The organism is Pararhizobium sp. LjRoot235, assembly GCF_964254145.1.
Classification (GTDB): Bacteria; Pseudomonadota; Alphaproteobacteria; order Rhizobiales; family Rhizobiaceae; genus Pararhizobium.
The window spans coordinates 2,165,894-2,222,734 of sequence record NZ_CAXUSP020000001.1; the positions used below are offsets into that span (position 1 = coordinate 2,165,894).

At 61.2% G+C, this 56,841-nt stretch carries 52 protein-coding genes (2 of these 52 only partly in view); 33 read left to right on the forward strand and 19 right to left on the reverse strand.

Translation table 11 applies throughout. The annotated features are described in order from the left end of the window. From ACSQ2Z_RS10290 to ACSQ2Z_RS10305, 4 genes are all read left to right on the forward strand, one after another. Positions 1–64 carry the 3' portion of an MlaE family lipid ABC transporter permease subunit gene (locus ACSQ2Z_RS10290; RefSeq protein ID WP_436081111.1) on the forward strand. 1,082 nt of this gene lie to the left of the window's left edge, so the window shows 64 of its 1,146 coding nt (coding positions 1,083–1,146); the start codon falls outside the window, past its left edge; it ends in the stop codon at positions 62–64. Positions 65–81: 17 nt separating this feature from the next. After that, complete coding sequence (locus ACSQ2Z_RS10295; RefSeq protein ID WP_436081112.1) at positions 82–897, forward strand: ABC transporter ATP-binding protein; 816 nt, start codon at positions 82–84, stop codon at positions 895–897. A 66-nt stretch (positions 898–963) separates the two neighbouring features. Beyond that, positions 964–2,334, forward strand: coding sequence for an MlaD family protein (locus ACSQ2Z_RS10300; protein WP_436081113.1), 1,371 nt, complete (start codon positions 964–966; stop codon positions 2,332–2,334). A gap of 202 nt (positions 2,335–2,536) precedes the next feature. After that, positions 2,537–3,151, forward strand: coding sequence for an ABC-type transport auxiliary lipoprotein family protein (locus ACSQ2Z_RS10305; RefSeq protein WP_436081114.1), 615 nt, complete (start codon positions 2,537–2,539; stop codon positions 3,149–3,151). Here the strand turns inward: ACSQ2Z_RS10305 and ACSQ2Z_RS10310 are convergent, their stop codons facing one another. Further along, positions 3,152–3,415 (reverse strand): BON domain-containing protein, encoded by a 264-nt coding sequence (locus ACSQ2Z_RS10310; RefSeq protein WP_436081115.1) that lies wholly within the window; start codon positions 3,413–3,415, stop codon positions 3,152–3,154. It lies immediately after the preceding gene. Between the two features lie 158 nt (positions 3,416–3,573). On the opposite strand from ACSQ2Z_RS10310, the gene ACSQ2Z_RS10315 reads away from it, so the two are divergent. After that, entirely contained in the window at positions 3,574–3,831 is a 258-nt protein-coding gene (locus ACSQ2Z_RS10315) for a hypothetical protein (RefSeq protein ID WP_436081116.1), read from the forward strand. A 77-nt stretch (positions 3,832–3,908) separates the two neighbouring features. On the opposite strand, the gene hemF is transcribed toward ACSQ2Z_RS10315, so the two are convergent. After that, positions 3,909–4,820: an oxygen-dependent coproporphyrinogen oxidase gene (gene hemF / locus ACSQ2Z_RS10320; RefSeq protein WP_436081117.1), complete on the reverse strand. Its 912-nt coding sequence runs from the start codon at positions 4,818–4,820 to the stop codon at positions 3,909–3,911. A gap of 212 nt (positions 4,821–5,032) precedes the next feature. On the opposite strand from hemF, the gene ACSQ2Z_RS10325 reads away from it, so the two are divergent. Continuing rightward, positions 5,033–5,293, forward strand: coding sequence for a hypothetical protein (locus tag ACSQ2Z_RS10325; protein WP_436083046.1), 261 nt, complete (start codon positions 5,033–5,035; stop codon positions 5,291–5,293). An 89-nt stretch (positions 5,294–5,382) separates the two neighbouring features. Continuing rightward, on the forward strand, positions 5,383–6,585 hold the full coding sequence (locus ACSQ2Z_RS10330) for an MFS transporter (protein WP_436081118.1): 1,203 nt from the start codon (positions 5,383–5,385) through the stop codon (positions 6,583–6,585). Here ACSQ2Z_RS10330 and soxR read toward each other — a convergent pair. Beyond that, positions 6,558–7,067 carry a redox-sensitive transcriptional activator SoxR gene (gene soxR, locus ACSQ2Z_RS10335; protein WP_436081119.1) on the reverse strand — a complete coding sequence of 170 codons (510 nt, stop codon included), beginning with the start codon at positions 7,065–7,067 and terminating at the stop codon, positions 6,558–6,560. The two genes, ACSQ2Z_RS10330 and soxR, sit on opposite strands and share 28 nt — an antisense overlap. Positions 7,068–7,144: 77 nt before the next feature. Here soxR and ACSQ2Z_RS10340 point away from each other — a divergent pair, with 77 nt between their 5' ends. Next, positions 7,145–7,714 carry an NADPH-dependent FMN reductase gene (locus ACSQ2Z_RS10340; RefSeq protein ID WP_436081120.1) on the forward strand — a complete coding sequence of 190 codons (570 nt, stop codon included), beginning with the start codon at positions 7,145–7,147 and terminating at the stop codon, positions 7,712–7,714. Between the two features lie 16 nt (positions 7,715–7,730). On the opposite strand, the gene ACSQ2Z_RS10345 is transcribed toward ACSQ2Z_RS10340, so the two are convergent. Continuing rightward, positions 7,731–8,195: a tRNA (cytidine(34)-2'-O)-methyltransferase gene (locus ACSQ2Z_RS10345; RefSeq protein ID WP_436081121.1), complete on the reverse strand. Its 465-nt coding sequence runs from the start codon at positions 8,193–8,195 to the stop codon at positions 7,731–7,733. A 393-nt stretch (positions 8,196–8,588) separates the two neighbouring features. On the opposite strand from ACSQ2Z_RS10345, the gene ACSQ2Z_RS10350 reads away from it, so the two are divergent. The 5 genes from ACSQ2Z_RS10350 to ACSQ2Z_RS10370 all read left to right on the forward strand — a co-directional run bounded on the left by ACSQ2Z_RS10350 (position 8,589) and on the right by ACSQ2Z_RS10370 (position 15,601). Then, a complete protein-coding gene (locus tag ACSQ2Z_RS10350; RefSeq protein ID WP_436081122.1) occupies positions 8,589–10,442 on the forward strand; it encodes an ABC transporter ATP-binding protein in 1,854 nt (617 codons plus the stop codon). Positions 10,443–10,576: 134 nt separating this feature from the next. Further along, a complete protein-coding gene (locus ACSQ2Z_RS10355; protein WP_436081123.1) occupies positions 10,577–12,445 on the forward strand; it encodes an ABC transporter ATP-binding protein in 1,869 nt (622 codons plus the stop codon). 368 nt (positions 12,446–12,813) lie between these two features. Further along, positions 12,814–13,392: a ubiquinol-cytochrome c reductase iron-sulfur subunit gene (gene petA, locus ACSQ2Z_RS10360; RefSeq protein WP_436081124.1), complete on the forward strand. Its 579-nt coding sequence runs from the start codon at positions 12,814–12,816 to the stop codon at positions 13,390–13,392. Between the two features lie 14 nt (positions 13,393–13,406). Further along, complete coding sequence (locus tag ACSQ2Z_RS10365; RefSeq protein ID WP_436081125.1) at positions 13,407–14,678, forward strand: cytochrome b; 1,272 nt, start codon at positions 13,407–13,409, stop codon at positions 14,676–14,678. 29 nt (positions 14,679–14,707) lie between these two features. Beyond that, positions 14,708–15,601 carry a cytochrome c1 gene (locus ACSQ2Z_RS10370; RefSeq protein WP_436081126.1) on the forward strand — a complete coding sequence of 298 codons (894 nt, stop codon included), beginning with the start codon at positions 14,708–14,710 and terminating at the stop codon, positions 15,599–15,601. Positions 15,602–15,606: 5 nt separating this feature from the next. Here ACSQ2Z_RS10370 and ACSQ2Z_RS10375 read toward each other — a convergent pair whose 3' ends face one another. Beyond that, on the reverse strand, positions 15,607–15,909 hold the full coding sequence (locus ACSQ2Z_RS10375) for a hypothetical protein (protein ID WP_436081127.1): 303 nt from the start codon (positions 15,907–15,909) through the stop codon (positions 15,607–15,609). Between the two features lie 1,170 nt (positions 15,910–17,079). After that, a complete protein-coding gene (locus tag ACSQ2Z_RS10380) occupies positions 17,080–23,574 on the reverse strand; it encodes a kinesin (RefSeq protein WP_436081128.1) in 6,495 nt (2,164 codons plus the stop codon). 661 nt (positions 23,575–24,235) lie between these two features. Between ACSQ2Z_RS10380 and ACSQ2Z_RS10385 the strand changes: the two genes are divergently transcribed. Both ACSQ2Z_RS10385 and ACSQ2Z_RS10390 read left to right on the forward strand, forming a co-directional pair. Beyond that, complete coding sequence (locus ACSQ2Z_RS10385; protein ID WP_436081129.1) at positions 24,236–24,604, forward strand: Hpt domain-containing protein; 369 nt, start codon at positions 24,236–24,238, stop codon at positions 24,602–24,604. Positions 24,605–24,815: 211 nt separating this feature from the next. Then, entirely contained in the window at positions 24,816–25,136 is a 321-nt protein-coding gene (locus ACSQ2Z_RS10390; RefSeq protein ID WP_112846812.1) for a 2Fe-2S iron-sulfur cluster-binding protein, read from the forward strand. A 410-nt stretch (positions 25,137–25,546) separates the two neighbouring features. Here the strand turns inward: ACSQ2Z_RS10390 and ACSQ2Z_RS10395 are convergent, their stop codons facing one another. Further along, the gene (locus tag ACSQ2Z_RS10395) at positions 25,547–26,176 is read right to left on the reverse strand and encodes a DUF922 domain-containing Zn-dependent protease (RefSeq protein ID WP_436081130.1); all 630 of its coding nucleotides are present in this window, start codon (positions 26,174–26,176) and stop codon (positions 25,547–25,549) included. Positions 26,177–26,393: 217 nt separating this feature from the next. Between ACSQ2Z_RS10395 and folP the strand changes: the two genes are divergently transcribed. Genes folP through folK form a run of 3 tightly spaced genes read left to right on the forward strand, consistent with a single transcriptional unit; the run spans position 26,394 to position 28,199 of the window. Next, complete coding sequence (gene folP, locus ACSQ2Z_RS10400) at positions 26,394–27,305, forward strand: dihydropteroate synthase (RefSeq protein WP_436081131.1); 912 nt, start codon at positions 26,394–26,396, stop codon at positions 27,303–27,305. Further along, positions 27,302–27,670: a dihydroneopterin aldolase gene (gene folB / locus ACSQ2Z_RS10405; RefSeq protein ID WP_436081132.1), complete on the forward strand. Its 369-nt coding sequence runs from the start codon at positions 27,302–27,304 to the stop codon at positions 27,668–27,670. Before folP ends, folB begins: the two co-directional genes overlap by 4 nt. Before the next feature lies 1 nt (position 27,671). Continuing rightward, entirely contained in the window at positions 27,672–28,199 is a 528-nt protein-coding gene (gene folK, locus ACSQ2Z_RS10410; protein WP_436083047.1) for a 2-amino-4-hydroxy-6-hydroxymethyldihydropteridine diphosphokinase, read from the forward strand. A gap of 49 nt (positions 28,200–28,248) precedes the next feature. Here the strand turns inward: folK and ACSQ2Z_RS10415 are convergent, their stop codons facing one another. Beyond that, positions 28,249–28,794, reverse strand: a complete 546-nt coding sequence (locus tag ACSQ2Z_RS10415) for a hypothetical protein (protein WP_436081133.1) — start codon at positions 28,792–28,794, stop codon at positions 28,249–28,251. 361 nt (positions 28,795–29,155) lie between these two features. Between ACSQ2Z_RS10415 and ACSQ2Z_RS10420 the strand changes: the two genes are divergently transcribed. Continuing rightward, positions 29,156–30,019, forward strand: coding sequence for a cytochrome b/b6 domain-containing protein (locus tag ACSQ2Z_RS10420; protein WP_436081134.1), 864 nt, complete (start codon positions 29,156–29,158; stop codon positions 30,017–30,019). Further along, a complete protein-coding gene (locus ACSQ2Z_RS10425; protein ID WP_436081135.1) occupies positions 30,016–30,807 on the forward strand; it encodes a molybdopterin-binding protein in 792 nt (263 codons plus the stop codon). Before ACSQ2Z_RS10420 ends, ACSQ2Z_RS10425 begins: the two co-directional genes overlap by 4 nt. Here the strand turns inward: ACSQ2Z_RS10425 and ACSQ2Z_RS10430 are convergent. The 3 genes from ACSQ2Z_RS10430 to ACSQ2Z_RS10440 all read right to left on the reverse strand — a co-directional run bounded on the left by ACSQ2Z_RS10430 (position 30,804) and on the right by ACSQ2Z_RS10440 (position 33,985). Then, a complete protein-coding gene (locus ACSQ2Z_RS10430) occupies positions 30,804–31,886 on the reverse strand; it encodes a YcjF family protein (RefSeq protein ID WP_436081136.1) in 1,083 nt (360 codons plus the stop codon). The two genes, ACSQ2Z_RS10425 and ACSQ2Z_RS10430, sit on opposite strands and share 4 nt — an antisense overlap. After that, on the reverse strand, positions 31,883–33,358 hold the full coding sequence (locus tag ACSQ2Z_RS10435; protein WP_436081137.1) for a YcjX family protein: 1,476 nt from the start codon (positions 33,356–33,358) through the stop codon (positions 31,883–31,885). Before ACSQ2Z_RS10435 ends, ACSQ2Z_RS10430 begins: the two co-directional genes overlap by 4 nt. A gap of 102 nt (positions 33,359–33,460) precedes the next feature. Continuing rightward, positions 33,461–33,985, reverse strand: coding sequence for a SixA phosphatase family protein (locus tag ACSQ2Z_RS10440; RefSeq protein ID WP_436081138.1), 525 nt, complete (start codon positions 33,983–33,985; stop codon positions 33,461–33,463). Positions 33,986–34,470: 485 nt separating this feature from the next. On the opposite strand from ACSQ2Z_RS10440, the gene dksA reads away from it, so the two are divergent. Beyond that, on the forward strand, positions 34,471–34,890 hold the full coding sequence (gene dksA / locus ACSQ2Z_RS10445; RefSeq protein ID WP_018324683.1) for an RNA polymerase-binding protein DksA: 420 nt from the start codon (positions 34,471–34,473) through the stop codon (positions 34,888–34,890). A gap of 199 nt (positions 34,891–35,089) precedes the next feature. On the opposite strand, the gene ACSQ2Z_RS10450 is transcribed toward dksA, so the two are convergent. After that, positions 35,090–36,040 (reverse strand): flagellar biosynthetic protein FliO, encoded by a 951-nt coding sequence (locus tag ACSQ2Z_RS10450; protein ID WP_436081139.1) that lies wholly within the window; start codon positions 36,038–36,040, stop codon positions 35,090–35,092. Between the two features lie 382 nt (positions 36,041–36,422). On the opposite strand from ACSQ2Z_RS10450, the gene cckA reads away from it, so the two are divergent. Next, positions 36,423–38,993, forward strand: a complete 2,571-nt coding sequence (gene cckA / locus ACSQ2Z_RS10455) for a cell cycle histidine kinase CckA (protein WP_436083048.1) — start codon at positions 36,423–36,425, stop codon at positions 38,991–38,993. A 72-nt stretch (positions 38,994–39,065) separates the two neighbouring features. Here the strand turns inward: cckA and ACSQ2Z_RS10460 are convergent, their stop codons facing one another. Next, positions 39,066–39,989 (reverse strand): pseudouridine-5'-phosphate glycosidase, encoded by a 924-nt coding sequence (locus ACSQ2Z_RS10460; RefSeq protein WP_436081140.1) that lies wholly within the window; start codon positions 39,987–39,989, stop codon positions 39,066–39,068. Between the two features lie 31 nt (positions 39,990–40,020). Then, positions 40,021–40,968, reverse strand: coding sequence for a carbohydrate kinase family protein (locus ACSQ2Z_RS10465; protein ID WP_436081141.1), 948 nt, complete (start codon positions 40,966–40,968; stop codon positions 40,021–40,023). A 236-nt stretch (positions 40,969–41,204) separates the two neighbouring features. Here ACSQ2Z_RS10465 and recA point away from each other — a divergent pair, with 236 nt between their 5' ends. From recA to ACSQ2Z_RS10480, 3 genes are all read left to right on the forward strand, one after another. Continuing rightward, positions 41,205–42,296, forward strand: a complete 1,092-nt coding sequence (gene recA / locus ACSQ2Z_RS10470; RefSeq protein WP_436081142.1) for a recombinase RecA — start codon at positions 41,205–41,207, stop codon at positions 42,294–42,296. Positions 42,297–42,523: 227 nt separating this feature from the next. Beyond that, positions 42,524–45,187: an alanine--tRNA ligase gene (gene alaS / locus ACSQ2Z_RS10475; RefSeq protein ID WP_436081143.1), complete on the forward strand. Its 2,664-nt coding sequence runs from the start codon at positions 42,524–42,526 to the stop codon at positions 45,185–45,187. Between the two features lie 162 nt (positions 45,188–45,349). Next, the gene (locus ACSQ2Z_RS10480; protein ID WP_436081144.1) at positions 45,350–46,180 is read left to right on the forward strand and encodes an AraC family transcriptional regulator; all 831 of its coding nucleotides are present in this window, start codon (positions 45,350–45,352) and stop codon (positions 46,178–46,180) included. A gap of 85 nt (positions 46,181–46,265) precedes the next feature. Here the strand turns inward: ACSQ2Z_RS10480 and ACSQ2Z_RS10485 are convergent, their stop codons facing one another. The 5 genes from ACSQ2Z_RS10485 to ACSQ2Z_RS10505 form a co-directional block, all read right to left on the reverse strand. Continuing rightward, positions 46,266–47,060: an HAD-IIB family hydrolase gene (locus ACSQ2Z_RS10485; RefSeq protein ID WP_436081145.1), complete on the reverse strand. Its 795-nt coding sequence runs from the start codon at positions 47,058–47,060 to the stop codon at positions 46,266–46,268. After that, positions 47,030–48,373 carry a glycosyltransferase family 4 protein gene (locus ACSQ2Z_RS10490; RefSeq protein ID WP_436081146.1) on the reverse strand — a complete coding sequence of 448 codons (1,344 nt, stop codon included), beginning with the start codon at positions 48,371–48,373 and terminating at the stop codon, positions 47,030–47,032. The genes ACSQ2Z_RS10485 and ACSQ2Z_RS10490 overlap by 31 nt, the downstream gene beginning before the upstream one ends. Before the next feature lie 149 nt (positions 48,374–48,522). Further along, complete coding sequence (locus ACSQ2Z_RS10495; protein ID WP_436081147.1) at positions 48,523–49,737, reverse strand: NADP-dependent isocitrate dehydrogenase; 1,215 nt, start codon at positions 49,735–49,737, stop codon at positions 48,523–48,525. Positions 49,738–49,860: 123 nt separating this feature from the next. Further along, positions 49,861–50,253, reverse strand: a complete 393-nt coding sequence (locus ACSQ2Z_RS10500) for a ribbon-helix-helix domain-containing protein (protein WP_436081148.1) — start codon at positions 50,251–50,253, stop codon at positions 49,861–49,863. Positions 50,254–50,392: 139 nt separating this feature from the next. Next, positions 50,393–51,001, reverse strand: coding sequence for a DJ-1/PfpI family protein (locus tag ACSQ2Z_RS10505; RefSeq protein ID WP_436081149.1), 609 nt, complete (start codon positions 50,999–51,001; stop codon positions 50,393–50,395). Between the two features lie 199 nt (positions 51,002–51,200). Between ACSQ2Z_RS10505 and ACSQ2Z_RS10510 the strand changes: the two genes are divergently transcribed. The 8 genes from ACSQ2Z_RS10510 to ACSQ2Z_RS10545 all read left to right on the forward strand — a co-directional run. Further along, a complete protein-coding gene (locus tag ACSQ2Z_RS10510) occupies positions 51,201–51,533 on the forward strand; it encodes a hypothetical protein (RefSeq protein ID WP_436081150.1) in 333 nt (110 codons plus the stop codon). Then, positions 51,530–51,721, forward strand: coding sequence for a hypothetical protein (locus ACSQ2Z_RS10515; protein ID WP_436081151.1), 192 nt, complete (start codon positions 51,530–51,532; stop codon positions 51,719–51,721). Before ACSQ2Z_RS10510 ends, ACSQ2Z_RS10515 begins: the two co-directional genes overlap by 4 nt. Before the next feature lie 86 nt (positions 51,722–51,807). After that, the gene (locus ACSQ2Z_RS10520; RefSeq protein ID WP_436081152.1) at positions 51,808–52,314 is read left to right on the forward strand and encodes a hypothetical protein; all 507 of its coding nucleotides are present in this window, start codon (positions 51,808–51,810) and stop codon (positions 52,312–52,314) included. An 83-nt stretch (positions 52,315–52,397) separates the two neighbouring features. Further along, the gene (locus ACSQ2Z_RS10525; RefSeq protein WP_436081153.1) at positions 52,398–53,231 is read left to right on the forward strand and encodes an RNA methyltransferase; all 834 of its coding nucleotides are present in this window, start codon (positions 52,398–52,400) and stop codon (positions 53,229–53,231) included. Further along, positions 53,212–54,015, forward strand: a complete 804-nt coding sequence (gene murI, locus ACSQ2Z_RS10530) for a glutamate racemase (protein WP_436081154.1) — start codon at positions 53,212–53,214, stop codon at positions 54,013–54,015. Before ACSQ2Z_RS10525 ends, murI begins: the two co-directional genes overlap by 20 nt. 126 nt (positions 54,016–54,141) lie before the next feature. Then, positions 54,142–55,656: a helicase HerA domain-containing protein gene (locus ACSQ2Z_RS10535; RefSeq protein ID WP_436081155.1), complete on the forward strand. Its 1,515-nt coding sequence runs from the start codon at positions 54,142–54,144 to the stop codon at positions 55,654–55,656. Positions 55,657–55,944: 288 nt separating this feature from the next. Then, a complete protein-coding gene (gene rpsD, locus ACSQ2Z_RS10540) occupies positions 55,945–56,562 on the forward strand; it encodes a 30S ribosomal protein S4 (protein WP_436081156.1) in 618 nt (205 codons plus the stop codon). Between the two features lie 84 nt (positions 56,563–56,646). Further along, positions 56,647–56,841, forward strand: the 5' end (the start) of a protein-coding gene (locus ACSQ2Z_RS10545) for a glutaminase (RefSeq protein WP_436081157.1). It continues 750 nt past the right edge of the window; 195 of the gene's 945 nt are visible here — the first part of the coding sequence; it begins with the start codon at positions 56,647–56,649; the stop codon falls past the right edge of the window.

Sequence of the window (56,841 nt, forward strand, 5' to 3'; positions counted from 1 at the left end):
GATCTTCGTGGTCATCCTTGTCGACGGCTTGTTTGCGATGTTTTACGCGTCGATCGATTTCTGATGGAAGAGGCTTTTACGGTGGAACCGACAGATGATGATACGGCGGGCCGCACAAACGGCGCGGAGACCGTTCTGGCCGTCCGAGATCTGACTGTCGGCTTCGGCGCCAACATCGTGCTCGACAAGCTCAATCTTGACATCTATCGCGGCGAAATCCTCGGTTTCGTAGGCGCTTCGGGCACCGGCAAATCGGTGCTGATGCGCACGGTGCTGCGTCTGCTCCCGCGCCGCTCCGGCTCGATCAAGATCCTCGGTGTCGAATATGACGAGGTCAGCGAAGAGGAGCGCATGAAACTCGATATGCGCCTCGGTGTTCTCTTTCAGCATGGTGCCCTGTTTTCCTCGCTGACCGTGCTGGAAAATATCCAGGTGCCGATGCGGGAATATCTGAACCTGCCGCAGGACCTGATGGACGAACTGGCGCGGTTGAAAATCGACATGGTAGGCCTGGCGCCAGAGGCGGCGGACAAGTTTCCCTCCGAGCTCTCCGGCGGCATGATCAAACGCGCGGCGCTTGCCCGCGCGCTCGCGCTCGACCCCGACCTGGTTTTCCTCGATGAGCCGACCTCAGGGCTCGATCCGATCGGCGCTGCGGAGTTCGACAACCTGATTGCCAAACTGCGCGACACCCTGGGTTTGACGGTGTATATGGTGACTCACGATCTCGACAGCCTGTTTTCGGTCTGCGACCGGATCGCGGTACTGGGGCAGAAGCGGGTCCTGGTCGAGGGCACGATCGAGGACATGCTCGCCTGTGAGGACGATTGGGTGAAGTCCTATTTCCGGGGCAAACGTGCACGCTCAATTGTCCGTGACGACAAAAGGGCATCCTGACCGCGCCATGATTTTGATTGAAGCAAGGAACCGCGTGCGCGGCTTCCCTGAAGGACACCGGTAGCAATGGAAACAAAAGCCAATTACGCCATCGTCGGTTTTTTCACCGTCATGGTCATCTTCGCGGCCTTCGGCTTCGTCTACTGGATGTCGCAATATGGCCGCAGCGGCCAGATGGTGGAACTGGTGATCAGCATTCCGGGCTCGGCCAATGGGTTGAGCGTCGGCTCTCCCGTGCGGTTCAACGGTATTCCCGTCGGTTCGGTCCGCAGCTTGGCAATCAATGCCAACGACCCCCGCTTTTCCGTCGCCGTAACCGAGGTCTCCGCCGAGGCGCCCGTTCTCAAATCGACGACCGCAACGCTTGAAATCCAGGGGCTGACCGGTGCTGCCTATATTGAGCTCAGCGGCGGCAACAGGGGCGAGGAAAACATCCTGAAGAAGGCGCTCGAGGAGGGCAAGCCGGCGCAGCTGCAGGCCGATCAGTCCAGCGTCACGAGCCTTCTCGCAACTGCCGACAAGATCATGGATCGGGCGAACAATGCGATCGGCGATATTCAGGGGTTCGTCAAGGATGTCCGCGGTCCGCTGACCAGCACGATCTCCAATGCTGACCGCTTCACCCGAGCCCTGGCTGACAACTCGGAAGGTATCGACGAGTTCCTGAAGAGCGTCAGCGCCCTCTCGACCTCGATTACGGCGGCAGCCGGCAAGCTCGATTCGACGCTGACGTCAGCCGAAGCGCTGGTGAGATCCGTCGATACGAAGAAGGTTGATCACATCATCAGCGATGTCGAGAAGATGAGCAATGAGCTGAGCGCGGCATCCAGCAGCGTGGCCGACACCATAGCCAGCTTCAAGAAGACGGCCGAGACCTATCAGCGGTTTGGCGAGAATGCGACCGCGACGCTTAGCCGTGTCGATACCCTGATTGCAGCCGTCGACAGCCAGAAGGTGACCGGCGTCGTCAATGATGTGTCAGCGGCAAGCGCTGACGCACGCAAGACTGCCGCTTCCATCAGCGAACTGGCAGATCGGATCAGGGGCCGTCAGACCGATATAGACCAGACGATTACCGACGTTACCCAGCTGGCCAACAAGCTGAATGCCGCATCGAGCCGCGTCGATGGTATTCTGGTCAAGATCGACGGCTTCCTCGGCGATGCCGACGCGCCTTCCTTATCGGCCGATGCCCGTGCAACGCTCGCCTCCTTCCGCAAGATGGTCGACAATCTGAACGCGCAAATCGCACCGATCGCTGACAATTGGAAACGGTTCTCCGGCTCGGGGCTGCGGGACGTCGAGACGCTGGTTGGCGAGACGCGGCGGGCGATCCAAAACCTCGACACGACAATCTCGACTTTCGATAGGAATCCGCAACGACTGTTGTTCGGAGGCGAGACCGTCAAGCAGTATGACGGCCGCACACGCCGCTAAGCCCAGTTCTGTTTCTTGTTCGATATTTCCCGCTGATTTAGCGCGCGAATCGCGTATGGCTGCCCAAGCGTCAATTGTGCGTGGCAAGGCTGCAAGCCCTGTCGGAATTTTGCCGTGTCTGGGTAGGCTTGGCAGCTTTTTGGCTTGTTTTGACTAGATGAGCGTTTAAGTTGCTGCTGATTGGCGAGGGATAGTGTTTGAAATGAATTTTCCCGGTGTTTCGTGTGATCGAAAGGCAGGATTGCTCCGGGCCTGCATTCTTCTTTCCCTGACGGCCGCAATGTCGGCCTGCGCCAGCAAGGCCGCCAATGACACCTATAGTCTTTCCACCGCGCCAGTCATCAAGGCACCATCGTCCACCGCCAAGCAAATCCTCGTTCCCGATCCGACCGCACTGAAGGCGCTCGACAGCGATCAAGTCGTCATCCGGCTATCCAACTCGGAAATCCAGTTTCTGGCAAAATCCCAATGGAGTGACCGCCTGCCGAAGATGGTGCAGGCGAAACTGGTGCAAACTTTCGAAAATACCGGCAAGGTCGCTGGCGTCGGCAAGCCGGGCGAGGGGCTCGCGATCGACTATCAGGTGATCACGAACATCCGCGCGTTTGAAATCGCGACGCAAGGCGCCGACACGGCGGTCGTCGAGATTTTCGCCAAGATTCTCAATGATCGCAACGGCACGGTCATTGCGCAGAAAGCATTTAAAGCAACGCTGCCCGTGAGTGGTAGTGGAAACCCGGCCTTTGTCGCCGCGCTCGATGGGGCCTTTGCGCAGGTGGCTGCTGATATCGTTGCCTGGACGCTGACGACGATCTGATCAGGCGACCGCAATTCTGTTGACGATTTCAGCGACCCCTTCGACCGTCCTTGCGGCCTCTTCGGCCCTTTCAACCTCTTCGATCGTCGAAACGGTACCGGTCAACAGGATCGTGTTTCCCTTGGAGACCACCGAGACATCCGAGGCATCGAGCCCGGAAACCGTTGCCAGGCAATTGGCGACGCGCGTCTCCAGGTCCGCCTGGTCCTGCGGAAAGAATTCTTCCGGTGTCTTGCCGTAAAATGTACGCTCCTTGAAGATCATGGCTTCAGGTCTCCACTCTCGGTTCACGCACAGAACAACGCACATGCCGGGCTTTTGTTCGGCCCTGTTCCATTCGAAACAGCGCAGATAAGGGCTTCGTGAGATTGTTGGGTCACTGGATGAGACGACCTCATCAGCAACCGACAGAGGAGAAAAGCATGCGCAAGTTCATCATTTCCGCCACCGTCGCTGCAATCGCAGCTATCTCGTTTGCAGCTCCGTCGTACGCCGGCGGTTATGGTCACCACCACGGTCATCATCGCCATCACGGCTACTATCATGGCGGTTTCTCGATCGGCTTCTATGACGGCGGCTATTACGGCGGCTACTATGAACCGTCCTGCTACATCAAGAAGGTGAAGCGCTGGGACCGCTGGGGCAACCTGCGCATCAAGCGGATCCAGATCTGCGACTAATGCGCAGGCGTTCCTCTCAACGAAAAAATCCGACCGTTTGCGCGGCCGGGTTTTTCGTTGGGATAACAGGACATATGTCAGGGCCAGCGCACCACCGGTGGCAGCGAAGACAGGATCGATTCGACATTGCCGCCTGTCTTCAGGCCGAAGATCGTTCCCCGGTCGTAAAGTAGGTTGAATTCGACATAGCGACCGCGGCGCAGCAGTTGCTCGTCGCGATCCTCCTCCGTCCATGGCTTGTTGAAGTTTGTCCGCACGATCTTCGGGTAGATCAGGCTGAAGGCCTTGCCGACGTCCTGGGTGAAGGCGAAGTCGGCATCCCAGCCGCCTTTCTCCTCATCCGAATGCAGCCAGTCATAGAAGATGCCGCCGATGCCGCGCGGTTCGTTGCGGTGCTTCAGAAAGAAATAGTCGTCGCACCATTGTTTGAAGCGGGGATAGTCGGCAACCGGATGGCGCTTGCAGGCGATTTCCATGCCCTTGTGAAACAGCATCGTGTCCGGATCGGTCTGCGTCCGGCGGCGGTCGAGCACCGGTGTAAGGTCGGAGCCGCCGCCGAACCAGTGGCTGGTGGTGACGACCATGCGGGTGTTCATATGGACGGCGGGGACATTCGGGTTCACCGGATGGGCAATCAGCGAGATGCCTGAAGCCCAGAACCGCGGATCTTCGTTCGCGCCGGGTATCTGGCTGCGGAATTCCGGCGAGAATTCGCCGTGCACGGTCGAGGTATGGACGCCGACCTTTTCGAAGACGCGGCCTTCCATCATCGACATGCGGCCGCCACCTCCAGCGCCTTCGTCCCGGAGCCAATCCTTGCCGACGAAGCGGCCGGGTTCGCGATCGGACAACGGACCGGTGAGTTCGTCCTCGATGGTTTCGAATGCCACGCAGATCGTGTCGCGCAGGCTTTCGAACCAGGCCTTCGCCGTTGCCTTCTTGTCCTCGATATCCGCTGGCAGTCCCTGCGGCAGGTCCGCTCGTTCCATAGAAATCATCCTGTCTGGCGGGGGATGGGAGTTGCGAAACCCGCCGATATATAGCGATTCTGGAAAGATCATATTTCTGCCACGCTTGGCAACGGCGCCAGGAGTCTTAGGTCAGTCTGCCGCAGGGCAGGCGGCTGAAATTCAGACTCGCAAAATCAGGACGATCTCCCTATCTTTGTTTCAGAAGGCTCGACTGGCGAAAGGTGAGCTTCATGGCGAAAATTCCCGCAGGGCCGCCGCTCGAAGGTTTGCGGAGACAGATTGCCCGGCATCGCAGCGGCAACCCGCAGCGAAGCGATGGCCTGTTTGTGCGTGAGACGTTCCGCCTTGATCGGATGCATGCGCGGCAAAAGGCGCAGGAATGGTTCGACAAATGGCCCAAGGCTGCGTATTGGACCGAGGTCGAAAGCTGGCGGCAGCTCGAAGGCGATGAAATCGAGTTCACGATGCGGCGCCTGCCAAGCGCGGATTGATTGCAGGCCGGCTGGCCTTTCTACCGGTTAAGCGCATAGTCGGCGCGATCCTTTCCCGCCCGATTCGGGCCGTTCCCAAAGCTTTCGCTATGCCTTTTCCGTGCTCGTCCATCACGCGCTCCGTTGTCATTCTTTCGATCACCCAGATCATCGGCTGGGGCGCGTTGTTCATGTCGATCTCGGTGACCGGTGAGGCGATGGCCGCGGACCTTGGCCTCAGCCGCGCAACGATCTTTCTCGGGCCGACGTTGATGCTCGTCATGATGGCGGTCTGCTCGCCGCCGATTGCTGGGCTTTATCGGCGGTATGGCGCCCGGCTGGTGCTGGCGGCGGGCTCGCTTCTTGCCGTTCCGGGGCTCTGGCTGCTGGCGGTTGCCGGCGGCCCCATCGGCTATTTCATTGCCTGGGCCATTTTTGGAATCGCCGGCGCCGCCTGCCTGACGACATCGGCGCATGTCTTCCTGGCGGAACTCGCGGGCGAGGGCGCACGGCGGGCGATCGGCGCGCAGATGCTGTTCATGGCGCTGGCGCCGAGCCTGTCCTGGCCGGCGACCGATTTCCTGGAAGCCCAGTTCGGCTGGCGTGGCGTGCCCGTCATTTATGGCTGTCTCATGCTCGTCATTTGCCTGCCGCTGCATTTCTTTGCGTTGCCGAAGATGCCGGTTGCCGCCCTGTCGCGTGAAAGGACAGGAGCTGTCTGCACCAAGCCAGGCGGAGAATATCGCCGCATCATCGCGCTGATCACGGCCGCGATTGCACTCAACGGTTCCATCACCTGGGGTTTCCAGCTCGTTGTCATTGACTTGTTCCGCAGTTTTGACGTGGCCGACTATCTGGCGGTCGGCTTCGGATCGGCGATCGGCGTCGTACAGATGTCGGCGCGGCTGTTCGATTTCCTGGGGGCCAACCGGTGGAACGGGCTCTCGACCGGACTGGTTGCGGCTCTGATCATGCCGGTCGGTCTCATCGTCCTTTCGGTGGGCGGCGGGACGGCATGGTCGATCCTGCTTTTCCTGCTGCTCTACGGGCTTTCGAGCGGCGCGATGTCCGTCAGCCGGGCAACGCTGCCCCTGGTGTTCTTCACGCCTGCCGAATATGCCGGTGTCGCCGCGCGCCTGGGTCTGCCCCTCAATCTCGCTTTCGCTGCCGCGCCACCGTTCTTCACCTATGTTCTGAGCGCCTATGGCAACCTCGCGGCGCTTACCATTGCCTTCATCAGTTCGCTCGGCACGCTTTTAAGCATGTTGGCACTGCAGCGTCTGCTTCAAAAAACTGGCAGTATGTCGGCCTGACCAACGGCATCACCTTCTTCGCCGGCATGTTCGATCAGATAGGCACCGGACCCTTTTTCCGAGAGCATATCGTGCGGGTTACGCAGCGGACAGTCGCTCATCGAGAGGCAACCGCAGCCGATGCACGAGGTGAGCTGGTCGCGCAGGGCGGTGAGCTCGGTGATGCGCTCGTTGAGGTCCGCTTTCCAGTTTTCCGACAATCGCTCCCAGTCGCTGGCCAAGAGTTGCCGGTCGTCCGGCAGCGCCGAGAGCGCCTTCTGGATATCGGCGAGCGGGATGCCAGTGCGCTGGGCAATCTTGATGACGGCGATGCGACGCAACACGCTGCGGGGATAACGGCGCTGGTTGCCGCGGCTGCGCATGCTTCTGATCAGGCCCCTGGCCTCGTAGAAATGCAGTGTCGAGACCGCGACGCCGCTGCGGGCCGCGACCTCTCCGACACTGAGTTCGCGGCGCGGCAAATCGGTTTTACTTTTTTCCATAGGGTGCCTTGACCTAAAGTTTAGTTGAGGTTTTATACCAATTGCTCCAACCGATCAACAACGGAGCAACCGCAAGCATGAACGAGAAAATGACCATCGCCGTCGTCTATGGCAGCGCGCGGCAGGGCCGCTTTTGTGACACAGTCGTCAACTGGGTCCTGAACGAGCTCTGGGCCGAAAGCGGCATAAGGGTGACGCTGATCGATCCGCTGCAGCTCAAGGGGCCGGCAGACGAGGCGGCCATCGATGTCGCCACGCTGGAGGAGAAGATCGCCGAGGCGGACGCCTTCATCGTCGCGACGCCGGAATACAATCATGGTTATCCGGCGGCGCTGAAGGAACTGATCGATGCGTGCTACGAGCCATGGCACGCAAAGCCTGTCGGCTTCATCTCCTATGGTGGCGTGTCAGGCGGGTTGCGGGCCGTCGAGCAACTGCGCCAGGTCTTTGCCGAACTGCACACCGTAACCATCCGCGACAGCGTCAGTTTCTCCAATGTCTGGGCGCAGTTCGATGCCGCCGGCAATCCGTTCAAGGCGGACGAAGCCAAGGCCAGTCTGCTCGTCATGTTGCGGCGGCTGAAATGGTGGGCAAGCGCGCTGAAGGCCGCCCGGGCTGAAAACGCCTATAGCGGAGCGGCCGCATGAGGGGCGCTGGCTGGCATCAGATCGACACTTGCCGGATGGCTTCGCCCGCAATCATCGCCACCGACATGGCGATGTTGAGCGACCGCTGGCCCGCGACCATTGGGATGATGATCCGGCCGTCTGCCCTGTCGTGCACATGATCGGGAACGCCAGCGCTTTCGCGGCCGAAGAGCAGCGTGTCGCCGGGCAGGAATCGGAAGCGGGTATAGCGTTCGGCCGCCTTGGTGGAGGCAAGCACCAGCCGCCGGCCCTCTGCCAGCCGTGCCTCCTCGAAACGGTCCCAACTGACGTGGCGGGTCAGGGTTACCGAGGCGATGTAGTCCATGCCGGCGCGTTTCAGGTTCTTGTCCGACAGGTCGAAGCCGGCCGGCTCGATGATATCGACCGGCAGACCGAGACAGGCGGCAAGGCGCAGGATCGTGCCGGTGTTGCCGGGAATGTCCGGCTGGTAGAGGGCAATGCGGAGCGGATGTGCGGACATATCAACACGGCTTATGGGGTTCATCACAGCCCGTAATCAATCTGTGCCGTAATGGCAACAAAATCCCGGCAGAGATGGAAACGATGAAAAAAGTGGCTGCGACAATCTGGCATATCGACGCAAAACACTCTAAGGCTGGCACATCTTCAACGCGAACCGACGGAGGCATGCATGGATTACCGAATGATCGCCAGCCTCCAGGCTGTGTCTCCAGTCCTGATGGACTGACCGGTTTCGCGCTTTTCCTTTGTCGGCATGACCGCGCGCGACCGACCGCTTTCCGGGCGAACACGTCTCGCGTGCAAGATTGAGCTGTTCCTCCGGTCTTGAATTTCGAATCGATGAATGCGGGTCTCCCGCCTTCCTTCACTGGATTCCTGAAGGAGCTTGATAATGTTCGGCTGGTTTGAATCCCGCCTCAATCCCTATCCCGCCGAGGAGCCCAAGGTTCCGCCGCAGGGGCTGTTTGCCTTCTGCTGGCACTATACCAGGCCGGCGGCACCCTGGCTCTTGACCATGTCGGTCTGCACCATGCTGATCGCGATCGGCGAGGTGGCGCTGTTCCAGTTCCTCGGCAATGTCGTCGATTGGCTGTCCTCGGCCAGGCAGGAGACGTTCATCGAGACTGAGCGTACGAAGCTGTTTTGGATGGGCGCGCTGATCCTGATCGGCCTGCCGGCCATCGTCGCCTTCGATTCGCTGATCATGCACCAGGTGCTGCTCGGCAATTATCCGATGATCGCGCGCTGGCAGATGCACCGTTACCTGCTGCGCCAGAGCATGACTTTCTTCGCTAACGAGTTTGCCGGCCGCGTCGCCACCAAGGTGATGCAGACCTCGCTTGCCGTGCGCGAAACGGTGATGAAAATCCTCGACGTCTTCGTCTATGTCGTCAGCTATTTCGTCTCGATGCTGGTGGTCGTTGCCGCGGCTGACTGGCGGCTCCTTGCGCCGCTCGTTATCTGGATCATCGTCTACGTCTTGATCGTCACGTATTTCGTGCCGCGCCTGCGCAAGATCTCGAAGGATCAGGCCGATGCCCGTTCGATGATGACCGGCCGTGTCGTCGACAGCTATACGAACATCGCCACTGTGAAGCTGTTTTCGCATGCGGGCCGCGAGGAGATCTATGCCCGGGAAAGCATGGATCAGTTTCTGCAGACCGTGCACCGTCAGATGCGCAAGGTGACGCTGTTCCATGTGTTCGTCTACACGAACAACTGCATCGCGCTGTTTTCGATCTCGGCGCTCGGCATCTATTTCTGGATGACCAGCGGCATGTCGGTCGGCTCGATCGCGATTGCGGTGGCGCTTGCCATGCGCATCAACGGCATGTCGCAATGGGTGATGTGGGAAGTCTCGGCGCTGTTTGAAAACATCGGCACCGTCTATGACGGCATGAGCATGATGACCAAGGCGCATGACATCATCGACAGACCGGAAGCGCCGGTACTCAAGGCGCCGCATGGGGCGATCGCGTTCGAGAACATCCGGTTCCACTACGGCAAGAGCAAGGGCGTCATCGACAACCTGTCGCTGGCCATCAAGCCGGGCGAAAAGATCGGTCTTGTCGGTCGCTCGGGTGCGGGCAAGACGACGCTGATGAATGTGCTGCTCCGGTTCTACGATCTCGAATCGGGCACGATCCGCATCGATGGGCAGGATATCGCCGCGGTGGCGCAGGACAGCCTGCGCGGCCAGATCGGCGTGGTGACGCAGGATACTTCGCTGTTGCATCGCTCGATCCGCGACAACATCGCCTATGGTCACCCGGAAGCTGATGATGCCGACATCATCGCCGCCGCCAAGCGGGCCAATGCCTGGGACTTCATCGAGCTGCTCGAGGACAACCAGGGCCGCAAGGGGTTGGATGCGCAGGTCGGCGAACGGGGCGTCAAGCTCTCCGGCGGCCAGCGCCAGCGGATTGCGATCGCCCGCGTCTTCCTGAAGGACGCGCCGATCCTGATCCTCGACGAGGCGACGTCGGCGCTCGATTCGGAAGTGGAAGCCGCGATCCAGGAAAACCTCTTCGCCCTGATGACGGGCAAGACGGTGATCGCGATTGCCCACCGCTTGTCGACGCTGACGGAGATGGACCGGCTGGTCATCCTCGAAGCCGGCAGGATCGTCGAGACCGGCAGCCATGCCGAACTGGTAGCGAGGGGCGGGCTTTACGCCGATCTCTGGTCGCGGCAATCCGGCGGCTTCATCGCCGACGATGCGGAAAAGGAAGAGGCGGCGGAGTAGCACCGGTTCGATCTCTCTCCGTGCGGAGAGAGCGACTGGTTTGAAATGACCGCGGTTGGTCACATTACGCGATTGTAATCCGGCCGATCAGAATTCCGCATTGCCGCATTTTTGGAAAGGCTTATATCGGACACATGCTCTTGCGCGCCCTGTTTGCCTTTTTCGAAAACTGGATACAGCCTTTCGCGGCGCGCGAAGGGTTACAGCCGCCGGCGCGGCTGATTCGTTACGTCTGGTTTTACATCCGGCAGGCGAAAGCGCCGTTCATTGCAATGCTCGTCCTGGGAGGCATGACGGCGGCGATCGAGGCGACATTGTTCTGGTTCGTCGGTCGCGTGGTCGATATCCTTGCGACGGTCAAGCCGAGCGATGGCTGGAGCGGGTTGCTCGCAGCCCATGGGGCTGAGCTGTTCGGCATGCTGGTCCTGATCGGCATCGTGCGCTTCCTGGTTTCGCTGGCGATGGCGCTGGTCGACCAGCAGATTATTACGCCCGGCTTCTACAATCTGGTGCGCTGGCAGTCCTATCTGCACGTGGCGCGCCAATCGCTGTCCTTCTTCCAGAATGATTTCTCCGGCCGCATCGTCACCAAGGTCTGGTCGGGCGGGCAGGCGGTTGGCGACGTCGTCACGTCATTGATGGAAAGCGTCTGGTTCGTCGGCATCTATTCGGTATCGACTTTGGTGCTGGTGGGGCAGCTCGATGCCTCGCTTGCCGTCGTGGTGCTGCTGTGGCTAATCGGCTTTGCTTTCCTCGCGCGCTTCTTCGTGCCACGTATCCGCGAGCATTCGCGGGAGACGGCCGAAGCGTCGTCGATGTTGAACGGCCGCATGGTCGATGCCTACAGCAATATCCAGACGCTGAAGCTCTTTGGTCGCGACGAGGAAAACGATCGCTACATGCGGCAGGGCTTCGACATCTTTCAGGATACGATCATCCGCTTCACCCGGTTCATTACCGGCGTGCGTGCGTCAATGGCGCTCCTGTCCGGCATCATGATCGTGACGATGGCGGCCCTGAGCGTCGACCTCTGGCTTTCGGGGGCGATCAGCTCCGGTGCTGTCGCTTTCACGATGGCGCTCATCCTCCGGCTGAATTTTCTCCTGGGACGGATGATGGTTCAGTTCAATGGTATCATGCGCAATATCGGCACGATCCAGAATGCCGCCGACATGATCTCGCAATCGATCCAGCTGGTGGACCGGCCGGGCGCTGAAAACCTGGTCATCACCAGTCCTTCCATCCGTTTCGAGAAAATCCGCTTCCACTATGGCAGGGGCAATGGCGTCATCGATGACCTGTCGCTCGTCGTCAGGCCCGGCGAGAAGGTCGGCATTGTCGGTCGGTCGGGCGCCGGCAAGACGACGCTCGTCAATCTGCTGCTGCGATTCTACGATCTGGAGGGCGGCCGCATTCTGATTGACGGACAGGATATCGCCGCAGTCCGGCAGGAGTCCCTGCGCAGCCAGATCGGCGTCGTCAGCCAGGATACGTCGCTTCTGCACCGCTCCATCCGCGACAACATCCTGTTCGGTCGTCCGGACGCGGACGAGAATCGATTGCGGGAGGCGGCAAGGAAGGCCGAGGCGCTCGGCTTCATCGAAAGGTTGCAGGACCAGCGTGGGCGAACAGGTTTCGAGGCGCATGTCGGCGAGCGCGGCGTCAAGCTGTCCGGAGGCCAGCGCCAGCGGGTGGCGATCGCCCGGGTGATGCTGAAGGATGCGCCGATTCTCGTTCTCGACGAGGCAACCTCGGCCCTCGATTCGGAAGTGGAAGCAGCAATCCAGTCCAATCTCGACCGGCTGATGCGCGGCAAGACCGTGCTTGCGATCGCGCACCGGCTGTCCACCATCGCCGCGCTCGACCGCCTCATCGTCATGGATGAGGGCAGGATCGTCGAAGATGGAACGCATGAACAACTTATCGCTGCCGGTGGTCTTTACGCCGATCTGTGGCTACGTCAGTCCGGCGGTTTCCTCGCTCGCGATGCCGCCGCCGAATAACGCCCTCGAAAACCGTCGCCCGCGAGCTTGAGAAAGCCGTGTTTTGACAAGGCCAGACCGCGAAAAGCGGTTTGCGAACATTGGCTTCAGTTTTCCCGCGACATTGTGGCCCACCTCCCGTCCTCAAGGCTAGACATCCCTTGCGATCAAGCATAGAACGCGCCGGATTGCCGGGGAATCTGCCGTTTCTTTAACGCGTGGGGTTCGCCCGGTTTTGATGCATGAGGCGCAAGGGCGAAAGTTTTCTTCGAATCGTGCATCGGCTTATTGATTTGGCGCTGTTCTTTCGCTCAAGTGGCAGCACGGGGCGGGTCGACGCCGGGGACAGTGCGGTTTCCGCAAACATTGCGTGAGAGGATGGTTTAACCGTGAGCGAACACGAGACATCAAGCGAAACCCTGGGCGAGCCTACTCGCCGCGACTTCTTGTATCTGGCGACCGGCATGGCAGGCGTCGTGGGCGCAGGGGCTGTCGCCTGGCCGTTCATCGACCAGATGCGCCCGGACACTTCGACACTGGCGCTCGCTTCGATCGAGGTCGATGTCTCCAGCCTGCAGCCGGGCATGTCGCTGACGGCAAAATGGCGCGGCAAGCCAGTCTTCATCCGTAATCGCACGGAGAAGGAAGTCGAAGAAGCCAACGCGGTGGCACTGGCCGACCTCAAGGATCCGGTCGCGCGTAACGCCAACCTTCCGGCCGATGCGCAGGCGACGGACGTTGATCGCTCCGCTGGCAAGGACAAGGAAAACTGGATCGTCATGATCGGCTCGTGCACGCATCTCGGTTGCGTTCCGCTCGGCCAGGCGGGCGATTTCGGTGGCTGGTTCTGTCCGTGCCACGGCTCGCACTACGATACGGCCGGCCGTATCCGTAAGGGCCCGGCGCCAATGAACCTCGCCGTCCCGACCTTTGCATTCACTTCCGACACAGTCATCAAGATCGGTTGAGGGGAATACTGATTATGAGTGGTGATCATTCAACCTATATGCCGACGACTGGAATCGAGAAGTGGGTCGATTCGCGCCTGCCGCTGCCGCGGCTCGTGCACGATAGCTTCGTTTCCTATCCGGTTCCGCGCAACCTGAACTATGCCTACACCTTCGGCGCCATGCTGTCGGTCATGCTGATCGTGCAGATCCTGACCGGTGTCGTTCTCGCCATGCACTATGCGGCTGAGACGACGGTTGCCTTCAATTCCGTCGAAAAGATCATGCGCGACGTCAACCAAGGTTGGCTCTTGCGCTACATGCATTCCAACGGCGCGTCGTTCTTCTTCATCGCCGTTTATCTGCACATCGGTCGCGGTCTCTATTACGGCTCCTACAAGGCGCCGCGTGAAATCCTATGGATTCTCGGCGTGGTCATCTATCTGCTGATGATGGCAACCGGATTCATGGGCTATGTTCTGCCCTGGGGTCAGATGTCCTTCTGGGGTGCCACGGTTATCACCGGCTTCTTCTCCGCCTTCCCCTTGGTGGGCGAGTGGATCCAGCAGTTCCTGCTTGGCGGGTTCGCCGTCGATCAACCGACACTCAACCGCTTCTTCTCGCTGCACTATCTCTTGCCGTTCATGATCGCCGGCGTGGTCGTCCTGCATATATGGGCCCTGCATGTCGTCGGCCAGACCAACCCAACCGGCGTCGAAGTCAAGACCAAGACGGACACGGTTGCCTTTACGCCTTATGCTACCCTCAAGGATGCGCTCGGTGTATCGATCTTCCTGCTGGTCTATGCCTGGTTCGTCTTCTACATGCCGAATTTCCTTGGCCATCCGGACAACTACATTCCGGCCAACGCCCTGAAGACACCGGCACACATCGTTCCGGAATGGTACTACCTGCCGTTCTACGCGATGCTGCGCGCGATCACCTTCAATGTCGGCCCGATCGACTCGAAGCTCGGCGGCGTTCTGGTGATGTTCGGCGCCATCATCGTCCTGTTCTTCCTGCCCTGGCTCGATACCTCGAAGGTGCGCTCGGCGGTCTACCGTCCATGGTACAAGCTGTTCTTCTGGCTCTTCGTGGTCGATGCCATCATGCTCGGCTGGCTCGGATCGCGCCCGGCGGAAGGCCTCTACGTGGTGATGTCGCAGCTCGGCACCCTCTACTACTTCGGCTTCTTCCTCGTCGTCATGCCGGTTCTCGGCCTGATCGAAACGCCGAAGCGCATCCCTAATTCCATCACCGAAGCGGTGCTGGAAAAGCAGGCTGCGAAGAAGCCCGTTGCCGCGTGATGTCTGCGAAGATTAAGGAACCCACAACAATGAAAAAGCTTGTTACAGGCATTCTTTCGCTCGCAGTCGTCGCAGGCCTCGGCGCCGGCATCGTGTTTGCCCAGGAAACCGGCGAACACAAAGCCGAAGGCGCAGCCGCCGAGGGGGAGCATGCAGGCGGTACGCCGCACTTCCCGATCCACAAACCGGAGCAGGAAGAATGGACGTTCGCCGGTCCTTTCGGCCATTATGACAAGGGTCAGCTGCAGCGCGGACTGAAGGTCTACACCGAAGTCTGTTCCGCCTGCCACTCGATGAACCTCGTCGCCTTCCGCACGCTCGAAGGCCTCGGTTATTCCGAAGCGCAGGTGAAGACCTTTGCCGCCAACTACGAGGTCCAGGACGGGCCGAATGCCGATGGCGAGATGTTCACCCGCAAGGCCGTGCCTTCCGACCATTTCCCGTCGCCTTATCCGAACACCGAAGCAGCCGCTGCCGCCAACAATGGCGCGGCACCGCCAGACATGTCGCTGCTCGCCAAGGCACGTGGCATCGAGCGCGGCTTCCCGACCTTCATCTTCGACATGTTCACGCAGTACCAGGAAGGCGGTCCGGACTATATCCACGCGCTTCTGAACGGCTATCAGGAGCCGCCGGCCGGCACGGAAGTGGCCGAAGGCACGCACTACAACCCTTACTTCGGCAGTGCTGCGGCCCTTGCAATGGCAAAACCGCTTTCCGATGATCAGGTCACCTATGACGATGGTGCGCCGCAGACGGTGGAGCAGTATTCCCGCGACGTCGCTTCCTTCCTGATGTGGGCCGCAGAGCCGCACCTTGAAGATCGCAAACGCACGGGCTTCATGGTCATGGTTTTCCTGCTGATCTTCACCGGCCTGATCTATCTGACGAAGAAGTCGGTTTACGCCAACAAGGAACACTGATCCGGTCACGGATTTTCTGCCCACGATCGAAACCTCCGGCTCCGGCCGGAGGTTTTTTGATTCCGGGGGGCGTTCGGCTTCCTCCCGGACAATTTCCCCCCGAACATTTCCGATGTGTGCAGCACGCGCAGATGCTTGGCAAAGGCCACGAGCCAAGCATTGTCGGTGGCAGCGATGCACGCCGGCAGCAAGGCAGCAAAGGTCGATCCGCTAGCGGTCCTTACCGGAACGATCCGCTTCCGCATCGGGCCGGTGCAGGAACCGTCGCGGCGGCATTTTCGAATGCGGCAGAAGGTGTGGATGTCCATGTCAGTCGCCGCGATTCGGCTGATCCGCTCGAATTCGGCTTGCGTCAAAGGTTCGGTATTGTCCGGCGTGCTTTCGCCCATTGGATTTTTCTCCGTTCGACGGGCAACCGACAGCGTTCACGCGGCGGTGTTCCGTCCGTGTTTTGCGACAGTCTCTTTATATCCCATGACCAATATCCCATGATCAGGATCGGCCGGGGCCCGGCATGTGCCGTGATAAAGAGAATTGAACTGACACGATGCCGTGCCCCGTTCGGTGTCTTTTGCCGCGCCTCTAGCTAGGTTCTTCTGCGTCCTTCGCCATTGCGGCCAAGGATTTGTGTGCCCGTGGCAGGGCCTCTTATCCGCCCCGCCTTTCCGTCGGTAGACCATGCCCTGGACCAAGTTGGCGTGGCATGCCCGGCACGCCCGGCCTCTTGCATGTCGAGACCGGAGGAGAACCACCTTCCGCGCAGCCCCTGAAATCCGGCGTGCGTTTGCACCGAAATTCCAGGGCACCGGTCCCGCCTTGCCGGTAACGCTCACCGGTGTATCCGCGACAGGACACAGGCATTGTATGCGCGGGCTGCGGGGCGGGGAAAACGGCGGAGTGCTATTGTTGATTTTATTGTGATGTTTTGAAACGCTACAGCGCCGCGCGTCAAACCTGACGCGCAAAGGACGCTGTAGCGCTTTGAAACTGCTGCATAATCTTAAATCGATTCCAATTTAAGGAATTATGCAGTAGCTCGCGAAGGGGGCAGAGCCTCACCGTTGATTTGCAACGACACTCTCACTCGTGTGATCCGGCGCAAACGCCGGGGAGATAAACTTCGGCGTCACCGGCGAAGCCGCAGCAAAAAGCAGCGTACATCAAGTGGGGCCAGATATTCCTCAACGGGGCGGCCTGCATTCTCCAGCGCGCTCCGTTCAGCGCCCACGTCTCCCCAGTGGGGAGAAGTGCCGAGCATATGCCTCGCATATGCGAGGCGATAAGGGGGGCTCGGCGATTTCGGCGCCAGCCGCGCCCTCATCCGGCGCTCCGCGCCACCTTCTCCCCGCAGGGGAGAAGACGGAGCAAGCCGAAGGGTCGCCGTCGATCTTGCCTGGCGACGCCACGTGGACATGCCCCGCGGCGAGGATAAGGAGCAGGCCGATTGACCAGCGTATCGAAAAGCCCTTCGGCCGCCGCTAGCTGAACCGCCCCGCCGCATGGGCCAGCATCGTGTAGACCTTGCCGGTATCCGACGTCAGGTAGCTCTGGGTCATCACCTTGTCGCTGTCGTTGCGGGCGACGTCGCCGAGCAGTTTTTCGAAATCGCCGATGTAGCGGTCGACGGCGGTGCGGAACTCCGGCTCGCGGTCGTATTTGCGCTTGATCTCGTCGAAGGTCTGCTGGCCCTTCAACGTGTAGAGGCGGCGGGTAAAGACGTCGCGTTCGCCGCGCTGGTAACGCCGCCACAGATCGACCGAGGCGTCGTGGTCGATGGCGCGGGCGATGTCGACCGACAGCGAGTTCAGCGATTCCATGACATGGCGCGGATTGCGGGTATCGCCGGCGCGGGCGGCAGGCTGGGCTTCGCTTGGGCGTTGCGCCGGAACAACGGGCGCCTCGTCATCGCGCGATGCACCGCGCAGCAGGTCACGCATCCAGCCGCTGCCTTCCCCGGACGGGCGTGTTGCCGTGGCCGGCTCCTGCTGCCGGAGAACCGGCTGCTGGGTGGGCGGCTGCTGGGCGGGCGGCTGCTGGGCGGGGGCACGCGGCTGTTCCAGACCGAGGCTTCCGCGGAGCAGGGGCTCCTGCGCCTGGCGGCGCGGCTCGACGGCCGGCTGCTGTGCAACGGCGCGGACCGGGGCCGCGGCCACGGGCTGCTGCTGTGCCACCTGCTGGCGCGGCGCCGGTTGGGCGATCTCGAGCTGGCCGGAGGACTTGCCGATGATGTCGGAGAGCTCCTGCAGCGCCTTGATCTGCTCGGCAACGGCGCGGCGCATGACCGAGGCGTTTTCCTTGGCTTCTTCCGGCAGATCGAAGGCGCCGCGCTTCAGTTCCTCGCGGGTCATGTCGAGCTCTCGGCGAATCTCGTTGGCCGAGCGGCGGATTTCCTCGGTTGCGCCGCTGAAGCGGCCGACGGCTTCTTCGACGGCCTTGCGGATCGCCTCGCTCATCTGCTGGGCGGCACCGTCCGACTTCTTGCCGGTTTCGGTCATCATCCGGTCGATATCCGACAGCGAGGCGCCGACGCTGCCGCGCAGGCGCGAGGCAACGTCCTTGGAGCGCTCCTCAGCGCGGGCAAAGGCGCCCTCGACGGAGAGGCCTGCATCCTCGCCGGCCTTGGTGACGGCGGCGCGCATGGCTTCGCTCGCCGATGTTGCGCGGGCCTCGGCTTCCGACAACGTCTTGCTGACATCGACGAAGGACGCCTGGACACCGGCGCGCAGGTTGCTGGCGATTTCGTTCGAGCGTTCCTCGGCGCGAACGAACACCGATTCGACCGACATGCTCGCTTCGTCACCCGCCTTGACCACCGCATCGCGCATGGCCTCGGCAGCGGAGGCGGCGCGCTGTTCAGCGTCCGTCAGGATACGCCCGACATCGTTGAAGGACGTCTGGATGCCGGAGCGCAGGTTGCCTGCGATCTGCGCCGAGCGGTCTTCCGCCCGCTGGAAGGCGCCATCGACGAAGCCTTCGAGGGCGTGCATGGTTTTCTCGATTTCTTCCGAGCGGCTGACAAGACCGACGGAAAGGGTGCGCAGGGCGTCCTGCCGTTCTTCGAGTGTGCTGACCAGGTTTGACTGCGCCGCGGCAAGGAGGTCGGAGGCCTGGCTGAGCACCTTGGAGTGATCTTCGAAACGCCCGACGATGCCGCCGATCTGCGACAGGGTCGAGCCTGAGATATTGGCGAGCTTGTCGACCTTGCCTTCAAGAAGGCGGGTCGATGTGGACAGCATGTCGGAAGCGCGATTGGCCGATTCCGAGAACCGCGTGGTGGTCGTTTCCAGTTGCTGGTCCATGGCGCCGAGATTAGCGCTGGCCTGCTCGATGACGCCCGCGATCGACGAATTGCTCGCCGCCAGCTGGTCGATGAGACCCATGGCCGTCGATTGCAGACGGCTCTCGATCATCTTCATCGCGTTGGCGGTTTCTTCTGCACGGCCGGAGAGGGCGTTCAGCGTCTCGCCGGTACGGGCGGTGAGGCTCTCGAGCAACGCGGCGTTTTCGGCACGCAGACGTTCCGCGCTTTGCTGTGCGACTTCACTGATCAGGTCTGCGGTTTCCTTGCCGGTGGCGGCGTACTGATCGATGACCGGGCGAGCCTTCTCGTCGATCAGGCGCGACAGTTCGGCCGAACGGCCGGCGAGCATCGAGTTGAGCTCGCGCGTACTGTCGTCAAGGGTGGTGCGGATCGTGTTGCCGCGGGCTTCCAGGGCCTTTTCCACGTCGGCAAGGCTTTGCTGCAGCGACGACGCCTGTTCCGCCACGCGCGATTGTGTCTGGGCGATCCGGGTGGCTGCACCATCGGTTGCTTCTCCGACGGACCGCGCCAGTTCGGCACTGCGCATCGCGGCGGTCGCGGCGGTCTGCTCGATGCTGGACTGGAAATCGGACTGGCGCGCGGCCATTGCCTGAGCAAAATCCTCGCCGGCCTTGGCCAGGAGCTCGGCAGAGCGCACGGCTTCCGCATCGATGCCCTGCGCCGCATCGCTGACGGCGCCACGCAGGTTCGTCACGAGACCGGCAGCCTTGCCTTCGATCGTCCGGCTGACATTGTCGAGACCGATCGACAGGGCACGGTCCATGGTGCCAAGCCGCTCTTCGATGCGGCCCGTACCGCCCCCGATGCTGGCTTCGATCCGCGCGGCTGCTTCGTCGCTGACACGGCCGAGCTCAGCCGTATGGCTGGAGAGCGTATCGGCAATGCGCGTCGCGGCCGCGCCGCTGATGCGGTCGATCTCGTCGGTGCGCCCGGCAAGGCTTTCGGAAATACGGGCCGCCGCAGTCGTGCTGACCCGATCGAGCTCTGCCGTGCGGTCAGACAACGTTTCGGCGATCCGCGCTGCGGCATTGTTGCCGATGCGGTCGATTTCTTCGGTACGGCCGGCAAGGCTATCTGCAATCATCGCAGCAGCGGCGGTGCTGACCTGGTCGAACTCGGCCGTGTGGTCGGAGAGGGCGTCCGCGATCCGGGCCGCAGCGATGCTGCCGATGCGGTCGATTTCTTCGGCGCGTCCGGCAAGGCTGTCGGCAATGCGCGCTGCAGCCCTGTCGCTGACCTCATCGAATTCGGAGACCTTGGCAGCGAGGGTGTCGGCAATCTTCTGGCCGGCATTATCGACGAATTCGCTGACGCCGCCGACGCTGTTGCGAATTCGGCTTTCCAGCACGCCGAGGCTGTTTTCGATGCGGGCCCCGGTTTCGTCGACGCTGCTGTTGATATTGGAAAGGGACGTGTCCATCCGCTGCGTCAGCGTATCGGCGGCGCGGCTGATCTGGCCGGCGGTCTCGCCGAGCTGGGTTGCCACGCGGCTGGTACTTGCCAGCATGCGCTGTTCGAGTGCTGCGGCGCTCTTGTCTATGACGCCGCCGAGGTCTGCCTGACGCTCTTCCAGCGTCATTTCCAGCATACTGGCGCTGGTGGCGATCGTCGTGGCAATGGAGGTCGCCTGTTCGCTGAGCACATCGGAAAGCTGCTCGGTTCCATGGGTGACCGCAACGTTGATCGCGTTGAGGCGGTCGTCCAGCGTTACCCGGATCTGATCATGGGTGGAGGCCAGCGATGTCGCCAGCTGACCGGCACGGCCGGACAGCGTCTGTTCGATATCGGACGCCTTGTCTGCCATCGACACGGCCAGCTCCGAAGCATGGCTGGAAAGGGCAGTGGCAATCTCGGCCGAAGTGCTGGTCATCGTGCCGGCGATCTCGCTGACACGGCCGCTGAGGTTTTCGGCGATCGCTCCAACACGGCCTGAAAGCTGCTGTTCGATATCACTGACCCGGTCGGCCATGGTTTCTGCGATTGCGCTGGCGCGATAGGAGAGGCCGTCGGCGATTTCTTCCGTGCGGCTGCTCAGCGCATCGACCATTTCGTTTGCGCGGGCGGACAAGGTGCCGGTGATCTCCGCCGAGCGCTCGGAGAGGAGAGTGTCGAGCGTCGCCGTCTGGCTGGCAAGCGTGTCGCCGAGCGTGCGGCTGCGTTCGGACAACAGCGATTCCAGCCGCTCCGTCGTGCCGCCGATCGCGCTCTCGATCGCGCCTGCGGACGAGGTGAGAACGTTAGCCAGCGAGCCGGTGCGCTGCGAGAGGATCGCGTCAATGCGTTCTGCCGTGCCGTCAAAGGCGCTGTCGATTGCTGTCGTGGACGATGTCAGCACGTTTTCGAGTGCGCCGGTGCGCTGCGAGAGGATCGTATCGATCCGTTCCGCCGTGCCGTCAAAGGCGCTGTCGATCGCGGCCGTTGACGTAGTCAGCACGTTGGCGAGCGCGCCGGTACGTTGCGACAGGATCGTATCGATCCTTTCCGCCGTGCCCTCGAAAGCGCTGTCAATGGATTCCGAGCTTGCCGCAAGCAGGCTCGAAAGCTCGACCGTGCGCTCCGAAAGCGTGTCGTCAAGGCGCAACTGGCTGGCGGCGATGGCGGTGGTGATCTCGTCGGCGCGGTTGGTCAGCGTGTCTTCAATACGGCCGTGGATCGCCTGCAGGCCGTCGATGAGGCCACTGGTTTGCGTGACGATGTTTTCGGCAAGCTGCTGGTTGCTGGTGGTGATGGCGCTGGTGCGGGCATCAAGCGTTTCGGCGAGCCGTTGCTGACTTTCCGTGAGCGCCGTTTCGAGCGAACCGGCACGCTCGGCGAAGCCGGATTCGATCCGGTCCTGCGCCGCAGTGAGCGCGCTCATCAACGAGCCGGAGCGTTCGGACAGCACACCGTCGATGCGGGCGTGCGCATTGCCGATCGCTTCGCTGAGCTCGGCAGTCCTGCCGCTGATCGTGTGCTCGATGAAGTCCTGTGTGGTGCCAAGCGTGGTGGCGAGCGTCAGAGACTGTTCGGACAGGGCAGACTCGAAGCGCTCGATACCGCCGTCGAGCATGCCGCCGATGGATTCCGCGCCGCCGGTTACCGACTGGTTGATGCGGGCAAGGCTTTCCATCAGCTTGGAATCGAGCATGCCGGCGCGCTTGTCGAAGGCGGTTGCGAATTCGTGGAAGCGGGAATCGAAGGCCGTTGCCAGTTGTCCGACCGTCGTCTGCAGCTTCTCCTCGAAGAAGCCAGAACGCAGGTCGAGATCCATGATCATGTCGTCGGAACTGGACTTCAGGCTCTGGCGGAAGCTCGCGCCCTTTTCGTCCAGCGTGGCGTTCAGCGTGTTGAGAATATCATCGAGACCGCCGGTGATGGCCTGCTGGCCGACATTGAGGCTCTCGTTCAGATCGCGCGTGCGGGCGATCAGCGTCTCGTTGAGCTGGCGGGCGCGCTCGTTCAGCGCGGCATTCAGCTTTTCGGTATTGGCGTCGAGGGTCGAGGCGCGTGTTTCAAACTGTCCGAGCAGTTGCTGGCCGCGCTTGGCCAACGTCTGGCTGAGATTTTCGAGGCGGGTATCAAACTCGTTGCTGAGCGACACGCCGGCTGTGGTGAGGCCTGAGAGCAAGGCATCGGTGCGGGTCGAGAGCATGGCGCCGATCGTTTGCGTTGCGCTGTCGGAGCGCTCCATCAAAGCCGCGGCGCGGGTCTCGATCATTGAGGCGAAGGCTTCGCCCGAAGTCGCAATACGGCTGGCGATGTCATCTCCGGCAGTCGAAAGTTCATCCTTCAACTGCGTGTGGGCGCCGGCGATCGACGAGCGGATACGCTCCGCATGGCTGACGATGGCTTCCCGCTCCAGTCCAAGTTCCTGGACCAGCGTGCGCACGCGCAGTTCGTTGTCGCTGTAGCTACGCTCGAGCGCGTTGACCTCGGAATGAACAAGCGTCTCAAGTTCGGTCGCACGCGCGATCGTGCGCTCGATGCCTTCGTTCATCGCCGAGACTTCGCGGCGAACGGCCTGGCCGACCGTCATGATACGTTCGGACGCTGCCGTTTCAGGCTCGGCAAGGCGCAGCGCGACTTCGGCCATCGAACGCGCGGCGTTGCGCAGTTCCTGCGCGCGCGAAATCATGATGGCGAAGGAGAAGAACAGCATCACCGGCAGGATGATGAAGATCGCCACCCCGATGGCGCCCGGCATGGCCGACAGGTCGGCAAGCGAGCGGATCTGCCAGATTTCCGGTCCATAGAGCAGGTTTGCGACACCAAGGCCGCCGATCGTCCAGAGGGCGGCGACGGCAGCGGCGATCCGCATCGTCGAGCGGCTGGAGCGGACGTCCAGCGAGCGCAGGATGGCGGCCGGCGTTCGGCGCCCGTCATCGTTGGCAGGCGCAAACGAGGGCGCCTTGGGAGCCGGTTCGGGAGAGAGGCTTCTTGGCGTTTCGGTCGCGCGTCCCGAGCGGGCTGCCTGGCCCTGTGGCTTTGTCGTCTTTGCCTGGCTGGGTGCCGGTGCCTGGCTCACTGGTTCAGACACTTTTCCCTCCGGATCATCCAAGGAAGTCTTTTCGTTCAGGGCAGACTTAAGCTCATCGAAGTCGATTTTCAAAGCGTCTTCCAACGCCTGAAATGCCTCGTCGTCGATCGACTCGTTGCTTTTATTTGTCGCCATGCGGATACGCCTCGTTACTAAACTGTCCTTTCGAAAGGACCCTCCGCAACACCGCCTGCATTGGGAGCACCTCCGATACTCGGACGGTGACAGCAGGATATGCGCATACATCTGCGCAGAACCTGACATGCACCCATTTCAACCACGCACCGGCGGAACAGCACATCAGCCCCGTAGGTGCTTCATTCGATGCGGCTTTCCGCCAGGACTGTCTGTACCTTACAGGCATAAACATATCCCTCAACGTACCGTAGTGACACATTCACCGGTTTCTTACAATTAAGTGCCCCGGGCATTCGTTAAAATCCTAACAAGTTCTTAATGAAAAGTGGACCTGTTTCCCGCAGAAACCCTTGTAATCAGGCGGTTTAATGGCCGTTAACCACGCCGAGCGAAACCTGCCCTTATTGCGCCGCGTTTTAATCAGATAGCAGCGCCGATCCGGCCTAATAGGCTCATGAAATGAGCAAAATGACAGCCGGACTGAGCATCGAGAGGGTAACGCCCGCACCGTCTTCGGGCCTCATAATAGCCTGACGGGTCAAGCACTTCCAGACAAACCGGAGGCAAATCCGGCGTCATGGACGGGCACTAAAAAGACAGGACGTGAGCGGTGACGGGCCGGTTGCGTCAGAAGAAAACAGAATAAGGATATTGGCATATGGCGGCACTCAAGATCGCGTTCGAGGCACCCGACAATCTCGCCGGGGCATGTCCCTCGAAGTCGCGGCCGATCGATCTGGTTCACCTTGCGACGCAGACGATGGGCGACAAGCTCCTGGAAATCGAAGTGCTGCAGTTGTTTGCGCGCCAGACGCGGCAGCTGATGAAGGAATTGTCGTCCGCCGATGCGGCCGTCACCGTCGCGTCTGCGCATCGCCTCAAGGGTGCTGCGCTTGCCGTTGGGGCTTTCGGTGTTGCCGAGGCGGCCGGCGCAGTTGAGACCGAGCCAGAGCAGGCGGTCCATCTTGCAGCGTTGAGCGCTGCGGTGATCGAGGCCGAACTGTTCATCCTGAAGCTCTGCCGCTAAAAGCAACGCTGTTTGAGAGTTGCTGGCCTGTGCGGCCCGCAGTGACGAAGCGTCGCGGCCGAAAGCCGGATGCATCCCTTCGTGTTGACTGGCGATGCGAATTGTTGGAAGAAATCGCACGAATTTGCCGCATTCCGCCGCCGCCTCTGTTATGAGGGGCGGCGTGATTGTTCCTGCGGTACCGATACAACGCCAGCATCCGGAAAACCAAATGCCTAAACTCACCATTATCGCCTTCGACGGCACGCAGTATGACTTTGACGTTCAAAATGGCTCGACCGTCATGGAAAATGCCGTGCGCAATTCGGTTCCCGGTATCGAAGCCGAATGTGGCGGTGCCTGTGCCTGTGCGACGTGTCATGTCTATGTGGATGAGGAATGGTCGGCGACGGTTGGCGCTCCCGAGGCGATGGAAGAGGACATGCTCGATTTCGCCTATGATGTGAAACCGACGTCACGGCTCTCCTGCCAGATCAAGATGAGTGACGGCCTGGACGGGCTCGTGGTTCATGTTCCCGAGCGCCAGGCCTGATCTTTGCGCGACCGTTTCAGGACAGCCAAGAAAAAGCCCCACCGTCGTGATCGACAAGCGGGGCTAGGGGGGCGCATCGCATGCAGACGAGGGAGGGAACGTCTGCTGCTTCAGACACGCCAGGAGAACGCCACATGCGCCTTGAACCGGTCGGTCGAACATCACCAGACCACGACAGTCAAGCGCAAAACAATACTTCCGGTTCAAAGTGCATGAATGTATGCCGACCCGGACTGGGAGTGAAGGCGGTCCATTTTCCTGTTCCTCACTCAATGCTTACACTATATCTGATTCGTCCATACTGTTGTATGGCGAAAAATCACCAGTGATATTCTGTTGACGTTGCAAGTTTTGCGGAAGCGGGTGATTCGTGCTTCTTGCCCTGACGCGTCTGCAGCGCTTCGGGACGGCTAGCGCCTGGCCTTCGTCAAGCCATCGAGTCGGAACTGGAGCAGCCTGATCATGCGGCGGTCGAAATTCGCCGCTTCCGTGCGGTCGAAGCGGGCCTGGTCGCGGTCATGCTGCTGGATCGCCGTTTCGCTCAACCGGGCAACGCGCGCCTGCATGCGCTCGCAATCGGCTTCGGGTCTCAAGGCGAGGAAATCCTTTTCCAGCTTGCGGGCATGGTTGCGGGCGATCTCGGCGTGGCGCTCCTCATGGCGTTTGATATCGCTTGCCAACGTGTCCCAGACCAGCGCCAGATCGCGGTTCGCGGTGCTGCGGTTTTTCCAGCGCGGCAGGATCAGCTTGGTGCTGAGCGTCACCTTGGCGCTGCCGACAGCGCAGCGATTGCCGTCCTTCACATAGGTGACCGTGCCGCCGAACCTGATCTTTGTGGCGCCGGGATGGCGCGCGCCGGTCTTGTTCATCATCGGTCCCCGCTCGGACAGTGCCTTGTCGAGCTCCTCAGCCGTGCGGCCGCCCACCGAGAAATAGGTGATGCTCTTGCTCACCACCGTGTCACCGCGTGCTGACGAGGAGTGGCCCGCGACGATGCTCAAAATCAGAAACGCGGCGAAGGAAATGCGGCCAGTCGTCATGGGTTTACAGGTCTCGGCTGTTGAACTTCCCTAGAGCTTGGGGCATAGCCAGCCGGAGCGCAACAGCAAATAACGAGCATCGCGGACAAGCGGAAAACGCAGAGTAATCCGAGCATTTGCTGCAAGATGTGACACAATCGGCCTGCATTCGTGGTCAACGTCCTCCGCTGAGGCCACAGGCCGGCAGGAGGGCCGGCAAGAGGGAGTGAAAACCGGCATGGATGATCCTTTCGATCCCCTCGAGTGGAAGCTCGCCCACGGGCGGAGTCTGACACTCGGCCCGACCGGGCTGCTCATGGCGATCATCAACGTGACGCCGGATTCGTTTTCGGACGGTGGCGCCTATGACGATACGGAAGCTGCGGTGTCCCAGGCGCTGCGCTGTCTCGACCAGGGCGCCGCAATCCTCGATATCGGCGGCGAGTCGACCAGGCCGGGTGCTGCCGAAGTCACGGCGGAGGAAGAGCAGGCGCGGGTGCTTCCGGTCATTGCGGCGCTTGCCGAACGGACGGATGCGATCTTGTCCGTCGATACCTACAGGGCCGAGACCGCGCGGCTGGCGGTTGCCGCCGGCGCGCATATCGTCAACGACGTACACGGCCTGCAGCGCGAGCCGGAACTTGCGAATGTCGCTGCGGCGACCGGGGCAGGGCTCTGCATCATGCATACCGGCCGCGACCGCGAGAAACTCGCCGACGTGGTGCTTGATCAGTATCATTTTCTCGAGCGCTCCCTGGAAATAGCGGCGGCCGCCGGCGTCGAGCGCGACCGGATCGTGCTCGATCCGGGCTTCGGTTTTGCCAAGGACACTGACGAGAACGTTGAACTGATGACGCGTTTCAGTGAACTGCGGGGGTTCCGGCTGCCGCTTCTGGCAGGCACGTCGCGCAAGCGCTTCATCGGGGCCATCACCGGCCGCGAAGCGCAGGAGCGGGATGTCGGCACGGCAGCCACGACAGCATTGCTCAGAATGGCGGGCGCTGCGGTTTTCCGGGTACACGATGTCGCAATCAACAGGGATGCGCTTCTGGTGGCGGATGCTATGCTGGCGGCTAAAAGACAGGCGCAGAAGAAACACGGGCCAAAAAAATACGGGCCAAATAAACTCGGGATGGAAAATCAGCCATGACAGCGATCTACACGATCACCCTCAAGAATTGCGCCTTCTTCGCGCGCCATGGCGTTCACGACGAAGAGGAATTTCTGGGGCAGCGTTTTTTCGTCGATGCTGAACTGGATGTCGAGCAGGGAACGGCACTCATCGAGGATTCGATCGATGATACAGTGCATTACGGTGTCGCCTTCACCGAGATCGAGAAGATCATCACCGGCCGCCGGCGTTATCTGATCGAGGCCTTGGCGCTTGAGGTTGCCACCACGCTCTGTTCAGTCTTTCCACAGATTCGCCGCGCGAAGATATCGATCCGCAAGCCGAACGCGCCGGTTCCCGGTGTCCTCGACCATGTCGAAGTCACGGTTGAGCATTTTTCCTGAGATGCCGACTCATCTGGCGACACTCGGCCTCGGCGGCAATATCGGCGATCCGGCGGTCTCGATGGCGCGGGCGCTTGTGCTTCTCGATACGCGGCCAGACTGCGCGGTGACGCATGTCTCGAAACTCTACCGGACGCCGCCCTGGGGCAAGACGGATCAGGCCTGGTTTTTCAATGCCTGCGCTGCGGTTGAAACCTCGCTCTTGCCCGACGATCTGCTCGACGCCTGCCTGTCGATCGAGCGCCAGATGAAACGGGAGCGGCTGGAGCGCTGGGGCCCGCGCACGATCGACATCGACGTGCTCACCTATGACAGTCTCAGCCAGCATTCCCAGGCGCTGGAAATACCGCATCCGCGCATGACTGAACGGGGTTTCGTGTTGAAACCGCTCGCCGATTTCGCTCCCGATCTCATTGTTGCCGGAAAATCGGTGGCGGAATGGCTCAAGGATGCCGATGTCTCCGGCATCGAAGTGGCTGATCCGCGAGATGACTGGTGGCGGCAACGCGCTCCGGAATCAGCCGTCTGAAACGCAAAAGAGCCGGACGAGCCGGCTCTTTTGGAAAACGTCGCAACCGTTATTTCTTGATCGAACCGACGGCAACGGTGTCGAGCTGGCGGTTGAGGCTGACGCCGATCACCGGCACCATGGTGTCCTCGACCTTCACGGAAATAGTGATGTTGAGCTTCGAGTCGCCCTGCAGGCGGGCGATCATGGCGCCGTTCAGCTTCTTGCGGTTGATACCGACGACGACCTTGTCCTTGCCGACATTGCCGGAAACGATGTCAAGGCCCTTGCCATCGGCGCCATCGAGGAATTTGCCGTTATAGCTCTTGCCGGCTTGGGTGATGACGGCGGACATCGGCTGCTTGAAGACCCCGACGCGGCAGAAACCGTCAAGCTTGATGCCGGCTGCGCTTTCGTTCGCCTCACCGGTCAGGTCGCAGGTGAATTTCGTGCCCTTGTATTTTCCCGCCACGATCTCGCCCGGGCCTTTCCACTGGCCGGAAACCTGCTCAAAAAACGCCTTGTCGTTGCCGCCCGAGAGTGCCGGAGAGGCTGCGAGGGCGGCAAGCGAGGCTACGGCAATGCCGCGAGCGATCAAAGATGGGCGCGAAAACATAAACGATCCTTGATGGTCAGTGTCAGGAATGTAAGGCTACATTTGCACTTAAATGGTTAATGGAGTGTTGCTCCGGCCCTCTGGAAGGCCGGTTTTGAGGCTCACGAAATGTTTCATGCGGACTTTCGCTGGCGACTGAAATCATTGGAAATCCTGGGCTTCACGCGCGCATCACTGCGATGTGTGCGCGGGTGAGTGGAGTTGCGTTGAAACCGAACCAGAGTTTGCTACGTAGTTGCGCATATACAGCGCCGCGCGTCTTATCAGACGCGCAAAGGTCGCTGTAGCATTTTGAATTGCTGCATAATTTTATCCTTAGATCGAATACGATCTAAGGAATTATGCAGTAAGGAGGCTTGCCATGACCATCGTCGACGATACCCAATCGCGTTTAACGCATCAAGGTGGCAAGGGCAGGGTGATCTACCGACACCGGATTGCCACACGCATTACGCACTGGACCTGGGCGATTGCGCTGTTCTTCCTGCTGCTGAGCGGGTTGCAGATCTTCAATGCCCATCCGGAACTCTATATCGGCAAGCAATCGGGTTTCGAGTTCGACAACAGCGTCCTGTCCATGCGCGCCATGCAGACCGCCGACGGCAAGGTCGATGGCTACACCACGATCTTCGGACAGAGCTACAAGACGACCGGTGTTTTCGGGATGAGCGGGCCGCAGGACAATCCGTCCTACCGTGGGTTCCCGGCCTGGGCGACGCTGCCATCCTACCAGGATCTGTCGACCGGGCGGGTCATCCATTTCTTCTTTGCCTGGTTCTTCGTGGCGGCTTTCCTCACCTGGTTCGTCGCGAGCCTGATCAGCGGCCACCTCAGGCGCGACATTCTTCCATCCGTCGCGGATATCAAGAGCCTGCCGAAAAGCCTTTCCGATCATCTGCGATTCCGCTTTCATCATGATGGCCGCTACAATGTCCTGCAGAAGCTCGCCTATGCCGGCATCCTGCTCGTCATCTTCCCGCTGATCATCCTGACGGGCATTACCATGTCGCCGGGCATGAACGCCGCCTGGCCTTGGCTGCTCGACGTTTTCGCCGGACGGCAGACGGCGCGCACGATCCACTTCGTCTGTATGGCTCTGCTGGTGGCCTTCTTCCTGATACACATCTTCATGGTCATTGCAGCCGGTCCGCTGAACGAGATGCGCTCGATCATCACCGGCTGGTATCGCACCGACCCCGAAAAGAAGAAGGAGCACACGGCATGAGCGGGTTCAGCATCAATCGCCGCAGGTTCCTCACTGTTGCCGGGGCGGCGGCCTCGACCATCCCGTTGTCCGGTTGTGATGCGTTTGACGGCCTCCTATCCAGCCAGAGCCCCGTGCGGGATGTCCTGGCTTCGGCAAACAGCCTGACCTACCGCGTCCAGCGCATGCTGATCGATGCCGACGCGCTGGCGCCGGAATTCTCGGCGAGCGAGGTGCGCCAGGGGCAGCGGCCGAACGGTTCGACCGACCCGACCGACGCGGACTATCTGGCGTTGAAGGCGAAGGCATTCGCCGATTATCGGCTGACGGTTGGCGGGCTGGTCGAAAAGCCGCTGAGTTTCAGCCTCGATGAACTGCGCAACATGCCGGCCCGCACGCAGATCACCCGGCACGACTGTGTCGAGGGCTGGAGCTGTATCGCCAAATGGACCGGCGTGCCGCTCGCAACTATCCTCGACGAAGCCAAGCTGAAGCCGGAAGTGCGCTTCGTCGTCTTCCATTGTTACGACAGCATGGACCTCGGCGGGTCCGGCGCCGTGCGCTATTACGAATCGATCGACCTTATCGACGCGCGCCATCCGCAGACCATCCTCGCCTATGGCTGCAACGACGAGGCGCTGCGCGTTGCCAACGGCGCGCCGCTGCGGGTGCGCATCGAGCGGCAACTCGGCTACAAGATGGCGAAATACGTTAGGGGTATCGAACTGGTCTCGACGCTTACGCCATTCGGTAGCGGCAAGGGCGGCTTCTGGGAGGATCTCGGCTACGAATGGTATGCCGGCATCTAGCCGGCGATTTCGTCGGAGGCTTTCGATCTTGATGCGCCCGGTGCCAGATCGCCGATGAAATCGCCGATGCCGGGGCGTTTCAGGGCGCGAAACGGCATCGGCCGGCAAAGATCCATCGCGGCGATGCCGATGCGGGCGGTCATCAGGCCGTTGATGACGCCTTCGCCGAGCCGGGCCGACAGTTTAGAGGCAAGACCATGGCCGAGCACCTGCTGGATCAGGCTGTCCCCGACGGCGATGGAGCCGGTGACGGCGAGGTGGGCGACGACGTCGCGCATGAGCCGCAGCAGGCCGAACGTGCCCGGCCGCCCGCCGTAGAGATCGGCCATCGCCCGGATCAGCCGGGCGGATTCGTAGATAACGTAGCCGAGATCGACGAGTGCGCGGGGGCTGACGGCAGTGACGATGGAGACTCGCTTCGAGGCGTTGAGAATAAGCGCCCGGGCTTGGCGATCGAGCGGCGTCAGCAGTTCCCGCTCGGCAAGGTCAAGCAGATGCGGGCCGTCGATGATCTCGGTTTCGGTTTCCTTGAGGCGCAGGCGTCCGCGCGCTGTCTGCGGCTTGGCGGCAACGAGATGCACGAGATGGGCCATTACCTTGCGGGCCGGCTTTGGCGTTGGCGCAAGGCTCGCGTCGATGGCCTCCTGTTTCAGCGCCTGGACGGCGTTCAGCCGCATGATGCCTGCCAGCTCGCGGGCGACAACCACGACGAAAGCGAGCAGGCCGATGGTGACGACGGCGATTGCAAGATAGCCGAGCCAATCGGCACGGCTGAAGAGATCGCGCACCAGGCTATCGATCCACAGCCCGACGGCCAGGGAAACCAGAACGCCGAAGGCGCCAAATGCGAGTTTGCCGAAGGAGAAGCGGCGCTTGCGCGGGATCGCCTCGGCGGGCGCGGGTAGAGCCGTGGTGGTTGCAAGGAACGGGTCGTCGGTATCGGGTGTCATGACGATGTTTTCGTCGAAACTGGCAGGCGAGCGGCGCACGGGATCGCTGCGTGCTGCCGTCGTCGATGGTTCGCCTTCGACCGTAAAAACGGCCGGCTTCCGCTTCGGTGTTTTTGGCGTATCGCTCATGCCAGTCGATCTCCGAACAAAAACTGCATTGCCCGGTCGAGCCTGATGTGCGGCACCGACAGTTTCAGCCCACCGCCGGTTTCCTCGATATGCGGCGGCCGGAAACGCACGAAACGCAGGTCAGGGACCAGGCTCTTCTCCGGTTTTGATTCAAGGTCCTGAAAAAGTGAATCAGGATTCTCCGGTAAGTCACCGGTAAATATGGCTGTTTTCCGCTCTCCGTCAAAGGTTTCGCCGTTGATTGTCTCGCCGGCGATCGGGGTGCCAACGATAACCGGCAAGGTATGGCCGTCGTGATTGACCGTCGCCTCGCGCGTCGCGCGGACGGAGGCTATGGCCATGACTTCGAGCCCTGCACCACTCACGCCGATACGGTCGATGGCGCGCTGCACCAGCCGGGCGGCGATCTGCTCCAGGCGATTATGGCTCTCGTGGTGCAGATGATCGGCCTTGGTGGCGGCGATCAGCACCTTGTCGATGCGTTTGGTGAGGAACGACGACAAGAAGGAATTGGTGCCCGGCCGGAAACTGGCAAGAACGTCGGCCAAAGCGCCTTCAAGGTCGAGCAGCGATTCCGGTCCGCGATTGATCGCCTGCAGCGCATCGATCAGGACGATCTGCCGGTCGAGCCGGGCAAAGTGTTCGCGGAAGAACGGCTTGACCACATGGGTCTTGTAAGCCTCATAACGCCGCTCCATCATCGCCCAGAGCGAGCCTTTTGGCGCGCGGCCATCGGGCAGGTTGGCGAGTGGTGAGAAAGTCAGCGCCGGGGAGCCTTCGAGGTCTCCGGGCATGAGGAAGCGGCCCGGCGGCAGCGTTGACGGGGAACGTTCGTCGGATTTGCAGGCCCGCAGGTAGCGTGTGAAGGCTACCGCAAGCCGCTGCGCGTCCGATTCTACAGCGGGCATAGTGATATCAAGCGATCTGGCGAGTGAAAGCCAATCCGTGGAGAGCCCGGCGCGGACGCCGGTCTTCGCGCGCTCGACCGTCTTGTCGCTGAAGGCGCGAAAATCCTGTGTCAGCAGCGGCAGATCGAGGAGCCATTCGCCCGGATAGTCGACGATGTCGATGGAGAGCCGGCCAGGGGAGAACATCCGGTTCCAACCGCTGGCGCTTTCGTAGTCGAGCGTGATGCGCAATTGCGAGATCGCCCGCGTCGAATCCGGCCAGGTCCGGTCGCGGACAAGCGCTGAAATGTGATCCTCGTACTGAAAGCGCGGCACTGCGTCGTCCGGCTGTGGTTCCAGCCTTATCTTCGAGACGCGCCCGGAGCGAACCGCTTCGAATACCGGCAGGCGGCCACCATTCAGGAGATTGTGAACAAGGGACGAGATGAATACCGTCTTGCCGGCGCGCGAAAGCCCGGTCACGCCGAGCCGCAGCGTCGGATGGACGAAACCGGACGCGCGATCTGTCAAAGTATCGAGTGCAAGGCGGGCATCATTGGAAAAGCGGGTCAGGAGTGATGGCAAAATTTCGGGCCTCGGAACGCGTTATATCATGGCCTCGGGCCAGCTTGATCGTTTGCGATATAGGACGCCTTGGCGGGCGAAAAAAGTGTTGCCATGCGGCATTCAGCGGACGTGACATTCCGGATCAAGCCAGGCCACGAGTTTACCCGGAGGCAGACTGTCGGTCTGCGGACGTTCGCGGAAATCAATCACCGCAAGCGCGCCTGGCGGATATCCGTAGGGGATCGCTGCTGCCTGTTCGCCGAGGACCTCGCGCAGGATTTCCTCGATCACCGGATTGTGGCCGACGACCAACAGCGACGCGACGGCGGTACTCTGCCCGATGATAATATCGCGATAGGCATCCTCGGCGCCGGTATAAAGCGCATCGTTGTAACGGATTTTCAGGTCTTTGCCCATTGCGCGCCCGAAAGCCTCTGCCGTCTGCCGGCAGCGAACCGCCGGGGAACTCAGGATAAGCTCCGGCGCAAAATCGCGATCTGCCGCCATTTCGGCAATGATCTCGGCTTCGGCAAAGCCTGTGTCGTCAAGCGTCCTGTCAAAATCCTTCTGGCCCGGCAGCGCCCAGCCGGCCTTGGCGTGTCGGAGAAGGTAGAGCCGGAAACCCGGGGCAGGTGGGGCATGCATAAGGCGGGATCCCAGAAAGTGGATTGACGGCAGCAGCGTCGATCGCTCGGCTTCAGACGAACTTTGTCCGCCGGCCTCGCGGAAAGATCAAGTCACGGCGACTTGTTTTTCAACAGGCCGGGCATCAGCGGTCTGCAGACCTGTCGGTTTTAGGACGGTGAGGCCAATATGGGCGCCTTCGCTTTCTTCTTCTGCAGACCGCGATGGGAAATAATGCGCCCTTTTTTTGTGCGCTGGCTGTCTCGAGATCCGGCAGTGCTGATTTTTCTGGTCCTGCGCCCGCAACTTTGGACATGTATGGAGGCTATCGGTTGTAAGACAATTTCGCGAAAAATGGCAAACCTGTAATTTTGATGAAATATTAGCCCGTTAGCCTCGGGACTAGGCAAAGCTTGAAAAATGGCGTGCTATTTTTCAGAGACTTGAAACGGCGCCTGCATGGGGCTATACACCGCCGCAATGAGATGTTCTTCAGGAGAATCGCGTTGAGTGAGAAGATCGATCTTAGTTCCTTCGTCCTGTCCGAGACCGAGGAATTCATGAATACCAACCAGCGTGCATACTTTAGAGCAAAGCTGAACGCCTGGAAAAACGACATCCTGCGTGAGGCGCGTGAAACGCTCGGGCACCTCGCCGAAGAAAGTGCAAACCACCCTGATCTTGCAGACAGAGCATCTTCGGAAACTGACCGGGCCATCGAGCTTCGGGCCCGTGACCGGCAGCGCAAGCTGATCTCCAAGATCGATGCAGCCCTGCAGCGGCTGGACGAGGGAACCTACGGCTACTGTGAGGAGACGGGCGAGCCGATTGGATTGAAGCGGCTCGACGCGCGGCCGATCGCCACTCTCTCGATCGAAGCACAGGAACGCCACGAGCGGCGGGAAAAAGTCTACCGCGACGAATAACCTTCCGCCCCGAACCATTAAAAACGGCGCGAGATTTTCGCGCCGTTTTTGTTTGCGCTGCATAATTCCTCGGATCGTTTCGATCTAAGGATAAACTTATGCATCAATTCAAAGTGCTACAGCGACCTTTGCGCGTCTGATAAGACGCGCGGCGCGCGGCGCTGTAGAATGTCTTTGCATCCCAACGCAATGGGGTCGCTCAGTTCTTCCGGTTGACGGCGATCTCGTTCAGCATTCGGTTCATTTCGTCTTCCAGTGTCGGTTCCGCCCGCCCGCCCGCAAGGCTGCTACCGAGCCGTGGTTCCTGGCGGATCGGTTGGTTGGGCAAGCGCGCGTTCGCGCGTTGGTCATTGTCGACGCGAACGTCGTCGGCCGTCAGCTTGCCGAGATCACCTGTGATCTGGGCGTCGAGGATGCGTTCGAATTCGGTGCTGGAGGTATCCGGCTGGCTCTGTGCAGCCGGCAGGACTGCGCCCGGCACGGGCGTTATCTGCGTTAGGGGACGCTGCGCTGGAGCTGGCTGGTTCGTGGCCAGCACGCGTGTCCTCGCTGCCTCGAGAATGTCCTCCGGGGACCCGGCCGTCTCGACCGTTGGTGTCGTATTCGAGGCCACGGGTTGCGGGCGCGGCTGGGCAACCCTACTCTCGGGCATCACCTGGCGGCTGTCCGCCTGCGGCCGTGCCAGGGCGTTTGTGACTGTCGTCGCTGAGACTTGGTCAGTGCTTTCGCCATAGAGAACCTGACCCATTGCCGAGACTGGCGCAGTCCGGGTTTCAGGCTGCGGCGCCATACGGCGTTCCGCGATGGGGCGCGCGGCGATGGTTTCGGGAAGAGGCGAGGCGGCGGCCACCTGTGGTGCAGCCTGCGCAACGATGCGGCTTTCGATGACGATATCCGTCGGGCCGCCGATCATGATCAGATGCTCGACATCGTCCCGGCGGACCAGAACCAGGCGCCTGCGCGTATCGACGGCGGCGGCATCGAGCACGGCGAGCCGCGGCTGGCGGTTCTTGCCGCCACGGATGAAGGGAGAGGACGGCCGGTTGCGGATGAACCAGAGCACGGCCACGAGGCATAAAAGGCCAAGAGCCACAGCGCCCGCGGCAATGATGAAACGGGTACCGTTGTTGCCAACGATATCTTCGATCATGTGCTTCCTCCTTCGTGATATCCTGACTTGCGCCCATTTGACGGCTTTTTTCTGATCGAGACAAGCGATGTTCCATTTTGTCCAAGTCTCATTGGTTTATCATCGATGTAGTGCCGTTGCGGACTTTGGCGACATCAGGCTGGACATTCCCTGTGAATTCACGCCAATGGCTTTCATGCAAGTGCTTTCTGCACTTCCCCGTGGCTGTTAAAGATGATTCCTGCTTGGTGTCTCGCGGTCCGCCGGCGCGGATTGCATTTCCGCCCCGGCTGCCGTTGAACGGAGCAGATGAACCGAACCCACGCATTCATTCCGGAGGCGCGCGGCACCGGTTGCAAACGAGGGCCCTATGACGAAATTGCGGCAGGCAGGTGACTATCACATGCCGATTGTGGACCGTGGAAGCCGGCCGGGAACGGTGCTGCGGATCATTCTGCTCGCCATCGTTCTGACCGGTTCAGCAGTTGCCTTCGTCATCTTCAAGAACCAGCTCGAAAATGAGATTGTGCTCGGCATTCTCGGCGTGCTGGCCATGGTCGGTATTTTCTTCCTGGTATCCTCGGTCATCGGCTTCATCGAGGTCATGCCGCAATCCCGGCCCGACGAGCTTGCGCGCGCCTTTCTCGACGGCCATCAGGACGGTACACTTGTCACCGACCGTAAGGGCCGGATTATCTATGCCAATGCCGCCTATGGCGCGCTCACGGGGGCAACCAAGGCGACGGAAATCCAGTCGCTGGAAACCATCCTGTCGCGCAACCGCGAGGCGACCGAGGCAATCTACCGGCTGACCAACGGCCTGCACGAGGGCAAGCCCGGTCACGAGGAATTCCGTCTGCTGAAGCCTTTAAGCTCGGGCGGCGGTACTGCTGGATCGGGTGCGCACTGGTTTCGGCTGAAGGCGCGCGTGCTGCCGCTTGAAGACGGCGATCGCAACCCGCTCTACATCTGGCAGATTTCCGACATCACCTCCGAACGTGATGATCAGGAGCGCTTCTTCAAGGAGTTGCAGAACGCCATCGACTATCTCGATCATGCGCCGGCAGGCTTCTTCTCCGCCGGCAAGAAGGGCGAGATCTTTTACGTCAACGCCACGCTCGCCGATTGGCTGGGGCTCGACCTGACGAAATTCCAGCCGGGATCGATGACGATCGCCGATCTGGTGGCAGGCGAGGGGCTGGCGCTCGTCCAATCCGTGCAGGCCGAACCAGGCCTGAAAAAGACCAAGACGCTCGACCTCGACCTCAAGAAGGCCAACGGCCAGAGTTTTGCGGTGCGCATGGTCCACCGCGTGTCCTCGACCCGCGACGGTGCGCCGGGCGAAAGCCGCACGATCGTGCTTGCTCGCTCCAATGACGATGAAAGCGACCAATCGGCGTCGATTGCCGCCATGCGCTTCACTCGCTTCTTCAACAACACGCCGATGGCGATCGCCTCCGTCGATGGCAATGGGCGGATATTGAGAACCAATGCACCCTTCCTGAAGCTGTTTTCTGCCGTCGTATCGCAGGACGACATGGAGCGCGGGGCATTGCTTGAAGCCGTGGTGCATGATGCGGAGCGGCCGCAGCTGCGCGAGGCGCTGGAAGCCGCCAAGGACCGGCAGGGCGATATCGCCCCGATCGATTCGCTGCATCCGACCGATGAAACGCGGCATTTCCGCTTTTATGTGAACGCCGTCATCGACCAGAGCGACCAGGCGCCGGAAGAAGCCGCAATCGTCTACGCGGTCGAGATCACCGAGCAGAAGGCGCTTGAGACCCAGATGGCGCAGACGCAAAAGATGAATGCGGTCGGCACGCTGGCAGGCGGCATCGCGCACGACTTCAACAACGTCTTGACGGCAATCCTCCTCTCCTCGGATCACCTGCTGCTCTCGGCCCGTCCGTCCGACGCGAGCTTTGCCGATCTGATGGAGATCAAGCGGAACGCCAACCGCGCCGCGGTGCTGGTTCGCCAGCTTCTGGCCTTTTCCCGCAAGCAGACCATGCGGCCAACGGTGCTCAGCATGACCGACGTCGTCGGCGATCTGCGGATGCTGGTCGACCGCATGACCGGTACCAATGTCAAGCTGGAGGTCGATTACGGCCGCGATCTATGGCCGGTGCGCACGGACCTCGGCCAGTTCGAACAGGTCATCCTCAACCTCGCCGTCAACGCCCGCGATGCCATGCCCGATGGCGGCGTGATCACGCTGCGCACGCGCAACCTGCCGGCTGCGGACGTCGCAGCGCTGAACCGGCGCGACCTGCCGGAGGAGGACTACGTGATGGTCGAGGTGTCCGACCAGGGCACCGGCATTCCGCCGGAAATTCTCGACAAGATCTTCGAGCCCTTCTTCACCACCAAGGAAGTCGGCAAGGGCACCGGCCTCGGGCTGTCGATGGTCTACGGCATCATCAAGCAGTCCGGTGGCTATATCTATCCCGAATCCGAAGTCGGCAAGGGAACGACGTTCCGCATCCTCCTGCCGCGCTATATCGAGGAAGCGCCCCTGCCAGGCGAGGTGGCTGACGTGCCGGCCGCCGCCATGCTTGGAACGAAGCCGCCCTCCAAGGCGGAGGAGCCGACGGACCTCACCGGCAACTCGGCCGTGGTGCTCTTGGTGGAGGACGAGGAAGCGGTGCGCCGCGGCGGCAAGCGCATGCTGGAAACGCGTGGTTATACCGTGCACGAAGCCGGCTCGGGGGTCGAGGCGCTCGAGATCATGGAGGAACTGAACGGCGCGGTCGATATCGTCGTCTCCGACGTCGTCATGCCTGAAATGGACGGGCCAACGCTGCTTCGGGAAATCCGCAAGAACTACCCGGACCTGAAATTCATCTTCGTCTCCGGCTATGCCGAGGACGCCTTCGCCAAGAACCTGCCGGCCGACGCCAAGTTCGGCTTCCTGCCGAAGCCGTTTTCGCTGAAGCAGCTTGCCGTTGCCGTGCGCGAGATGCTGGACAGCTGATTGCTGTTAAACTGCCGCGTATCCGAAAAAGGCCGGACACGCCGGCCTTCGCTTTCTGCGCGAGGTTAAATTTTATTCCAGCGCGACCGCGATCTCGGCCGCAAGGCGCGCGTTGTTCTCGACCAGCGCGATGTTGGTTTCGAGGCTGCGGCCGTCGGTCAGCCCGAAGATGCTGTCGAGCAGATAGGGCGTGACCGCCTTGCCGGAAATTTCGTCGCGTTCGGCGTTGTCGAGCGCGCGGGCGATGTAGATTTCCATTTCGTCGCGCGGGATTTCGCTTTCCTCGGGTACCGGGTTGGCGATCAGCATGCCGCCGTCGACGCCGAGCAGGTCGCGCATCTTCTGGAAATTGGCGATCGCCGCCGGGCTGTTGAGCATCAGCGGGCTCTTCAGGCCGGAATCGCGCGACCAGAAGGCCGGGAAGATGTCGCTGTCGTAGGTGACAACCGGCACGCCGCGGGTTTCCAGCACCTCGAGCGTCTTGGGAATGTCGAGGATCGCCTTGGCGCCGGCTGAGACGACGATCACGCTGGTGCGGGCCAGTTCGTCGAGGTCGGCGGAAATGTCGAATGTCTCCTCGGCCTTGCGGTGCACGCCGCCGATGCCGCCGGTCGCAAAGACGCGGATGCCGGCGCGGGCCGCCGCGATCATCGTTGCGGCGACCGTGGTCGCGCCGGTGCGGCGTTCGGCAATCGCAAAGGCGAGGTCGGCGCGCGACAGCTTCATCGCGCCTTCGGTCTGCGCCAGCGCTTCCAGCTGCGCGTCTTCCAGGCCGATGTGCAAGACCCCGTCGATGACGGCGATCGTTGCCGGTACTGCGCCTTCCTCGCGGATGATCGCCTCGACGCTGCGGGCCATGTCCAGATTGCCGGGGAAGGGCATGCCGTGGGTGATGATGGTCGATTCCAGTGCAACAATCGGCGCGCCGCGTCCTTTGGCGGCCGCGACTTCGTTGGAATATTCCATCGGTAGAAGGGGTGAAAACGGCTTGGTCATCGCATGTCCTTTGTGGCTTTTTAAGGCGCGTTCATGACAGGATTTCGGCCGGCGGCACAAGCCGAATTGCTTCTCTCAGCATCTCGCGCGACATTTTTTCCGACACGGCGAGCGGCGAGCGGACGGTGATGCCGGCAGCCGCGACACCGGAACGCAGGCAGCTATCCAGCGGTTCGCCGCCGAGGTATGCCGCAAGGAAACCGGCCGCCAGCGCATCGCCGGCGCCTGTCACATCGCCGAGCGCATCGAGGGCAGGTGGGGTGACGGTCACGGCCTCTCCCAGCCGGAAAGCGATCGCCGGCTTGCCGCCAAGGGTGATGACGCCGCCGGAAAGGCCGATGGCCCGGAGCAGGGCAGGCCACTCTGATGCCTCAGTCACGTCACGGCCCGTGAGCGCACGCGCCTCGGCTTCGTTCATGAACAGGAAGCTGATGCCGGCAAGACTGTTTGCAAGACGCACGACCTTGGCGGGTGAAATGGCGATGGCGGCGAGCGGCTTTGTTTCCTGTGCGGCCCGCTCAATGAGGCTCGCGAGGGTTTCTTCCGGCAGATTGGCATCGGTGACGATAAGGTCGCTGGAAGAAATGGCCTCCCGCATGGCACGTTGCTGCAGCCGCCGCGGGGAGAACAGCCGGTAGAGATCCATGTCGGCAAGCGCGATCACCAGGTTGCCGTCGTTTTCGAGGATGGCCGTGTAGCTCGGTGTCTTGCGGTCGAGGAAGATGAACGGGCTGTCGATGACGCCGGCAGCGGCTGCAGCCTGGGCAACCGTCTCGCCGGCGGCATCGCCGCCGCGCGGGCTGATCATCCGGACCTTAAGCCCCAGTCGCGCCAGATTGCGTGCCGCGTTGAAGCCGCCGCCTCCGGCCTCTTCGAACCAGGTGCCCGGATTGCTCGCGCCCGCAACAGTCGCGCCGGAGATACGCCCCCGACGGTCAATATGGGCGCCGCCGAAGATGGAAACTTTACTGCCCGTCATGCGTTTTCCCGTGTGTCCCTGTGATCCGATTCGTTGTGCCGGTCTCTTGACCGCATTTTGTCTTCCACTTTTCTGCTGCCGCCCAAAAAATCTGGAACAAGAAAGGAACATCGTGCTCTTTATTAAATATATTCAAATATATAGCCGCCTATTGCAAAACGAGAACAAAAAGTGTACATAGCTTTCATCGGCAGCTTCATTGCCTCAGCGGCTTCCATAACCTAAAGGTGGATCAAATGGCACAAAACTCTTTGCGGCTCGTAGAGGACAAATCGGTGGATAAAAGCAAGGCACTTGAAGCGGCACTCTCCCAGATCGAACGGTCGTTCGGCAAGGGATCGATCATGAAGCTCGGTGGAAAGGACAGCATCGTCGAGATCGAAACCGTTTCGACGGGCTCCTTGAGTCTCGATATCGCACTCGGCATTGGCGGGCTGCCCAAGGGGCGCATTGTCGAAATCTACGGGCCGGAAAGCTCGGGCAAGACCACGCTCGCACTGCAGACCATTGCCGAGGCACAGAAGAAGGGCGGCATCTGCGCCTTCGTCGATGCCGAACATGCGCTCGATCCAGTCTACGCCCGCAAGCTCGGCGTCGATCTGGAAAACCTTTTGATCTCCCAGCCGGATACTGGCGAACAGGCGCTCGAGATCACCGACACGCTGGTGCGCTCCGGTGCGATCGACGTTCTCGTCATCGATTCCGTGGCGGCGCTGACGCCGCGGGCTGAAATCGAAGGCGAGATGGGCGACAGTCTTCCCGGTCTTCAGGCGCGTCTGATGAGCCAGGCGCTGCGCAAGCTGACCGCATCGATCTCCAAGTCGAACTGCATGGTAATCTTCATCAACCAGATCCGCATGAAGATCGGCGTCATGTTCGGTTCGCCGGAAACGACGACGGGCGGCAACGCGCTGAAATTCTACGCCTCGGTCCGTCTCGACATCCGCCGCATCGGCTCGGTGAAGGAACGCGAAGAGGTCGTCGGCAACCAGACCCGTGTCAAGGTTGTCAAGAACAAGATGGCGCCGCCCTTCAAGCAGGTCGAGTTCGACATCATGTATGGCGAAGGTGTTTCCAAGACCGGCGAACTGGTTGACCTTGGCGTCAAGGCCGGCATCGTCGAAAAGTCGGGCGCCTGGTTTTCCTATAACAGCCAGCGTCTCGGCCAGGGCCGCGAGAACGCCAAGTCCTTCCTGCGCGACAACCCGGATACGGCGCGCGAGATTGAGCTCGCGCTCCGCCAGAATGCCGGTTTGATCGCTGAAAAATTCCTTGAAAACGGCGGGCCGGAAGCCGGAGACGATGGTGACGATGCTGCTCTGGCATAAGATCGCCTGATTTTGCCGGATGACGTCGCCGGCCGCTCCTTGACAGGGCGGCCGGTTTTCTTTTGCCGTCTGGACAGGGGTTTGCGCGGACGATAAAAGCCTGTGTTCCAAATGGGCGGGAGCAGGATTGTCGGCAACTATCGGCGATCCGCGATTTTCAAGAGTTTTCCGGTTCGCGGTTCGGCCATGTCGGCTGCGGACGTCTGATGCAGAGGTAAGGGCGCACTATGAACGGCGTGAATGAAATCCGGTCGACGTTCCTCGACTACTTCAAGAAGAACGGCCATGAGGTCGTGCCGTCGAGCCCGCTGGTGCCGCGCAACGACCCGACCCTGATGTTCACCAATGCCGGCATGGTGCAGTTCAAGAACGTCTTCACCGGCCTCGAGCAGCGGCCCTATTCGACGGCTGCGACGGCGCAGAAATGCGTGCGCGCCGGCGGCAAGCATAACGACCTCGACAATGTCGGCTATACCGCGCGCCACCACACCTTCTTCGAAATGCTTGGCAACTTCTCGTTCGGCGATTATTTCAAGGAGCGGGCGATCGAGCTTGCCTGGAACCTGATCACCAAGGATTTCGGCATCGACGCCAAGCGCCTGCTGGTCACCGTCTATCATACCGACGACGAGGCTTTCGGCCTCTGGAAGAAGATCGCCGGGTTCAGCGATGACCGGATCATCCGCATTCCAACCAGCGACAATTTCTGGGCGATGGGAGATACCGGTCCCTGCGGCCCGTGCTCGGAAATCTTCTACGATCACGGCGATCATATCTGGGGCGGCCCTCCGGGCTCGAAGGATGAGGATGGCGATCGGTTCATCGAGATCTGGAACCTCGTCTTCATGCAGTATGAGCAGGTGACGAAGGAGGAACGCGTCAATCTTCCGCGTCCGTCGATCGACACTGGCATGGGGCTCGAGCGCGTTGCGGCCCTGATGCAGGGCAAGCATGACAATTACGACATCGATCTGTTCCGCACGCTGATCGAGGCGTCCGAAGAGGCGACCGGCGTCAAGGCTGAAGGCGACCGCCGCGCCAGTCACCGCGTTATCGCCGACCATCTGCGTTCTACCGCCTTCCTGATCGCCGATGGCGTTCTGCCGTCCAACGAAGGCCGCGGCTACGTGCTTCGCCGCATCATGCGCCGCGCCATGCGCCATGCACAGCTGCTCGGCGCCAAGGAACCCTTGATGTGGAAGCTCCTGCCGGCGCTGGTCAGCCAGATGAGCCGGGCCTATCCGGAGCTGATGCGCGCCGAAGCGCTGATTTCCGAAACCCTGAAACTCGAGGAAACCCGGTTCCGCAAGACGCTGGAGCGCGGTCTCGGCCTTCTCGCCGATGCGACGGCCGACCTGTCGGAAGGCGACCGGCTGAACGGCGAAACCGCCTTCAAGCTCTATGACACCTATGGCTTCCCTCTCGACCTGACGCAGGACGCGTTGCGCGCTCGCGGCATCGGCGTCGACACGGATGCGTTTTCCGCTGCCATGGAACGGCAGAAAGCGGAAGCCCGCGCCTCCTGGTCCGGCTCCGGCGACAAGGCAACGGAGACCATCTGGTACGAGCTCAAGGAGAGGCTCGGGGCAACCGACTTCCTCGGCTACGATACCGAGACCGCCGAAGGCGTCGTTCAGGCAATCGTGCGCGACGGCAAGGCGATCGAGGTGGCCTCCAAGGGCGAGACGGTCCAGCTCGTGCTCAACCAGACGCCGTTCTACGGCGAATCGGGCGGCCAGATGGGCGATACCGGCGTGATCTCTACCGACGGCGCAAAGCTTTCGGTTACCGACACGCAGAAGCGTGGTGAAGGCCTTTTCGTGCATTCCTGCGTCGTGGAGGAGGGTACGGTCAAGGTCGGCGACGCCGCTGCGCTCAGCGTCGATCACGCCCGCCGCTCGCGGTTGCGCGCCAACCATTCGGCGACCCATCTTCTCCACGAGGCGCTGCGCGAAGTGCTCGGCACGCATGTGGCGCAGAAGGGCTCGCTGGTCGCGCCCGAGCGCTTGCGCTTCGACGTTTCGCATCCGAAGCCGATGACGGCCGACGAGCTGAAGGTGGTCGAGGAGATGGCGAACGAGATCATCGTGCAGAACTCGCCGGTCACCACGCGTCTGATGAGTGTCGATGATGCGATCGCCGAGGGAGCGATGGCACTGTTCGGCGAAAAATACGGCGATGAGGTCCGTGTCGTGTCGATGGGGCAGGGTATTCATGGTTCCAAGGCCAACCGGCCCTATTCGGTCGAACTCTGCGGCGGCACCCATGTCGGCGCCACCGGCGAAATCGGCCTGGTGCGGATCGTCGGTGAAAGCGCCGTCGGCGCCGGCGTCCGCCGCCTGGAGGCGCTGACCGGTGCGTCCGCGCTTGCCTATCTCAACGAGCAGGACGAGCGGGTGAAGTCGCTTGCCACCACGCTGAAGGTGCAGCCCGCCGACGTTTTGACCCGGGTCGAAACGCTGATGGACGAGCGCCGCAAGCTGGAGCGTGAGCTGAATGAAGCAAAGAAGAAGCTGGCGCTCGGCGGCGGTGACGCCAATGGTTCTGCCGATCAGGTGCAGGAGATCGCCGGCGTCAAATTCCTCGGCAAGATAGTGACTGGAGTCGAGCCGAAAGACCTGAAGAGCCTGGCCGATGATGGCAAGAAGAGCCTCGGCTCCGGCATCGTCACATTTGTCGGCGTTTCCGCGGATGGCAAGGCGAGCGCCGTGGTTGCCGTCACCGACGATCTGACCGGCCGCTTCAGCGCTGTCGATCTGGTCCGTGTCGCCTCCGCTGCGCTCGGCGGCAAGGGCGGCGGCGGCCGCGCCGACATGGCGCAGGCTGGCGGCCCGGACGGCGCAAAGGCAAAGGATGCCATCGAGGCCGTTGGCGCCGCACTGGCCGCGTAGCCTGCTTCAGGTTGATGGCGATGACGAGAACCGGGCTGGGAGGTCCGGTTTTTCTTTGGCCGGTTGCTTTTCCGGTGCTCAAGTCACGCGGCGCCAACTTCGCAGGATTTGTCAAATGCCGATATGCTTCTGTCTCGCTGTTCGGCTTGCATGAGGATCGACATGAGGGAGAGCATCTGGACGGTTTACGAGCAGCGTCTGCATCGCGTATCGGCCTATATCCATGGTCACCTGGACGAGGAGCTCGATCTCGATCGGCTCTCCGAAATCGCCTGCCTGTCGCCGCATCGCTGGCACCGGATCTACCGGGCGGTGCACGGCGAAACGCTGGCGGTGACGGTCAAGCGGCTGCGGCTTCATCGGGCCGCAGGCGATCTTGTGCGCACCAACCTTCCTGTCGAGGAAATTGCAAGACGAACGGGCTATCCCAATCTCCAATCCTTCAACCGGATTTTCAAATCGGTGTTCAGCATGCCGCCGGGAAGCCACACGGTCTTTCAATCGATATCGCAAAAAGGACTTGGCGAAATGTACGATGTGACAATGAAAACCCTGGCGCCGTGCAAGCTGGTCGGCGTCAGCCATGAGGGCTCCTATATGGGGATCGGCCGCGCCTTCGAAACGCTTGGCGGCACGCTGCAGGCGCGTCATCTCTACCGGCCGGAGATGAAGATGATCGGCGTCTATCTCGATGATCCGGAACTGGTGCCGGAAGAAAGGCTGCGCTCCTTTGCCTGCATGACGGAAGGTGAGCATGTGCCGGCCGAGGCGCCGCTGGTTCACCGCCACCTCGACGGCGGCGAGTATGCGGTGCTGCGCCACAAGGGGCCTTATGCCGACATGCACATGGCCTATCAATGGCTTTATGGCGAATGGCTGCCGCAATCGGGCCGCGAAGTCCGCGATACGGTGATGTTCGAGGAATATATCAACAATCCGCGCGACGCGGCTCCAACCGAACTGCTCACCGATATCCATCTGCCGCTGAAATAACAGTAGGATCGCAGCACCGGTGCGAGCGCCGGGTGCTGCGAATGTCGTTAACTGGCTACGATATTTCCTTGCTCGCCAAAAATATTCACGTGCGCGTACCGGATGAAGACACGCTGAAGACGCCCCAGTTCACCAGTCCCTCCAATACACCATCCGCCGTTGAGCCATTGGCACGATAGATGTCCGGCCTGTGGTCCGCGATTGCCCGCAATTCCGGAAGGGCATTGCCGACGACAATGCCGCGAACGCCCGGCAGGTCGAACATGCTGCGATCATTGTTCGTGTCGCCGGCAACGACGACATCATCATGAGAAAGACCAAGTTGACGGCAGAGCCAGGAGAGCGCCGCTCCCTTGTCGACGCCCGCCGGCAGGATGTCGAGGTCGCGGTTGCTGGAATAGACCAGCCGGGCTTCTATCCCAGCCGCTGCCAGCCTTGCCTCGATGCTTGTCAACGTCGCCGTGTCGGCATCGCGCAGGTACCAGCTTGATTTATGGGCATGCTGATATGCATCCGGCTGGACGACGACATCTGCAACGTCGGCGAGTGCTGCGGCAATCAGCGCCCGGTCGAAACCGGCACCGATGGAGCGGGTGTAGAGCTGCGCGTGGGATGGGTCACTCTCATTGCGCAGCATGGTTCCGACGCCGCCGATATAGACGTCCGGCGGTGGAAGGGCCGTTGTCGCGATGAACGCTCTTTGATCCTCGATCAGCCGGCCGCTGTTGACGACAAGGAGCGGCCGGTTTTCCGGTTGAAGACTCTGCCATGCCTGGCAAAACCGCGTCTCCGCTGCCCGGTCGCCGGCCAGCGTGCCGTCGATATCGCTGCAGAGCAGCCGCACGCGCCTCAATCCCCGTCCGTCCATGGCTCGGCCCATTCGTTGTCGTCCACAGCCTGCGGCATCGGTCGCCCCTCGACGACACCGATCAGTTGCTGGGCGATCCCGGTCCAGGTGAAGAGGCTGCGCGCCTTGTGGGCGCCCATGCGCGACAGGCGGCCATAGAGTCGTTCGTGTTTCAGCGGTTTCATCATGGTGATGCCGAGATCGTATTTATCGAAGGGATCGGCAAACAGCGCATGGCGACCATAGGTGACCGCTCGAAACAGCCCGCCATGAATGGTGATGATCGTCGGCGTGCCACTGGCCATGGCTTCGATCGCCGTCATGCCGAAGGGCTCGTAGCGGCTCGACAGCACGAAGAGATCGGCGGCGCGGTAGAAGTCCGGCAGATCCTCCTCGGTGACAAAACCGGAAAACACGACCTTGTCCTCCAGGCCCAGTGTAGTCACTTTCTCTTTCAGTTCGGCGAGAAGGTCTGCATCGTGCTCGTCCAGGTTTTCGCCGCCGACGGCCAGATGAAGCCGCGCCTCCGGTTCACGCTCGGCAAGCACGGAAAAGCCGTCGATCAGGAGGTCGTAGCCCTTGTTGGTGGCGAGCCGACCCATCGCCATGACCACCTTTCCTTCGAAGCCGAAACGCTGGCGCGCCATTTCGCGGGTCGCCTTGGAAACGGGGAAGAAGCGATTATCGTCGTAGCCCGGTGGGATCATGTGTACCCGGTCACGGGGCAGGTTGTAGTCGTTGACCAGAACCTCCACCTGGATCGGCGTCGTGGCGATCACCATGCTGCAGGAACGGTAGATAATCAGTTCATGCTTGATGCGTTCGGAGAAGTTGAATTCCTTGTCGAACGTATCCGCCTTGTCGGGATAGTCGGTCTCCATCTGGCGTTTCTTCCAGAGGCCGAGCGAATGGGGCGTGTGGATATGGGTGACCCCGAGCGCTTCCGACATGCGCTGGCCGGCAATGCCGGCGTCCCAGTAGTGGCTGTTGATCAGCGTATAGGTGAAATTGTTCCTGCGGATGAAGCGGACGGCATTTTCACACCATTCCATCAGGTGCCTGTAGAGATATTCCTTCGGAATGAACTCTCTTCCGCCGCAGGGGATGCGGATCACGCGCACGCGCTCATCAACCTCATCGAATTCCGGCTGGTCTTCGAAGCGCCGCGTGTAGATGTCGACCTCATGGCCGAGCAGCGCCAGTTTTCGGGCGAGTTCAATGACGTAGACGACCTGGCCGCCGGTATCGGCGGCACCAAGCGGCGGTTCGGCGGCAACGTATCCGTGGGTTGATACGAGGGCGATACGGGGAAGATGCGAATGGGGTTTTTCAGTAGAAACAGTCATTTATCAGCTGTCCACGATCTTTTCTTGGGAGGTGAGGCGTGCGCAGCACGCAGAAGGGTTCACATCGCGAACGATCGGAAGCGGAAAAAGTTCCAATAAAAAACCCGGCACGGGGCCGGGTTTCCTAAGGTCGCTCTTGGTGGCCGAGATCAGGCGGCCATCGCCTTGCGCAGGTTCTCGTCGATCTTGTCAAGGAATCCTGTGGTCGAGAGCCAGGGCTGGTCGGGGCCGATCAGCAGCGCGAGGTCCTTGGTCATGAAACCGGCTTCGACGGTGTCGACGCAGACCTTTTCCAGGGTGTCGGCGAACCGGCCCAGTTCGGCGTTGTTGTCGAGCTTGGCGCGGTGGGCGAGGCCACGGGTCCAGGCGAAGATCGATGCGATCGAGTTGGTCGAGGTTTCCTCGCCCTTCTCGTGCTGGCGGTAGTGGCGGGTGACGGTACCGTGGGCGGCTTCGGCTTCGACCGTGTTGCCGTCGGGTGTCATGAGAACGGAGGTCATCAGGCCGAGCGAGCCGAAGCCCTGTGCGACGATGTCGGACTGGACGTCGCCATCATAGTTCTTGCATGCCCAGACGTAACCGCCGGACCACTTCAGCGCCGAAGCGACCATGTCGTCGATCAGGCGGTGTTCGTACCAGATATTCAGTTCCTTGAACTTTGTCGCGAATTCCTCGTCGAATACCTTCTGGAAGATATCCTTGAAGCGGCCGTCATAAACCTTGAGGATGGTGTTCTTGGTCGAAAGGTAGACCGGAACCTTGCGCTGGATACCGTAGTTCAGCGAGGCGCGGGCGAATTCGGTGATCGATTCGTCAAGGTTGTACATGCCCATGGCAACGCCGGCAGAGGGAGCGTCATAGACCTCGTGTTCGATTTCCTTGCCGTCGTCGCCGACGAACTTCATGTAGAGCTTGCCCTTGCCGGGGAACTTGAAGTCGGTGGCGCGGTACTGATCGCCGAAGGCGTGACGGCCGACGATGATCGGCTTGGTCCAGCCCGGAACGAGGCGCGGCACGTTCTTGCAGATGATCGGCTCGCGGAAGATCACTCCGCCGAGGATATTGCGGATCGTGCCGTTCGGCGACTTCCACATCTTCTTCAGCTTGAATTCCTCGACGCGGGCCTCATCCGGGGTAATGGTCGCGCACTTGACGCCGACGCCATGCTTCTTGATGGCGTTCGCCGCGTCGATCGTCACCTGGTCGTCGGTAGCGTCGCGGTTTTCCATGCCGAGGTCGTAATATTCCAGATCGATATCCAGATAGGGATGGATCAGCTTATCCTTGATGAACTGCCAGATGATGCGGGTCATCTCATCGCCGTCGAGCTCGACGACCGGATTGGCGACCTTGATCTTTGTCATGATGCAAACCTCTGCATGGGGTTGGAATGGAAACGGGATTGGCCCCTATAGCATCCAGTTCACCACAGGCAAAGGCATGGCGGCGTGAATTCGTTGGCGTTTCGTGCGGGGCGGAAACGCGGCTTAATGTCCCCGTGCCGCCCTTGGAAAATAGCGGTTGGGAGACTTTGGATAACCGCGTTTCTCCCGCGCCAGGATAGCGGGCGCGTCAAGCGAGGCGATCGGGGCGTCGCGGCCGGCCGGCACAAGTCCATCGAGTTGCAGTGCAAGGTAACGGCCGCAGCAGACCCGGAGGAACGACGTGAAGTTTTCGGGCGGATGTCCTTCCTCGAGCGATTCCCTATAGAGCCGACCGATCAGGCGGCCGACCGACATGCCGTCGCGTTCGCCAATGTCTTCGAGGACGGACCAGAAGAAACTTTCAAGCCGGATGCTGGTCGCCACGCCGTCAATCCGCACCGAGCGGGTCACACTCTGCCACAGCGCCGGATCGGCGCCGATGAATAGCCTGCACATCTATTCCTCCCAGGATTCCGGCTTTCCATCAACCACGATGTTGTCCGAAAACGCTTTCGTCTGTTTCGAACAACATCGTGGCCGGAGTGTCCGCCCTTTGGTGCAGCCTGACAAGAGGCTTCGGGGCTGTCGGGGGCTGTCAGGCCGCCGAGCGCGTCAGGGAAGGACTATGACGGATCTCCGTGCCGAGAACCTTGAGGAACTGGCCGATCCAGGCGGGATGGGCGGGCCAGGCAGGCGCGCTCACCAGATTGCCATCGGTGACGGCCTGATCGACCGGGATTTCGGCGTAGCGGCCGCCAGCGAGCTCGACGTCGAAACGGCATGCCGGATAGGCTGAACAGGTTCGCCCTTTCAGCACGCCCGCTGCGGCAAGAAGCTGTGCGCCATGGCAGATGGCTGCAACCGGCTTTCCCGCATCGAAGAAATGCCGGACCATGGCGATCACGGCCGCGTCGAGCCGCAGATATTCCGGTGCCCGGCCGCCGGGGATGACGAGAGCATCGTAGGTATTGGCCTCGGTGTCCGCGAAAGTCGCATTCAGCGTGAAATTATGGCCGCGCTTTTCCGAATAGGTCTGGTTTCCCTCGAAATCGTGGATGGCTGTCGCGATCTGCTCGCCGGCCGCCTTGCCGGGGCATATGGCGTCGACGGTGTGGCCGACGGCGAGAAGCGCCTGGAACGGCACCATGGTCTCGTAGTCTTCGGCAAAGTCGCCGCAGATCATCAGAATTTTCTTGCCGCTCATCTCATCCTCCATCGTGTTGCGTGCGGGAAAACAATGCCATGGCCGCTTTGCGGCCGGGTATTAGCCGGTTACTACATCGGCAGGCGCGATGGGCCGCCGCGAGTGCGCAAGACTGGCCTCGCATGCCGCCGTGAAAATGGCTAAGACCGTGACCATCCGGCGCCGGCCGCCGGTCGGTGATATGAATCGGGAGATAATAATGAAACGTTTCGTGCTGGTGCTTCTCGCCTCGTGCGCCGTCTCGACGGCTGAGGCGGCCGATCCAGCGGCGCCCGTCAACGAGATCATGCAGGAAGCGGTCAAGGGCTGGGCGGAAGATGCGCGGCCGGGCGAGGACTATTTCTCCGAGGCGCGCCTTCAGCGCATCTACAGCCAGGATTTTACCAAGGTCTATCGCGAAGCGGCAAAGTTTCCGGCCTATGACGAAGGTGACTCGCCCTTCGAGTATGACGTCATTGTCAGCGGGCAGGACGCACGATCAAGGATCTCTCTGTTGCCACCGGAGCGCCGGCCGATGGCAAAAGCGACGTGAAGGTCACTTTCGACAACACGCATTGCCTTGGCGAACGTACCGCCGACTGGAAGCCGAATGAGCTGCATTTCATGGTCATCGAGGAAAACGGCCGTGCCGTCATCGACGATATCGTAAGGACGGGCGATGCCGGTTCCCTCAAGACGGAATTAGAGAGCATTGCGAGCCAGGGTGCGGGAGCGCAGTAGTCGGGATTGTTGCTGCCTATCGCCGAGTCGCGCTAAGTGCCTATTGTTGCGGTGAGGCGAAAGCGGGGCACTGGATGAGGATGAGGATGGCATGCATCGCATTGGCCATGCTGGCGGTGTGGACGCCAGCTTTTGCCGATGGGCGCGAGGAACTGGTGCGCAGCTATGTGGACCGGATCGTCGTCAATTCGCTGCATGAGCCGGATCGCCATGATCCCTATTTCACCGAAATCCAATTGCTCAACGACTTCAGCGGCGATTTCGTCAATGCTTACGCGAAGGCGCTGACGGCATCGCGCAAGCGGGGCGATGCGACCTTGTTCGAGACCGATCCAATGACGGGCGATGCGAACAGATGTCCCATCGGCAAGACCGGGATCGTGGACCGAACCCGCAGCGACACGCGCAACATGCTCGACGTGACAATGGATCTGCCGTCCTGCAATAGTGCCGCCGCGCGTTCGATCCGCCTGATGTTCTTGCTCGAAAAGGACGGATCGGGGCCGTACCGGATCGACGACGTGCTGCGCTTCGTCGAGGAGGGAAAGTGGTTTTCGCTGAAGGCGTGGCTGGAGCGGCGGGCGCGGCCCTGATGCGGCCCCCTGTTCATCATCCTTTTTGATTTTCTCGCCGCATTGTGCCAGTGAGGCGCCCTAATCTGTGGGAAGGCGATGGAATGGCAGGAACGAACAGCGAGCGGGAATTACTGACGGAAGGCCCGGCGATCATTCTGGTGCATCCGCAGCTTGGCGAGAATATCGGCATGGTGGCGCGCGCCATGGCCAATTTCGGCCTTGCGGAACTGCGCCTCGTCAATCCGCGCGACGGCTGGCCGAGCGAGAAGGCGAAGTCGGCGGCGAGCCGGGCGGATCACGTCATCGACAATGCCAAGCTCTATGCTTCGACGGAAGAGGCAATCGCCGATCTCAATTTCGTCTATGCGACAACAGCACGGGATCGCTATGGCTACAAGCCGGTCCGGTCTCCGCTTGTCGCCGCCGAAACACTCAGGCAGAAATTCTCAGCGGGGCAGGCGACCGGTATCCTTTTCGGCCGCGAGCGCACAGGGCTCACCAACGAGGAAATCGCGCTCGCCGACGAGATCGTTACCTTTCCCGTCAACCCCGCTTTCGCTTCGCTCAATCTGGCACAAGCGGTTCTGCTCATGTCTTACGAGTGGCTGAAGACGAGCATGGTCTCACCGGAGGAAACGTCGTTTCAGGCGCTCTCGCAGAAACCGGCGACGAAGGAACATCTGCAGGGCCTGTTCGATCACGTCGAGGAAGCGCTCGATGCGCGCGGATATTTTCGCCCGGTCGCCAAAAAGCCGAAATTGGTGGAAAATCTGCGCGCTGTCCTGACCCGCCCGGCCTTTACCGAATCTGAAATTCGTCTTGTGCGAGGCATCATTTCTTCGCTAGATCGCTTCACCCGCGAGGCGCCGCGCGGCGCCGGAGCACCGGAAAACTCGCGCGCGAAAAAGGCAGACGATGCCGGCGACGACCTCTGAACTGAAACCCATCCTCGTCTTCGATAGCGGCATCGGCGGGCTGACCGTGCTGCGTGAGGCGCGTGTCCTGATGCCGGAGCGACATTTCATCTATGTCGCCGACGATGCGGGCTTTCCCTATGGCGGCTGGGAGGAGGCAGTGCTGAAGGGACATGTCATCGAACTGTTCGGCCATTTGCTGGCCGAGCATGATCCGGAAATCTGCGTCATCGCCTGCAACACCGCCTTCACGCTCGTGGGGGCGGATCTACGCGCTGCCTTTCCGGACATGCGTTTCGTCGGCACCGTGCCGGCAATCAAACCGGCGGCGGAACGCACCCGCTCGGGGCTGGTCTCGGTGCTGGCGACACCGGGCACGGTCAAGCGTGCCTATACGCGCGATCTCATTCAATCCTTCGCCTCGCAATGCCATGTCCGCCTCGTCGGGTCAGAGAGCCTGGCGCGGATGGCGGAAGCCTACATCCGCGGCGAGGTGACCGATGATGCGGCGGTTCTTGCCGAGATCGAACAGTGTTTTGTCGAACAGGACGGCCGCAAGACCGATATCGTCGTGCTCGCCTGCACGCATTATCCCTTCATGGCCAATGTCTTCCGCCGCCTCGCGCCATGGCCGGTCGATTGGCTCGATCCGGCAGAGGCGATCGCGCGGCAAGCTCGCCGGCTGGTGCCGCTGCCGGATGGCTTCGAGCCGCTGAACGGCGTCGACCCGGCAATCTTCACATCCGGCAGACCGGATTTCACGACGCGTCGGTTGATGCAGGGGTTTGGCCTTACCATACGGTAAACGAAGTCCCTCATAAACTGTGGGTTTCGGCGCAGTCGGGGCGCGCAGCGGCGGAAACGATGCTAATGCTCACTACTTGCGGGTTCGTGGCGGCGCATCCGGCATGGCAGTTTCAACGAGGTGGATATGAAAGTCGGCATCGACATGGGGACGGCGTCCGATGGCGCATCCGTTCCGCTCGATATCGAGGAACTTCTGGCGACGCGCCTTTTGGTGCAGGGCAATTCAGGCTCCGGGAAATCACATCTCCTGCGCCGGCTTCTCGAACAGTCGGCGCCCTGGGTGCAGCAATGCATCATCGATCCCGAAGGTGATTTCGTCACGCTTGCCGACAAGTTCGGTCATGTCGTGATCGAGGGCGAGCGGACGGAATCTGAACTGATCGGCATCGCGACCCGCATCCGCCAGCATCGCGTTTCCTGCGTCCTCTCGCTCGAGGGCCTCGATATCGAGCAGCAGATGCGCAATGCCGGCATCTTCCTCAATGCAATGTTTGATGCCGACCGCGACTACTGGTATCCGGTCCTGGTGGTCGTCGACGAGGCACAGATGTTTGCGCCCTCGGTTGCCGGCGATGTATCGGAGGAGGCGCGGAAAATCTCGCTCGGCGCTATGACCAACCTGATGTGCCGCGGCCGCAAGCGCGGGCTTGCCGGCGTTATCGCGACCCAGCGGCTGGCAAAGCTTGCCAAGAACGTCGCGGCCGAAGCCTCCAACTTCCTGATGGGCCGAACCTTTCTCGACATCGACATGGCGCGCGCCGCTGACCTGCTTGGCATGGATCGGCGCACCGCCGAAATGTTCCGCGATCTGAAGCGCGGTTCCTTCGTGGCGCTCGGTCCGGCCCTGTCGCGCCGCCCGCTGCCGGTGACGATTGGCAATGTCGAGACCTCGGCGCGGTCCACCAGTCCGAAGTTGACGCCATTGCCGGAAGCGGTCGCCGACATCGAAGACCTGATCTTCACCCCGGACCCGGAGGAACTGATCCGGCCGATCATTCGCCGCCCGAGCGCCCAGCCGCGGCCCGCCACGGATATTCTGGCCGAGCTGTCACGCCCAAGGCCGGAGCCTGCCGCTGCCGTCGAACCCCGCGCACCAGCGCCTGAAATGCCGGCTGCCGAGCGCGAGGCGCTCCTGGAAGGCCTGCTGGCGGAAATCCTCGAAAACCCCGAAGCCGCCTTCCGCGCCGATGCCGAACTATTCCAGGATTTCCTGGTCCGTTGCCGCATCCGCCGTGTCCCCGGCGCGCCGCTGTCGCTTGCCGCTTTCCGCCGCAAGATGGCGGTCGCACGTTCAGGCGTCGATGCTGATACGGCCGCGAGCGAGATCTGGGCATCTGCGCTGGAACTGTCGCGGCAGGTGACCGAAGACCTGCAGGGCGTCTTCCTGCTCGTCGCGCAATCTGCCGTCCGCGGTCTGCCTTGTCCGTCTGATGCGATGATCGCGCGCGCCTACGGCACCCATTCCGCCCGCCGCGCGCGGCGCCTGCTCGGCTATTTCGAGGAGCAGGGGCTGATCGTCGTCCACAGCGATCTCTCCGGCAAAAGGATCGTTGCGTTCCCCGATCTGCAGGTGGAGACGGCGCCAGGGGCGGCGGATGCCGTTTATGATGACGCAGGAAGCCGTAGCGCTGCGGAATAGGGTGGATATGAGGGATTATTTCCGTCGGTCGTTGACAAATTTGTGAAACTTACCTAAAGACCCGCCCAACGCCGGGCCGAAATGCCCGGTGTTACTTTTAGTGGCGCATATGCCTTTCTTGTCCGCAAGGACGGAAAGAAATATGCGTGAACCGACATGTCCCGTGGCTTCTCCGTCAGCGTGATCGCGAGAAACCTGTCAGAGCTTCTAAAACGAGGTTCAGAGGAGGGCGTGTTTCCTTGATCCGGTTTGGCAACAGACCGGTGTAACAATTTGAAGGGAAATGCGATGAGCAAGCGCGAATCGTCCAAGTACAAAATTGACCGCCGTATGGGCGAAAACATCTGGGGTCGTCCGAAGTCGCCGGTCAACCGCCGCGAATACGGCCCGGGCCAGCACGGCCAGCGCCGCAAGTCCAAGCTTTCCGACTTCGGCGTACAGCTGCGCGCCAAGCAGAAGCTCAAGGGCTACTATGGCGACATCCGCGAGAAGCAGTTCCGCGCTATCTACGACGAAGCCAACCGCCGCAAGGGCGACACCTCGGAAAACCTGATCGGCCTGCTCGAATCGCGCCTCGATGCGATCGTCTACCGCGCCAAGTTCGTTCCGACGGTCTTTGCTGCCCGTCAGTTCGTCAACCACGGTCACGTCAAGGTCAACGGCGTTCGCGTCAACATCGGTTCGTTCCGCTGCAAGGCCGGCGACGTCATCGAAGTCCGTGAAAAGTCGAAGCAGCTCGTTACGGTTCTCGAAGCCGTTTCGCTCGCTGAGCGCGACGTTCCGGACTACATTGAAGCCGACCACCACAAGATGGTTGCCACCTATGCTCGCGTTCCGGGCCTGACCGACGTTCCGTACCCGGTCGTCATGGAACCGAACCTCGTCGTCGAATTCTATTCGCGATAATTTCTTCTGGCCTCGGCCTTGTGATACGGAAAAGCCACTCAGAGATGGGTGGCTTTTTTGTTGCACTGATGTGGAGAATGACTGATGCCCGGCACCGAACCGTTGGACCTGCAGTCGATTGTCGATGATATCCATCGTGAGCTGATACCAAGGCTCGGCGAGGGGAAGGTTGCCGACTATATCCCGCAACTCGCCCACGTCGATCCCAAGCGCTTCGGTATGGCCGTCGTGACCGTCGACGGTCATGTCTACAAGGCCGGTGATGCCGAGGTTCCCTTC

Coding starts and splice junctions, on each gene's coding strand:
- ACSQ2Z_RS10355 (WP_436081123.1), top strand. CDS start 10,577: ATGCTCTTGCGCGCCCTGTTTGCCTTTTTCGAAAACTGGATACAGCCT.
- ACSQ2Z_RS10460 (WP_436081140.1), bottom strand. CDS start 39,989: ATGACCAAGCCGTTTTCACCCCTTCTACCGATGGAATATTCCAACGAA.
- ACSQ2Z_RS10345 (WP_436081121.1), bottom strand. CDS start 8,195: ATGTCCGCACATCCGCTCCGCATTGCCCTCTACCAGCCGGACATTCCC.
- ACSQ2Z_RS10300 (WP_436081113.1), top strand. CDS start 964: ATGGAAACAAAAGCCAATTACGCCATCGTCGGTTTTTTCACCGTCATG.
- ACSQ2Z_RS10395 (WP_436081130.1), bottom strand. CDS start 26,176: ATGACGACTGGCCGCATTTCCTTCGCCGCGTTTCTGATTTTGAGCATC.
- ACSQ2Z_RS10425 (WP_436081135.1), top strand. CDS start 30,016: ATGAGCGGGTTCAGCATCAATCGCCGCAGGTTCCTCACTGTTGCCGGG.
- ACSQ2Z_RS10520 (WP_436081152.1), top strand. CDS start 51,808: ATGGCATGCATCGCATTGGCCATGCTGGCGGTGTGGACGCCAGCTTTT.
- ACSQ2Z_RS10375 (WP_436081127.1), bottom strand. CDS start 15,909: ATGGACATCCACACCTTCTGCCGCATTCGAAAATGCCGCCGCGACGGT.
- ACSQ2Z_RS10420 (WP_436081134.1), top strand. CDS start 29,156: ATGACCATCGTCGACGATACCCAATCGCGTTTAACGCATCAAGGTGGC.
- rpsD (WP_436081156.1), top strand. CDS start 55,945: ATGAGCAAGCGCGAATCGTCCAAGTACAAAATTGACCGCCGTATGGGC.
- ACSQ2Z_RS10490 (WP_436081146.1), bottom strand. CDS start 48,373: ATGACTGTTTCTACTGAAAAACCCCATTCGCATCTTCCCCGTATCGCC.
- ACSQ2Z_RS10510 (WP_436081150.1), top strand. CDS start 51,201: ATGAAACGTTTCGTGCTGGTGCTTCTCGCCTCGTGCGCCGTCTCGACG.
- ACSQ2Z_RS10505 (WP_436081149.1), bottom strand. CDS start 51,001: ATGAGCGGCAAGAAAATTCTGATGATCTGCGGCGACTTTGCCGAAGAC.
- ACSQ2Z_RS10310 (WP_436081115.1), bottom strand. CDS start 3,415: ATGATCTTCAAGGAGCGTACATTTTACGGCAAGACACCGGAAGAATTC.
- recA (WP_436081142.1), top strand. CDS start 41,205: ATGGCACAAAACTCTTTGCGGCTCGTAGAGGACAAATCGGTGGATAAA.
- folB (WP_436081132.1), top strand. CDS start 27,302: ATGACAGCGATCTACACGATCACCCTCAAGAATTGCGCCTTCTTCGCG.
- ACSQ2Z_RS10365 (WP_436081125.1), top strand. CDS start 13,407: ATGAGTGGTGATCATTCAACCTATATGCCGACGACTGGAATCGAGAAG.
- ACSQ2Z_RS10485 (WP_436081145.1), bottom strand. CDS start 47,060: ATGGGCCGAGCCATGGACGGACGGGGATTGAGGCGCGTGCGGCTGCTC.
- murI (WP_436081154.1), top strand. CDS start 53,212: ATGCCGGCGACGACCTCTGAACTGAAACCCATCCTCGTCTTCGATAGC.
- ACSQ2Z_RS10325 (WP_436083046.1), top strand. CDS start 5,033: ATGGCGAAAATTCCCGCAGGGCCGCCGCTCGAAGGTTTGCGGAGACAG.
- ACSQ2Z_RS10415 (WP_436081133.1), bottom strand. CDS start 28,794: ATGTTTTCGCGCCCATCTTTGATCGCTCGCGGCATTGCCGTAGCCTCG.
- ACSQ2Z_RS10500 (WP_436081148.1), bottom strand. CDS start 50,253: ATGTGCAGGCTATTCATCGGCGCCGATCCGGCGCTGTGGCAGAGTGTG.
- ACSQ2Z_RS10430 (WP_436081136.1), bottom strand. CDS start 31,886: ATGAGCGATACGCCAAAAACACCGAAGCGGAAGCCGGCCGTTTTTACG.
- ACSQ2Z_RS10380 (WP_436081128.1), bottom strand. CDS start 23,574: ATGGCGACAAATAAAAGCAACGAGTCGATCGACGACGAGGCATTTCAG.
- ACSQ2Z_RS10340 (WP_436081120.1), top strand. CDS start 7,145: ATGAACGAGAAAATGACCATCGCCGTCGTCTATGGCAGCGCGCGGCAG.
- hemF (WP_436081117.1), bottom strand. CDS start 4,820: ATGGAACGAGCGGACCTGCCGCAGGGACTGCCAGCGGATATCGAGGAC.
- cckA (WP_436083048.1), top strand. CDS start 36,423: ATGCCGATTGTGGACCGTGGAAGCCGGCCGGGAACGGTGCTGCGGATC.
- ACSQ2Z_RS10350 (WP_436081122.1), top strand. CDS start 8,589: ATGTTCGGCTGGTTTGAATCCCGCCTCAATCCCTATCCCGCCGAGGAG.
- ACSQ2Z_RS10525 (WP_436081153.1), top strand. CDS start 52,398: ATGGCAGGAACGAACAGCGAGCGGGAATTACTGACGGAAGGCCCGGCG.
- soxR (WP_436081119.1), bottom strand. CDS start 7,067: ATGGAAAAAAGTAAAACCGATTTGCCGCGCCGCGAACTCAGTGTCGGA.
- ACSQ2Z_RS10330 (WP_436081118.1), top strand. CDS start 5,383: ATGCCTTTTCCGTGCTCGTCCATCACGCGCTCCGTTGTCATTCTTTCG.
- folK (WP_436083047.1), top strand. CDS start 27,672: ATGCCGACTCATCTGGCGACACTCGGCCTCGGCGGCAATATCGGCGAT.
- ACSQ2Z_RS10315 (WP_436081116.1), top strand. CDS start 3,574: ATGCGCAAGTTCATCATTTCCGCCACCGTCGCTGCAATCGCAGCTATC.
- ACSQ2Z_RS10370 (WP_436081126.1), top strand. CDS start 14,708: ATGAAAAAGCTTGTTACAGGCATTCTTTCGCTCGCAGTCGTCGCAGGC.
- ACSQ2Z_RS10495 (WP_436081147.1), bottom strand. CDS start 49,737: ATGACAAAGATCAAGGTCGCCAATCCGGTCGTCGAGCTCGACGGCGAT.
- ACSQ2Z_RS10390 (WP_112846812.1), top strand. CDS start 24,816: ATGCCTAAACTCACCATTATCGCCTTCGACGGCACGCAGTATGACTTT.
- ACSQ2Z_RS10305 (WP_436081114.1), top strand. CDS start 2,537: ATGAATTTTCCCGGTGTTTCGTGTGATCGAAAGGCAGGATTGCTCCGG.
- ACSQ2Z_RS10535 (WP_436081155.1), top strand. CDS start 54,142: ATGAAAGTCGGCATCGACATGGGGACGGCGTCCGATGGCGCATCCGTT.
- ACSQ2Z_RS10450 (WP_436081139.1), bottom strand. CDS start 36,040: ATGATCGAAGATATCGTTGGCAACAACGGTACCCGTTTCATCATTGCC.
- folP (WP_436081131.1), top strand. CDS start 26,394: ATGGATGATCCTTTCGATCCCCTCGAGTGGAAGCTCGCCCACGGGCGG.
- ACSQ2Z_RS10480 (WP_436081144.1), top strand. CDS start 45,350: ATGAGGGAGAGCATCTGGACGGTTTACGAGCAGCGTCTGCATCGCGTA.
- ACSQ2Z_RS10385 (WP_436081129.1), top strand. CDS start 24,236: ATGGCGGCACTCAAGATCGCGTTCGAGGCACCCGACAATCTCGCCGGG.
- alaS (WP_436081143.1), top strand. CDS start 42,524: ATGAACGGCGTGAATGAAATCCGGTCGACGTTCCTCGACTACTTCAAG.
- ACSQ2Z_RS10440 (WP_436081138.1), bottom strand. CDS start 33,985: ATGCATGCCCCACCTGCCCCGGGTTTCCGGCTCTACCTTCTCCGACAC.
- ACSQ2Z_RS10465 (WP_436081141.1), bottom strand. CDS start 40,968: ATGACGGGCAGTAAAGTTTCCATCTTCGGCGGCGCCCATATTGACCGT.